Source organism: Agromyces mariniharenae (assembly GCF_008122505.1).
Lineage (GTDB): Bacteria > Actinomycetota > Actinomycetes > Actinomycetales > Microbacteriaceae > Agromyces > Agromyces mariniharenae.
Genome location: NZ_VSSB01000002.1, coordinates 1,026,622 through 1,084,292, shown reverse-complemented (window position 1 = coordinate 1,084,292; position 57,671 = coordinate 1,026,622). Strand labels below are relative to the sequence as shown.

Sequence of the window (57,671 nt, the reverse complement as noted above, 5' to 3'; positions counted from 1 at the left end):
CGCACCCGCCATCCGGCAGGAGGGCGCGGCCCTCGTCGATGCCACGCTCGGCATGGGCGGCCACAGCCGCGCGTTCCTCGAGCGCTTCCCGGAGCTCACGGTCATCGGCCTCGACCGCGACACCGACGCCCTCGGCATCGCACGCGAGCGGCTCGCCGCGTTCGGCGACCGCGCCCGGTTCGTGCACACGGTCTACGACGGCATCGCGGAGGCGATCCGGTCGGAGGGCTTCGACGAGGTGCAGGGCGTGCTCTTCGACCTCGGCGTCTCGTCGCTGCAGCTCGATCGCGCCGAGCGCGGGTTCGCCTACGCGAAGGACGCCCCGCTCGACATGCGGATGGACTCCACGCGCGGCCGCACGGCCGCCGACGTGATCGCCGAGTCGAGTGAGCAGGAGCTGCGGCGGATCTTCCAGGAGTACGGGGAGGAGAAGCTCGCGCAGCGCTACGCCCGCGCGATCGTCCGGGCGCGCGCCGAGGAGCCGATCACCCGCTCGGGGCAGCTCGTCGCGATCCTGACGGATGCCACGCCCGTCGCCGTGCAGCGGCAGGGTCACCCGGCCAAGCGCGTCTTCCAGGCGCTGCGCATCGAGGTGAACGAGGAGCTGTCGGTGCTCCAGCGTGCGATGCCGGCCGCGCTCGACTCGATCGCCCTCGGCGGCCGAATCGTCGTGCTGGCGTACCAGTCGCTCGAGGACCGCATCGTGAAGCGGGTCCTCCAGGCGGCGTCGACCTCCTCGGCTCCTCCCGGGCTGCCCATGGAGCTGCCCGAGCACAAGCCGCAGTTCCGCCTCCTCGTCCGGGGCGCGGAGCTGGCGAGCGAATCCGAGCAGGCGGAGAACCCGCGTGCGAAGCCGGTGCGCATGCGCGCCGCGGAACGAGTGAGGAGGCCGTCGTGACCGCACTGCCGGCCCAGTCCGCCCCCGCACCCCGGAGGAACCCGACCCCGAAGCCCGAGCGACGCCTGCGCCCGGCGCCCGAACCGGGGCGCCGCGCGAAGCCCCGGCTCGCCTACGCCGTGATCGCGCTCGGCGGGGTCGCGGTCATCGTCGTCGCCCAGCTCCTGCTCTCGATCGCCGTCGCGCAGGGCGCCTACGAGATCGACGCCTACCAGGTGCAGCAGGCGGAGCTCGCGCGCGAGCAGCAGAAACTCTCGGAGGACCTCGACCGCGTGGAGTCGCCGCAGTACCTCGCGAGCAACGCCGAGGCGCTCGGCATGGTGCCCAACGCCGACCCCGTGTACCTGCGGCTGTCCGACGGTGCGGTGCTCGGCCAGCCGACGCCCGCGACCGGCGGCGCCGCGGCATCCGCCCCGCTCGTGCCCAATGCGCTCATCGACGGCGTGCCGCTCGTGACCGAGCAGCAGCAGGGGCAGACTCCGAACGGGGGAGCCTCGGGGGAGGCGCCGGCGACCGCCGCCGACGTGCCGCCCGTCGCCCCGCCGCCGCCCGCCGAAGGCCTCCCGACGCCCGCCACGCACTGATCGCCCGAGGAAAGGCTCGAATGAACGGCACCAGCCGCCACCCGATGCGCCGAATCCTCCTCGCCGCGGTCGTGCTGGTCGCGCTCGTCGGCGTGTTCGTGGTGCGGCTCGTCGACCTCCAGGTCGTGCGCGCTGCCGAGCTCAGCGAGGAGGCCGAGGGCCGGCGCTCGACGTCGGTCACCGTCTACGGCTCGCGCGGCGACATCGTCGACCGGAACGGCATCGTGCTCGCCGACACCGTGATGCGCTACGACATCGCGGTGTCGCCCAAGAACGCGAACGCCGGCCCCATCACGCGCGAGGAGCCCGATCCGCAGGATCCGTCGAAGACCGTGCCGGTCGACGTGCCGCTCGAGCAGTCCGCCGCCGAGCTCGGGGCGGTCATCGGCCTCACCGGCGAGCAGGTGCAGCAGGTCATCGCCGACTCGCTCGCCGAGAACGCCCAGTCGGACTTCGCGTACGTGGCCAAGCTCGTCGACACCGAGACGTACGAGCGCGTGAAGGAGCTCGACATCCCGTGGGTCGTGCCGTGGGAGCACCCCAGTCGCTACTACCCGAACGGCGCGGTGGCGGGCAACCTGCTCGGCTTCGTGGGCTCCGACGGCGACGCCCTCGCGGGCGTCGAGCTCTCGGAGGACGAATGCCTCGCGGGGCAGGACGGGGAGTACAGCTACCTGCACAGCCTCGAGGACTGGGTGCAGATCCCGGGCACGGAGGTCGTGCACGAGCAGGCGCACGACGGCGGCACGCTGAGGCTCACCATCGACTCCGACCTGCAGTGGATGGTGCAGCGGATCGCGGAGGCGCAGGTGCAGGCCGTCGGCGCCGACTGGGCCACCGTGACCGTCATGGAGGCGAAGACCGGCCGTCTGCTCGCCGTCGCCGACGTCCCGACGGTCGACCCGAACGCGCCCTCGGCGACGGACTCCGGGAACCGCGGCTCGCGGGCGTTCACCGCGCCGTTCGAGCCCGGCTCGACGTTCAAGGCGCTCACCGCGGCATCCGTCATCGACGCCGGCAAGGCCGATCCGGTCAGCCAGATCATCGCTCCGTACCGCTACCTGCCGCCGAACGGCGCGAACGTCAACGACAGCTCGTTCCACGGCGACGAGCCGCTGACGCTCACGGGCGTGCTCATCGAGTCGTCGAACACCGGCATGTCGCAGTTCGGCGAGCGGCTGAGCGACCAGGAGCGCTACGACGACATGCTCGCGTTCGGCCTGGGGGAGCGCACCGAGGTCGGGTTCCCCGGCGAGGAGCCCGGCGACCTGCACGGCGGGCCCGAGGGCTGGGACAACCAGACCAAGTACGCGACCATGTTCGGGCAGGGGCTCACGACGACGGCCGTGCAGATCGCGAGCGTCTACCAGACCATCGCCAACGGCGGCGTGCGGATGCCGGTGCGACTCGTCGACGGATGCGGCGACGAGACCCCGGCGCAGTCGTCGGGCACGCCCGTGATCTCGGCGTCGGCGGCGCAGCAGACGAGCGCGATGCTGGAGCGCGTGTACCTCGAGGGCTGGCTCGCCGACAAGTGGGAGATCCCGGGCTACCGGGTCGCCGCGAAGACGGGCACGGCGCAGGTCCCCGACGGGAACGGCGGCTACCTGAGCGGCTACCTCGTGTCGGTCTCGGGGTTCGCGCCGGCCGACGATCCGCAGTTCGTCGTTTCGGTGAGCATCATGAATCCCGTTAAGATGAACTCGTCCGCCGCATCCGCTCCCGTCTTCCAACAGGTGATGAGCCAGGTGCTGAAGAAGTATCGGACCGTTCCATCCGGCGCCGCGGCGCCCGAGCTGCCAGCCACCTGGTGAGAAAGTTGGGTTCGTGACCGGATCGCCTCCAACGGCCCTCCGGCCGCAGCATCCGAGCCCTCGATCGCTGCACGGCCTCGCCGAGACGTTCGACCTCGACGTGCGCGGCGACATCGACGACCTCGAGGTCACCGGCGTCGTGCTCAACTCCGCGGCCGTCCGCCCCGGCGACCTGTACGTCGGGGTGCCCGGCCGCAACGCCCACGGCGCCTCGTTCGCCGGGGCCGCCCGCGACGGCGGCGCCGTCGCCGTGCTCACGGACCAGGCGGGCGCCGAGCTCGCGGTCGAGTCGGGCCTGCCGATCCTCGTCACCCCCGACGCCCGCGCCGCGCTCGGCGAGGTGGCCGCATGGATCCACCGCACCGCCGACAACCCGGCCACGCTCTTCGCCGTGACCGGCACGAACGGCAAGACGAGCGTCGTGTACCTGCTCTACGGCATCCTGCGCCAGCTCGGCGTGGTGGCCGGCCTCACGTCCACGGCCGAGCGCCGCATCGGCGACGAGGCGGTCACGAGCTCGCTGACGACCCCCGAGGCGAGCGAGCTGCACGCCCTGCTCGCGCGCATGCAGGAGGTCGACGTGCGCGCGGTCGGCATCGAGGTCTCCGCGCAGGCGCTCTCGCGCCACCGCGTCGACGGGCTCGTGTTCGACGTCGTCGGCTTCACGAACCTCAGCCACGACCACCTCGACGACTACGCGTCGATGGACCTGTACTTCGAGGCGAAGCGCGAGCTGTTCCAGCCCGAGCGCTCCCGCCGAGGCGTCGTGACGATCGACTCCGACTGGGGTCGCCGCCTCGTCGCCGAGTCGCGCATCCCGGTCACGACGCTCTCGACGAACCCCGAGGTCGACGCCGACTGGCGCCTCACGGTGCTCGAGGAGACCGCGACGCACACGTCGTTCGTGCTCGAGGGCCAGGGCGGCCGGCGACTCGAGACCCGCGTGCCGCTGCTCGGCTGGTACATGGCCGCGAACGCCGCCCTCGCGGTCGTGATGCTCGTCGAGGCCGGCTGGGACCTCGAGCAGATCACGCACGTGCTCGACCGCGACGGCGGCGTCGACGCGTACATCCCCGGCCGCGCCGAGCGCATCTCACGGGAGCGCGGACCCCTGGTCTACATCGACTACGGGCACAGCCCCGACGCGTTCCTGCAGACGCTCGGCGCCATCCGCCGGTTCACGACCGGCCGCCTCATCATGGTGTTCGGCGCCGACGGCGACCGCGACACCACGAAGCGCGCCGAGATGGGCGCCATCGCCGCGCGCGGCGCCGACGTCGTCGTCATCACCGACTTCCATCCGCGGTGGGAGGATCCCGCCGCCATCCGCGCCGCGCTCATCGCCGGCGCACGCGAGGCCGTGCCCGACCGCGAGATCCACGAGATCGCCGATCCGCGGGCGGCGTTCCGCGCCGCGGTCGCACTGGCCGGCGAGGGCGACGCGATCCTCTACGCCGGACCGGGCCACGAGGACTACCACGAGGTGAAGGGCGTGAAGATCCCGTACTCAGCCAGAGACGACGCGAAGCAGGCATTGCGCGAGGCGGGCTGGGACGCATGATCGCCCTGACCCTGGCCGAGATCGCCTCGGCGGTCGACGGCACGCTGCACCTCGAGGGCACGGATGCCACGACCGACACGGTCGTCGACGGCGCCGTGACCACGGACTCCCGCGAGGTCGGCGCCGGCGACGTGTTCTTCGCCAAGCGCGGCGAGTTCGACGACGGGCACCGGTTCGCGCCCGCCGCCGTCGAGCAGGGCGCGGCGCTGCTCGTCGTCGAGCACGCCCTCGAGCTTCCGGTGCCGCAGGTCATCGTGGCCGACTCGGTCGACGCGCTCGGCGCGCTCGCGACCGAGGTCGTGCGACGGGTGCGGGCGCGCGGACGACTGCGGATCGTCGGCGTCACCGGCTCGAACGGCAAGACCACGACGAAGAACCTGCTCCGCGAGATCCTCACGGCGCAGGGCGACACCGTCGCCTCGCGCAAGTCGTTCAACAACGAGGTGGGCGGCCCGATCACCGCGCTCGAGCTCACCGACGACACCGAGTTCCTCGTCGCCGAGATGGGCGCGTCGGCCGTCGGCGAGATCGCGCGGCTCGTCCGCATGGCGCACCCCGACATCGGCATCGTGCTGAAGGTCGGCCTCGCGCACGCCGGCGAGTTCGGCGGCATCGAGCAGACCGTGCGGGCGAAGTCCGAGATGGTGACCGAGCTCACGGCCGACGAGGTCGCGGTGCTCAATGCCGACGACCCTCGGGTCGCCTCGATGTCCGGCGTCACCGCGGCGCGCGTCGTGTGGTTCGGGCTCGGCGAACGCGCCGACGTGCGGGCGACCGAGCTCGTCGTGCACGCGCGCGGCACCGAGTTCACGATCACGGCGCCCGGCGGGGCATCCGCTCGCGTGCGCTTCGGGGTGCTCGGCGAGCACCACGTGATGAACGCGCTCGCGGCCACCGCCGCCGCGCTCGAGCTCGGCGTGCCGCTCCCGGCGATCGTCGAGGCGCTCGAGTCGGTCAGGCTGGCCGAGCGCTGGCGCATGGAGGTCATGGGCGGCCGCGACGATGTCACGGTCATCAACGACGCCTACAATGCGAGCCCCGACTCGATGGCGGCCGCGCTCAAGACGTTGGCGCAGGTGCAGGAGCCGGGCACGCGCACCATCGCGGTGCTCGGCGAGATGAGCGAGCTCGGCGAGTTCTCGGGCGAGGAGCACGACCGCATCGGCCTGCTCGCCGTGCGGCTCGGCATCTCGCAGCTCGTCGTGGTCGGAGCGGGCGCCCGGCGGCTGCACATCACGGCCGTCAACGAGGGATCGTGGGACGGCGAGTCCGCCTACGTCGAGGGCGCCGACGAGGCGTTCGACCTCGTGACCTCGATCGCCCGGCCGGGCGACACCGTGCTCGTGAAATCGTCGAACGCGGCGGGTCTCCGCCTCCTCGGCGACCGACTGGGAGAATGGTTCGCATGAGCGGCGGGGCAGCACTGACGATCCGCCTGCTCGGCGGCCGACCTGGAGATTCGTTCGCATGAGAGCACTGCTGACCGCCGGGGCGTTGTCGCTCGCCTTCACGCTGTTCCTCACGCCGCTGTTCATCCGGCTATTCACGCGCATCGGGTGGGGCCAGTTCATCCGCGACGACGGGCCGAAGAGCCACCACGTCAAGCGCGGCACGCCCACGATGGGCGGCATCATCTTCATCCTGGGCAGCCTGTTCGGGTACTTCGGCGCGACGTTCCTCGTGAGCGGCGAGCCGCCGACCGCGTCGGCGATGCTCATCCTGCTGATGATGGTCGGACTCGGCATCGTCGGGTTCATCGACGACTTCCTGAAGACGCGGAAGAAGCAGAGCCTCGGCCTGGGCGGCTGGGCGAAGATCCTCGGCCAGGTCGTGGTGGCCACGGCGTTCGCGCTGCTCGCGCTGCAGTTCCCGAACGAGCACGCGGTCACGCCGGCGAACACGAGCATCTCGTTCATCCGCGACCTGCCGCTCGACTTCATGGTGTTCGGCACGATCGTCGGCGTGATCCTCTACGTGATCTGGATCTGCCTCCTCACGGTCGCCGCGTCGAACGGCGTGAACGTCACCGACGGCCTCGACGGCCTGGCGGGCGGCGCGTCGATCCTCGCCATCGGCTCGTTCGTCATCATCGGCTTCTGGCAGTTCAACCAGTCGTGCTTCAGCGAGAACCTCAACCCGAGCGACGCGTACCGCTGCTACGAGGTACGCGATCCGCTCGACATCGCGATCGTGGCCACCGCGATCGTCGGCGGCCTCATCGGCTTCCTCTGGTGGAACACCAACCCGGCGCACATCTACATGGGCGACACCGGCTCGCTCGCGCTCGGCGGCGCCCTGGCGGCGCTCGCGATCGTGAGCCACACCGAGCTGCTCCTGCTCCTCATCGGCGGCCTGTTCGTCATCGAGACCGGTTCGGTCATCGTGCAGCGCGCGTACTTCAAGCTCTCGGGTGGCAAGCGCGTGTTCCTCATGAGTCCCATCCACCATCACTTCGAGCTCAAGGGCTGGGCCGAGGTCACGATCGTCGTGCGGTTCTGGATCATCGCCGGCCTGTTCGTGGCGGCCGGCGTCGGCAGCTTCTACTTCGAATGGCTGCAGAGTTGACCGACTCGGATACCGCGGGCGTCGCCGCCCGGCTCGAGACCCTCACGAGTTGGAACGCCGACTGGCGGGGCCTGCGCGTCGCCGTGCTCGGGCTCGGCGTCACCGGGTTCGCGGTAGCGGACACGCTGACCGAGCTCGGCGCAGAGGTGCTGGTGCTCGCGCCCGCCGTCGACGACGACCGCGCCCGGATCCTCGAGGTCATCGGGGCGCGGCTCGTGCGGCATCCCCTCGACGCGGTGCCCGACGAGCTGGTCGCGTTCGCGCCCGAGCTCGTCGTCGCATCGCCCGGCTTCCACCCCGACCACCCCGTGCTCGACTGGGCGTCGGCGAACGCCGTCGCGGTGTGGGGCGACATCGAGCTCGCCTGGCGCGTGCGCGACAAGGTGAACGCCGCCGAGTGGATCCTCGTGACCGGCACGAACGGCAAGACCACGACCGTGCAGCTCACCGCGACCTTCCTCGCGGCCAACGGCCTCCGCGCGGCGCCGTGCGGCAACATCGGCGTGCCCGTGCTCGACGCCGTGCGCGACCCGGGCGGGTTCGACGTGCTCGTCGTCGAGCTGTCGAGCTACCAGCTCCACCACCTCCCGAAGACCGGGCCAGGGGCGCTGCATCCGTGGGCGAGCGTGTGCCTCAACATCGCCGACGACCACCTCGACTGGCACGGGTCGGCCGAGGCGTACCGGGCGGCGAAGGCCACGGTCTACGAGAACACGAAGGTCGCGTGCGTCTACAACCGCGCCGACGAGGCGACCATGCACATGGTCGAGGAGGCCGACGTCGAGGAGGGCGCCCGCGCCATCGGGTTCGGCCTCGACGTGCCGGGGCCCAGCGACTTCGGCGTCGTCGAGGGCATCCTCTGCGACCGCGCGTTCCTCGAGGAGCGGCGCACCGCCGCGCTCGAGATCGTCACCGTCGGCGAGCTCGAGCCGCGCGGGCTCTCGGCGCCGCACGTCGTGCAGAACATCCTCGCCGCGTCCGCGCTCGCGCGCTCCTACGGCGTGCCCGTGGGCGTCATCCACGACGCGCTCGGCGAGTTCCGGCTCGACGCGCACCGCATCGAGACGGTCGCGGTGGCCGGCGGCATCCGCTGGATCGACGACTCGAAGGCCACCAACCCGCACGCGGCCGAGGCGTCGCTGCGCGCGTTCGGCCGCGTCGTCTGGATCGTGGGCGGCCTGCTGAAGGGCGTCGACGCGGACGCGCTCGTCGCCGCGCACGCGAGCCGCCTTCGCGCCGCGATCGTGATCGGCGTCGACCGGGCCGCGCTCGTCGCGGCGTTCCGGCGACACGCGCCCGAGCTGCCCCTCTTCGAGGTGGCCACCGACGACACTGAGACGGTGATGCCCGAGGCGGTCGCGCTGGCCGCCGCCGTGGCGGAAGACGGGGACACCGTGCTCCTCGCCCCCGCCGCGGCGTCCATGGATCAGTTCGCCGACTACGCCGACCGAGGCCGGCGATTCCACGAGGCGGTCAGGGCGAGGCTGGGAGGTGAGGCGGATGGCGACTCCGCCCCGCACGACCCGACCTCCGAAGGCTGAGGCCGCGGGCGTCTCCGCCGCCCGCATCCGGCTCGGACGCGTCTTCCGCGTCGAGTCGAAGGACTACTTCCTGCTGCTCGGGACCACGCTCTTCCTCGTGGTCTTCGGCCTCGTGATGGTGCTGTCGTCGTCCTCGGTCGAGTCGAACCTCGAGGACGGCGGGTTCTTCGTGCAGGCCCAGCGGCAGGGCCTGTATGCGCTGTTCGGCGTTCCGATCATGCTCATCGCGGGCCGGATGCCAGAACGCGCGTGGATGGTGGCCGCCTGGCCGCTGCTGCTCGTGTCGTGCGCGCTGCAGCTGCTCGTCGTCGCGACACCGCTCGGCATCACGGTCGGCGGCAACACGAACTGGCTCGCCATCGGCGGGGTGCAGTTCCAGCCGTCGGAGCTCATCAAGGTCGCGCTCGTGATCTGGCTGGGCCTCATCGTCACGAAGAAGCAGGGGCTGCTCGACGACTTCGGCCGGGGCATCCTGCCGATCCTCCTCGTCGGCGGCACCGCGATCGGGCTCGTGCTCATCGGCGGCGACCTCGGCACGGTCATGATCATGGGCGCGATGCTCATCGGGGCGCTGTTCCTCATCGGGGTGCGCCTGCGGCTCCTGCTGCCCGTCGTGCTCCTCGGCGCCACGGTGTTCGTGATCGTCGCGGTGTCGAGCGACAGCCGGATGCGTCGGATCACCGCGTTCCTGCAGGAGAACTGCACGCAGTTCGACAACGACGACTGCTGGCAGATCCAGCACGGCCGGTTCGCGCTCGCGAACGGCGGCGTGTTCGGCGTCGGGCTCGGCAACTCGACGGCGAAGTGGTCGTGGCTGCCCGCGGCCGACAACGACTTCATCTTCGCGATCATCGGCGAGGAGCTCGGGCTCATCGGCGCGGTCGTCGTGATCGGCCTGTTCGTGCTGCTCGCGATCGCGTTCGCACGCGTGCTGCGTGCGGCCCGCACGCCGTTCGCCAAGGCGGTCACCGCGGCCGTCCTCGTGTGGGTGGTCGGCCAGGCCTGTGTCAATATCGGTGTCGTGCTCGGAGTCTTCCCCGTCCTCGGCGTCCCCCTTCCACTCGTCTCGGCAGGCGGCACCGCCCTGCTCACGACGCTCTTCGCGATCGGCGTGGTGCTCTCGGTCGCGCGCGACCCCGAGGCATCCGTGCGTGCCGCCGCTCGCGCGCAGGCCCGCGCCGCGGCCCGATCGGCCGGACGGCCGGCGCGATGACCACGTACCTGCTGGCCGGCGGAGGGACTGCCGGCCACGTGAACCCGCTGCTCGCCGTCGCCGACCGGCTCCGCAAGCGGAACCCCGACGACGAGGTGCTCGTGCTCGGCACCGCCGAGGGCCTCGAGTCCCGGCTCGTGCCCCAGCGCGGCTACGAGCTGCTCACGATCGCGAAGGTCCCGTTCCCGCGTCGCCCGAACCGCGCGGCCGTCGCGTTCCCGTCGCGGTTCCGCCGGTCGATCGACGACGTGCGGTCGATCATCGAGGAGCGCGGCGTCGACGTCGTCGTCGGCTTCGGCGGCTACGTCTCGACGCCCGCCTACCTCGCCGCGCGCCGGGCGGGCGTGCCCGTCGCGATCCACGAGGCGAATGCGAGGCCCGGGCTCGCGAACCGGCTCGGCTCGCGGTGGGCGGCGGGCGTCGGCGTCGCGTTCGGCGGCACGCCGCTGAAGGGCGCGGAGGTCGTCGGCATGCCGCTCCGCAACGAGATCGAGGCGCTCGACCGAACGGGGCTCCGCGACGAGGCCGCGCGGCTCCACCGGCTCGACCCGGCGCGCCCGGTCCTGCTCGCCACCGGCGGATCGCTCGGCGCGCGGCGCATCAACCGCACCATGGCGGCGAGCGCCGCGGCGCTCGTCGCCACCGGATGGCAGGTGCTGCACATCACGGGCGCCTCGTCCGACGTCGAGGACCCCGGCCTGCCGGGCTACCGCATGGTCGAGTACGCCGACCGCATGGACCTCGCGCTCGCCCTGGCCGGCTTCGCCGTCTCGCGCGCGGGCGCCGCGACCGTGAGCGAGCTCGCCGCGCTCGGCATCCCCGCGGTGTACGTGCCGTATCCGGTCGGCAACGGCGAGCAGCGGTTCAACGCCGCCGACGTCGTCGGGGCGGGCGGTGGCATCCTCGTCGACGACGCCGACTTCACGCCCGAATGGGTCGCCGCCGAGCTCGTGCCCCTGCTCGGCGACCGCACCCGCGTCGACGCCATGGCCGCCGCCGCGGCATCCGTCGGCCACCGCGACGGCACCGACCGCATGGTGGCGCTCGTCGACGCGGCGCTCGGCGGGGGTGCCGGCGACTCGGCCGGCAGCGCGTAACGTGGTGTGAGCGGATGCCGCGGCATCCGCGAGCCGCCGCCCGGCACGCATCGAACGCACCGCACGCATCGCTTCGCATCCATCGCCCCGAGGAAGAACCGCCGCACGTGACCATCAAGCCCGACCTCACCGCCCAGATCCCCGCCGACCTCGGCGCCGTGCACTTCGTCGGCATCGGCGGCTCGGGCATGAGCGGGATCGCCCGACTCGTGCTCGGCGAGGGGCACCGGGTCACCGGATCCGACGTGCGCGACTCCGCCAACATCGCCGCGCTGCGCGAGCTCGGCGCCGTGGTCGCGATCGGGCACGACGCCGCGAACCTCCCCGACGACGTCGACACCGTCGTCGTGACCGGCGCCCTCTGGCAGGACAACCCCGAGTACCAGCTCGCGCTGCAGCGCGGGCTGCCCGTCCTGCACCGGTCGCAGGCGCTCGCGGCGCTCATCGGCGGCCGGCGGCTCGTGTCGGTCGCGGGCGCGCACGGCAAGACCACCTCGACGGGCATGATCGTCACGGGCCTGCTCGAGCTCGGCGAGGACCCGAGCTTCGTGAACGGCGGCGTCATCGCCGACCTCGGCGTGAGCTCGGCGGCGGGCGATGCCGAGCTGTTCGTCGTCGAGGCCGACGAGTCCGACGGCTCGTTCCTGCTCTACGACACCTCGATCGCGCTCATCACGAACGTCGACCCCGACCACCTCGACCACTACGGCTCGCGCGACGCCTTCGAGCAGGCGTTCGTCGACTTCGGCGACCGCGCTCGAGAGCTCGTCGTCATCTCCTCCGACGACCCCGGTGCGACGCGCGTCCGAGAGCGGCTCTCCCACGGCAACGTCGTCACGTTCGGCGAGGCGGCGGATGCCACGGTGCGCGTGCACTCCGTCGAGACCGACGGCCCCGTGGCCTTCGCGATCGACTACGCGGGGGCGTCCTACACGGCACGCCTGCGCGTCCCCGGACGCCACAACGCGATCAACGCGGCGGGCGCGTTCGCCGTGCTCGTCGGCCTCGGCCACGACCCGGCCGCAGCGCTCGCGGGCATCGCGACGTTCGGCGGCACGGGCCGGCGCTTCGAGCTGCACGGCACGGTCGGCGGCGTGAGCGTCTACGACGACTACGCACACCACCCGACCGAGGTCGCCGCCGCCCTCGCCGCGGCCCGCACGGTCGTCGGCGACGGCCGCATCATCGCCGTGCACCAGCCGCACACCTACAGCCGCACGCAGGCCTTCGCGAAGGAGTTCGCCGAGGTGCTCGAGCAGTACGCCGACGAGACCGTCGTGCTCGACGTCTACGGCGCACGCGAGGACCCGGTGCCCGGCGTGACCGGCGCGCTCGTGAGCGAGCGCTTCGCCGACCCGTCGAAGGTCGCGTTCATCGTCGACTGGCAGGAGGCCGCCGACCACACCGCGAAGATCGCGCACGACGGCGACTTCGTGATCACGCTGGGCTGCGGCGACGTCTACCGCATCGTGCCGCAGCTGCTCGGCTCGCTCGAGCGGGAGCGCGAGTGAGGATGCGCCGCGCGTGAAGCGCCCCCAGGGCTTCGACCGGCCTCCCGCGCCGCGGGCGGCCGACCACGGAGTGATGCGGGGCCAGGGCGCGTCGGCACCTGATGCCCCGACGTCCCCGGTCGCGTCACGGGCCGGCCGCGCGCCAGTCGCACCCGATGCCGACCGGACGTCGACCGAGCCGATCCCGGTGGTCGTCGGGGCGCCGACGACGACCGCGAGCCCGGGCACGGAGGGTGCGACGGGTGCCGGGCGTGCCGTGCCACGGACCTCGTCGGCGACGAACGCGACCGAGGTGCTGCCCGACCTGCGGGACCCCGCCGGCCTCCCGGATGCCGCCGCCCCGCGCAACCCCGCCGATGCGCGCGACCCCGCGGTCGACGGTCCCGCCGCGTTCGCCGATCGCGCCGAGGGAGTCGCCGACGCGCCGCGCAGCCCCCGCGCCGCGAAGCGCGCCCTCGCCGCCGCGGCACGGGAGCGCCGGCGCTACGAGCGCCAGGAGGTGCGCCGCTTCACCAAGCGCTCGCGGCGCCGCCGGATCACCTGGGCGGTCGCCGTCGGCGCGGTGCTCGCCGTCGTGGCCGTCGTCGGCATCGGCGCGTACTCGCCGCTCATGGCGCTCCGCGAGGTGCGCGTCGAAGGCGCGCAGCGCATCGCCGCCGACGAGGTGCAGGGCGCGTTCGCGACGCTGCTCGGCACCCCGCTCCCGCTCATCGAAGGCGACCAGGTGCACGCCGCGCTCGCGCGCTTCCCGCTGATCGAGACGTACGCGACCGAGACCATCCCGCCCGGCACGCTCGTGGTCCGCATCGTCGAGCGCACGCCCGTCGGCGTGATCGACACCGGCTCGGGCCTCGAGCTCGTCGACGGCGCGGGCGTCGTGATCGAGCGCCTCGATGAGCGGCCGCCCGGTCAGCCGCTCATCGAGGTCGAGGGTGGAGTGGCCGACGAGGGATTCCGCGCCGTGGCCGGCGTGGTGCGCAGCCTCCCGGCCGACGTCCGGTCCCAGCTCGTCCGCGCGACGGCGGACACCGCCGACGACGTTCGGCTCGAGCTCGAGGGCGGCGCGAGCGTGGTGTGGGGGAGCGCCGAGGACTCCTCGTTCAAGGCCGACGTGCTCGCGACGCTCATGCGGGCGGCGCCGCCCGACACCGTCTCGCAGTACGACGTCTCGGCGCCGACGAGCCCCGTGACCTCCTGATCGGGTCGGATCGAGGTGGCGCAGGCGACGATCGAGGCGTCCTGCGCCTGCGGTTCGCGACACGCGGGGCGTCATTGCCGAGCGGCGTGCGAGCGGCACCTACCTTCGAATCAGGAATTGCATACTCAGCAAAACTTTAACCTTCGACTAGAGGTTCAAGGTTCAGAGTTCGCACGGAGGGCCGGACATGTCGTCTAACCAGAACTACCTCGCCGTCATCAAGGTCGTCGGCATCGGCGGCGGCGGTGTCAACGCCGTCAACCGCATGATCGAGCTCGGCCTGCGCGGGGTCGAGTTCATCGCGATCAACACCGACGCGCAGGCCCTGCTCATGTCGGACGCGGACGTCAAGCTCGACGTCGGCCGGGACCTCACCCGGGGCCTCGGCGCCGGCGCCGACCCCGAGGTCGGACGACGCGCCGCCGAGGACCACGCGGAGGAGATCGAGGAGGCGCTCGCGGGCGCCGACATGGTCTTCGTCACCGCGGGCGAGGGCGGCGGCACCGGCACGGGCGGCGCTCCCGTGGTCGCGCGCATCGCGAAGTCGATCGGAGCCCTCACCATCGGCGTCGTGACGAAGCCGTTCGGCTTCGAGGGCAAGCGCCGCCAGACGCAGGCCGAGCAGGGCGTCGCGCGGCTGAAGGAAGAGGTCGACACCCTCATCGTCGTGCCGAACGACCGCCTGCTCGAGATCAGCGACCGCGGGATCTCGATGCTCGAGGCGTTCGCCACGGCCGACCAGGTGCTGCTCGCCGGTGTCCAGGGCATCACCGACCTCATCACCACGCCCGGCCTCATCAACCTCGACTTCGCCGACGTGAAGTCCGTCATGCAGGGCGCCGGTTCCGCCCTCATGGGCATCGGATCGTCGCGCGGTGCCGACCGGGCGATCAAGGCCGCGGAGCTCGCCGTCGCGAGTCCACTCCTCGAGGCGTCGATCGACGGCGCCCACGGCGTGCTCCTCTCGATCCAGGGCGGGTCGAACCTCGGCATCTTCGAGATCAACGACGCGGCGCGACTCGTCCAGGAGGCCGTGCACCCCGAGGCGAACATCATCTTCGGCGCCGTCATCGACGACACGCTCGGCGACGAGGTGCGCGTGACGGTCATCGCCGCCGGCTTCGACGGCGGCGAGCCGAACGCGAAGCAGCCGGTCGAGGCCAGGCGCACGAGCTTCGTGCCCGCCACGGTGGGCGCGGCGGTCGGGGGAGCCGCGCTCGGCGGTTCGTCGCTCGGAGGGTCGTCGCTCGGTGGCGAGGCCGCCGACGTGATCGGCGAGATCGACATCGACGAGCTCGTCGAGACCGCCAACTGGGGCGAGGCGCCGACCGCGGCGGCCGACCAGATCGTCTCGGACCCCGTGTTCGAGGACGACGGCGACGACGAGCTCGACATCCCCGACTTCCTCAAGTGATGCCCGAGGGACCGGTCGTGCGGAGACGTCGATGAGCGACCTCGCCGACCGGCTCGCCTCGGTGCAGGGCAGCATCGCGGATGCCGCGAGGGACGCCGGCCGGAACCCGCACGAGGTGACGACCGTCGTCGTGACGAAGTTCCAGCCGGTGTCGCTGATCCGCGAACTCGTGCGCCTCGGCGTGCACGACATCGGGGAGAACCGGCACCAGGAGGCGCAGCAGAAGGCGGCGCAGCTCGCCGATCTCGACCTGCGCTGGCACTTCGTCGGGCAGCTCCAGGGCAAGAAGGCGCGACAGGTCCGCGCCTACGCGACGGCGATCCACTCGATCGACCGGGCGTCGCTCGTGGACGCGCTGCGCTCGGACGAGGCGTCCGTCGACTGCTTCGTGCAGGTCAACCTGACCGACGACCCGAAGCGGGGCGGAGTGCAGCCCGACGACCTCGACCCGCTCGTCGAGCACGTCCTCGCGACGCCGGGGCTCCGGCTGCGCGGGCTCATGGCGGTCGCGCCCCTCGGCGAGCCGCCGCGCCCGGCGTTCGCCCGCGTGCGCCTCCTGTCGGAGCGCGTGCAGCGGATCGCACCCGACGCGGGCGACCTGTCCATGGGGATGTCCCACGATTTCCGCGACGCCGTCCTGGAGGGTGCGACACACCTGAGGATCGGCACCGCAATCACCGGCAATCGGCCGGAAGCCGGTTAGCCTCGGAAGAGACGGATCGAAGACGGAGGCAGCGATGTCGAACCCGCTCAAGAAGACCATGGTCTACCTCGGACTCGCCGATGAGGAGCTCGAGCACGAGGCACCCCAGGCCGCGCCGGCGCCCGCTGCACCGATCGTGCACGCGGCGGCACCAGCCCCCGCCCCCAAGACCGGAGCGGCCGTCACGCCGCTTCGCAAGCACCAGGCACCCCAGAGCACACCGCAGGCGGAGATGAACGAGATCCTCACCGTGCACCCGCGTCAGTACCGTGACGCGCAGGTCATCGCCGAGTCCTTCCGAGAGGGAGTACCGGTCATCATCAACCTCTCGCAGATGTCCGACGGCGACGCACGTCGCCTCATCGACTTCGCGAGTGGACTTTCGCAGGGCCTCTACGGCAAGATCGAGCGCGTGACGAGCAAGGTGTTCCTGCTGTCGCCCGCCCACGTCGTGGTGTCGGGCGAGGCGGGCGAGGCCGACGGCGACGTCGACGCGTCCTTCTTCACCCACGCGTAGGCGCCCGTGGGCGTACTGGCAGTCGTCTGGAACATCCTCTACACGCTGCTCCTCATCTACTTCTTCGTGATGTGGGCGCGGTTCGTCCTCGATCTCGTGCGCACGTTCAACCGCACCTGGCGTCCGCGCGGGTTCTGGCTCGTCGTCGTCGAGGCGATCTACAGCGTCACGGATCCGCCCGTGCGCTTCTTCCGGCGGCTCGTGCCGCCGATACGCATCGGCCAGGTCGCACTCGACCTCGGGTGGAGCCTGGCCATGCTGCTCGTCATCGTCGCCATGACCGTGGTGTCGTGGCTGGCGGCCGGGGCCGCGGCATCCGGCTGACGATCTCCTGCGAGGGTGGCACGCCGTGACGTTCGGCACTGCGGCCCTCCTGAGACCTTTGCTACCGTTAGCAGAACGTGATCGAAACGGTCCGACAGATTCGAGGGATGGGAAGCCATGGCGCTAACTCCGGAAGATGTGGTCAACAAGCGCTTCCAGGCGACGAAGTTCCGGGAGGGCTACGACCAGGACGAAGTCGATGACTTCCTCGACGAGGTGGTCGTCGAGCTCCGACGGCTGAACGGCGAGAACGAGGAGCTGCGCCAGCGCCTGGCCGCGGCCGAGGCCCGTGCCGCGGACGCGTCGAAGGGCGCCGCCGCCGCTGCGCCGGCCCCCGCCGCGGTCTACACCGAGCCGGCCGCCCCGCCGCCCACCGTCGCCGTGCCGACGCAGGCGCCCGCCGCGCCGCAGTCCGAGCTCGACGAGCAGACCTCGACGACGAACCTCCTGCAGCTCGCCCGCCGCCTCCACGAGGAGCACGTGCGCGAGGGCATCGAGAAGCGCGACGCGCTGATCGCCGAGGGCCACGCCACCGCCGCGCGCGTCGTCGCCGAGGCCGAGGCCAAGCAGCGCCAGCAGATGGGCATCCTCGACCAGGAGCGCATGGCGCTCGAGAAGCGGGTCGACGAGCTTCGCGTGTTCGAGCGCGACTACCGCGCCAAGCTGAAGAGCTACATCGAGGGCCAGCTGCGCGAGCTCGACACCGCCGCGCCGGTGCAGGTCTCGGGCAACCAGGGCTTCTCCTCGGGCATCTCCGCCGAGCAGACCCCCGCTCCGACCTTCCAGGGCTTTGGCGGCTGAGCGGGCCGCGAAGGTCGGCACCACCGCAGCACTCCTCATCCTGGTCGGGGCCGCCCTCGCGGTGTACGGCCTCGACCAGCTGAGCAAGTACCTCGTCGTCACGAACCTCACCGAGGGCGAGGTCGTCCAGGTCCTGGGTCCGGTGCTGCAGTGGCAGTTCGTGCGCAACCCCGGTGCTGCCTTCTCGCTCGCCAGCGGCATGACGTGGATCTTCACGATCCTCGCGGCCGGCGTCATCACGTTCATCGTGTGGTTCGCACGCCGCATCCACTCCATCGCGTGGGCGCTCGTCTTCGGGCTCCTGCTCGGCGGCGTGCTGGGCAACCTCACCGACCGGCTCCTGCGTGAACCGAGCTTCGGCCTCGGCCACGTGATCGACTTCATCTCGACCCCGTGGATGCTGCCGGCGATCTACAACGTCGCCGACATCGCCATCGTGTCGAGCATGGTGCTCTTCATGATCCTCACGATCCGCGGCGTCGGCCTCGACGGCACCCGCGAGTCGAAGCGATCGGATGCCGCGCGCGACGCGGAGGCCGCGGGCGACGCCGAGGCGACCGGTGGTCCCGCCGCGCCCGCGCCCGGAGCGGCGACGGCGGACGGCGCCGACGGCGCAGCCGCGGGCGAGGGGAAGACCCCGCTCGCCGGCACCCAGCTGGCCGCCGAGTCCTGAGTATGGAGCATCGCTCGTTCCCCGTGCCCGACGGGCTCGACGGCGTGCGCGTCGACCAGGGGCTCGCGAAGCTCCTCGGCTTCTCGCGCACGCAGGCGGCCGACATCGCGGCAGCCGGGGGAGCCGCGCTCGACGGTGCGGCGGTCGACAAGTCCGACCGGCTGCGCGCCGGCGCCTGGCTCGAGGTGAGCTGGGAGCCGCCGCGCACGCTCGAGGTCGTGCCGGTGGCGGTTCCCGACCTCGGCATCGTGCACGACGACGACGACCTCGTCGTGGTCGACAAGCCCGCGGGGGTCGCGGCGCATCCGTCGCTCGGCTGGGACGGGCCGACCGTGGTCGGCGCCCTCGCGGCGGCCGGCTTCCGCATCTCCACGTCGGGCGCGCCCGAACGCCAGGGGGTGGTGCACCGGCTCGACGCCGGCACGAGCGGGCTCATGGTCGTCGCGAAGTCCGAGCGCGCGTACACCGAGCTGAAGCGCCAGTTCCACGACCGCGAGGTCGAGAAGATCTACCACACGGTCGTGCAGGGGCATCCCGACCCGCTCGCGGGCACGATCGACGCGCCGGTCGGGCGGCATCCGAGGTCGGAGTGGAAGTTCGCCGTCACGTCCGACGGCAAGCACGCGGTGACGCACTACGAGACGATCGAGGCGTTCCCGTTCGCGTCGCTGCTCGAGGTGCACCTCGAGACGGGGCGCACGCACCAGATCCGCGTGCACATGGCGGCCCAGCGGCATCCGTGCGCCGGCGACGCCATGTACGGCGCCGACCCGACGCTCTCGGCCCGGCTGGGCCTGACCCGGCAGTGGCTGCACGCGAAGGAGCTGTCGCTCACGCATCCGGGCACCGGGCGCTGGGCGACGTTCGAGTCGGAGTACCCGGCCGACCTCGCGCACGCGCTCGACGTGCTGCGGGGCGACTGAGTCGATCCGTCCGGGCCGATCCGCCGTCGTCAGCGCGACTCGCGCCCGGCGCCGGCCGCGACGTGGGCGGGTCGCCGTAGACTCGGAGCACCCCCGAGATCCACCAGCAGTACTTCGATGAGGAGCCCCGTGGCCGCCGATTCCTTCGTCCACCTGCACGTCCACTCCGAGTACTCGATGCTCGACGGCGCCGCTCGGGTCGGGGAGCTCATCAAGGCGACGCAGGAGCAGGAGATGCCCGCCGTCGCGGTCACCGACCACGGCAACGTGTTCGGCGCCTACGACTTCTGGCGGCAGGCGACCGACGCCGGCATCAAGCCCATCATCGGCACCGAGGCGTACATCACGCCAGGCACGGCGCGCGGCGACCGCACCCGCGTGCGATGGGGCAACGGCGGCGAAGACGACGTGTCGGGCTCCGGTGCGTACACGCACATGACCCTCCTGTCCGAGACGACCGAGGGCATGCACAACCTGTTCCGGCTCTCGAGCCTCGCGTCGATCGAGGGCTACTACTTCAAGCCCCGCATGGACCGCGAACTGCTCCAGCAGTACTCGTCGGGACTCATCGCCACGACCGGCTGCGCCAGCGGCGAGGTGCAGACGCGCCTGCGACTCGGCCAGTACGACGAGGCCGTGAGGGCGGCATCCGAGTACCGCGACATCTTCGGACCCGAGAACTACTACGCCGAGATCATGGACCACGGGCTCGGCATCGAGCGGCGCGTCATGGACGACCTGCTGCGCCTCGCGAAGCAGCTCGACCTGCCGCTCGTCGCCACCAACGACCTGCACTACACGCACGCGCACGACGCGAAGAGCCACGCTGCCCTGCTCTGCGTGCAGTCGGGTTCGACGCTCGACGACCCGAACCGCTTCAAGTTCGACGCCGACGAGTTCTACCTCAAGACCGCGGCCGAGATGCGGCACCTGTTCCGCGACCACCCCGAGGCCTGCGACAACACCCTCCTCATCGCCGAGCGCGCGAACGTGCAGTTCAACACGAGCGCGAACTACATGCCGCGGTTCCCCGTGCCCGAGGGCGAGAGCGAGGAGAGCTGGTTCGTCAAGGAGGTCGAGCGCGGTCTCCACGTGCGGTACCCCAACGGCATCCCCGACGAGGTGCGCAAGCAGGCCGACTACGAGGTGGGCGTCATCTCGCAGATGGGCTTCCCGGGCTACTTCCTCGTCGTCGCAGACTTCATCAACTGGTCGAAGAACAACGGCATCCGAGTGGGCCCCGGCCGCGGCTCGGGTGCCGGCTCCATGGCCGCCTACGCGATGCGGATCACCGACCTCGACCCGCTGCGGCACGGTCTCATCTTCGAGCGGTTCCTCAACCCCGACCGCGTGTCCATGCCCGACTTCGACGTGGACTTCGACGAGCGCCGGCGCGGCGAGGTCATCCGGTACGTCACCGAGAAGTACGGCGACGAGCGCGTCGCGCAGATCGTGACCTACGGCACCATCAAGGCGAAGCAGGCCCTCAAGGACTCGAGCCGGGTGCTCGGGTTCCCGTTCGGCATGGGGGAGAAGCTCACCAAGGCGATGCCGCCCGCCATCATGGGCAAGGACATCCCGCTCTCGGGCATCGTCGACTCCGCGCACCCCCGCTACAAGGAGGCGGGCGACATCCGCGCGCTCATCGAGACGGACGCCGAGGCGAAGACGGTCTTCGACACGGCGCTCGGCCTCGAGAACCTCAAGCGCCAGTGGGGCGTGCACGCCGCGGGCGTCATCATGTCGAGCGACCCGCTCATCGACATCATCCCGATCATGAAGCGGGAGCAGGACGGCCAGATCGTCACGCAGTTCGACTACCCGGCGTGCGAGTCCCTCGGGCTCATCAAGATGGACTTCCTGGGGCTGCGCAACCTCACGATCATCGACGACGCCCTCGACAACATCGAGGCGAACCGCGGCTTCCGCCCGGTGCTCGAAGACCTCGCGCTCGACGATCCCGAGGCGTACGCGCTCCTCTCGCGGGGCGACACCCTCGGCGTGTTCCAGCTCGACGGCGGTCCCATGCGCTCGCTCCTGCGGCAGATGAAGCCCGACAACTTCGAGGACATCTCCGCCGTCATCGCGCTCTACCGTCCTGGCCCGATGGGTGCGAACTCGCACATCAACTACGCGCTCCGCAAGAACGGCCTGCAGCCGATCACGCCCATCCACGCGCAGCTCGAGGAGCCGCTGAAGGACATCCTCGACACGAGCTACGGCCTCATCATCTACCAGGAGCAGGTCATGGCGATCGCCCAGCGCGTCGCCGGGTTCTCGCTCGGCCAGGCCGACATCCTGCGCCGCGCGATGGGCAAGAAGAAGAAGTCCGAGCTCGACAAGCAGTACGAGGGCTTCTCGAAGGGCATGCACGACAACGGCTACTCGGATGCCGCGGTGAAGACCCTGTGGGACATCCTGCTGCCGTTCTCCGACTACGCGTTCAACAAGGCGCATTCGGCCGCCTACGGCGTGCTCAGCTACTGGACCGCGTACCTCAAGGCCCACTACCCGGCGGAGTACATGGCGGCCCTGCTCACGAGCGTCGGCGACGCGCGCGACAAGCTCGCGCTCTACCTCAACGAGTGCCGACGCATGGGCATCAAGGTGCTGCCGCCCGACGTGAACGAGTCGATCGGGTTCTTCGCGGCCGTCGGCGACGACATCCGGTTCGGGCTCGGGGCGGTGCGCAACGTCGGCTTCAACGTGGTCGACGCGATCCGCGCCGCGCGGGAGGAGAAGGGCCGTTTCGAGGCCTTCCACGACTTCCTGAAGAAGGTGCCGATCCAGGTCGCGAACAAGCGCACGGTCGAGTCGCTCGTGAAGGCGGGCGCGTTCGACTCGCTCGGGCACACGCGCCGCGCGCTCGTCGAGATCCACGAGGGCGCCGTCGAGTCGGCCGTGAAGGAGAAGCGCGCCGAGGAGGTCGGCGACGTCGGGTTCGACTTCGACAGCCTGTTCGAGGAGCACGAGCGGGAGGCCGCGCCCTCGCTCGTGCCCGACCGGCCCGAGTGGGCCAAGCGCGACAAGCTCGCGTTCGAGCGCGAGATGCTCGGGCTCTACGTCTCCGACCACCCGCTCGCGGGGCTCGAGGCGCCGCTCGCGAAGCACGCGTCGACCACCATCACCGAGCTGGTGTCGTCGGATGCCACGCAGGACGGCGACACCGTCACGATCGCCGGCCTCGTCACGAGCGTGCAGCACCGGGTCGCCCGCCAGAGCGGCAACCAGTACGGCATGATCCAGGTCGAGGACTTCTCGGGCGAGATCACCGTGATGTTCATGGGCAAGGCGTACCAGGAGTTCGCGCCCGGGCTGCGCGGCGACTCGATCGTGGTCGTCCGAGGTCGCGTCAGCCTGCGCGACGACGGCATGAACCTGCACGCCTACAGCGTGTTCTCGCCCGAGCTCGGCCAGGGCGACGAGTCCGGCCCGGTGGTGATCTCACTGCCCGACGTGCGCGCCACCACCGACACGATCACGGCGCTCGGCGACGTGCTCATCCGGCACGCGGGCGACACCGAGGTGCGGCTGAAGCTCGTGAAGGGCCGCACCGCCCGGGTCTTCGAGCTGCCGTACCCCGTGAAGGTCACGGCCGACTTCTACGGGGAGCTCAAGAGCCTGCTCGGCCCGAACTGCCTGGTGTGACGTCGGCTGCGGGCCGACATCGCACACGTCGGTACGCTGGATGATCATGCTGCGCACGATCGACCTCCGCGGAACCCGCCCGTCCGTCTCCGAGCTCCTCGCGCTCGTGCCCCGCGCCGCGATGGACGTCTCGGCCGCGTACGACATCGCCCGGGGACTCATCGACGACGTGCGTCGCGACGGGTCCGCCGCGCTCCTCGACCAGGCCGACCGGTTCGACGGCGGGCGCCCGCCGTCGGTGCGCGTCCCGGCCGACGAGCTCGCGGCCGCGCGCGAAGCGCTCAGCCCCGAGGTGCGGCGTGCGGTCGAGTCGACGATCGAGCGCGTCCGCGCCGCGAGCGCCGCACAGGTGCCCGTGCCCGTCGTGACCCGGCTCGGCGACGGCGCCGTGGTCGAGCAGCGCTGGCAGCCCGTCGAGCGCGTCGGGCTCTACGTTCCGGGCGGCAAGCTCGTCTACCCGTCGAGCGTCATCATGAACGTCGTGCCCGCCCAGATCGCCGGCGTGCGCTCGATCGCGCTCGCGTCGCCGCCGCAGGCCGCGTTCGGCGGTCGCATCCACCCGACGATCGCGGGCGTGGCCGCCCTGCTCGGCATCGACGAGGTGTACGCCATGGGCGGCGCCGGCGCGATCGGCGCCTTCGCCTACGGCGTGCCCGACCTCGGGCTCGAGCCCGTGCAGCGCGTGACCGGCCCGGGCAACGTGTTCGTCGCCGCAGCCAAGCGCGCCGTCGCGGGCGTCACCGGCATCGACGCCGAGGCGGGGCCCACCGACATCCTCGTCATCGCCGACGACTCGGCGGATGCCGACTTCGTGGCATCCGACCTCGTGAGCCAGGCCGAGCACGACGAGCTCGCCGCGGCCGTGCTCGTGACCGACGACGCCGCGTTCGCCGACCGGGTGCAGGAGCGCGTCGCGGCGCGGGCCGACGCGACCCGGCACGCCGAGCGCGTGCGCACCGCGCTCACGGGCCGGCAGTCGGCCGTCGTCCTCGTCGACGACCTCGAGCAGGCCGCGGCGTTCGCGAACGCGTTCGGCGCCGAGCACCTCGAGATCCAGGTCCGCGACGCCGACGCCACGCTCGCGCGCATCGAGAACGCCGGCGCGATCTTCGTCGGGCCGTACTCGCCAGTGAGCCTCGGCGATTACGCGGCCGGCTCGAACCACGTGCTGCCCACGGGCGGCATGGCACGCTACGCGTCGGGACTGTCGGCCGCCACCTTCCTGCGCCCGCAGCAGGTCGTGCGGTACGACGAGGCCGCCCTGCGCGAGGTGGCCCCGGTGATCGCCACCCTGTCCGACGAGGAGGGCCTCCCGGCGCACGGCGAGGCCGTGACCGCCCGGTTCGGCGAACGCCCATGACGGCGCCGCTAGGCTGGGAGCACCATGTACTGTCCGTTCTGCCGTCACCCGGATTCCCGCGTCATCGACTCGCGCACGAGCGACGACGGACTCTCCATCCGGCGCCGTCGGCAGTGCCCCGAGTGCGGCCGCCGCTTCTCCACCACCGAGACCGCGAGCCTCTCCGTGATCAAGCGCAGCGGCGTCATCGAGCCGTTCAGCCGCGAGAAGGTCGTGCTCGGCGTGAAGAAGGCCTGCCAGGGGCGTCCCGTCACCGACTCCGACCTCGCGGTGCTCGCGCAGAAGGTCGAGGAGACCATCCGGTCGACGGGCGCGTCGCAGATCGAGGCGAACGACATCGGCCTCGCGATCCTGCCGCCGCTGCGCGAGCTCGACGAGGTCGCCTACCTGCGCTTCGCGAGCGTGTACCAGGCGTTCGAGTCGCTCGACGACTTCGAGGCGGCCATCGGCCTGCTGCGCGAGGAGCACGGCCGCCTGCCCGCCCGTCCCGTCGAGTGACGGACGTCGGCCGCGTCGGCTCTCCGATAGCCTGAGTCCCGGCATGTACCGACTCCTCTTCTCCCTCGTCTTCTCCCGCATGGACCCCGAGGACGCCCACCACCTCGCGTTCCGCGTCATCCGGGCACTGCCCACCCTCGGCTTCGGCCGGCTCGTCGAGCAGTTCACGCGGCCCGACCGCTCGCTCGAGGTGCAGGCGCTGGGGCGCACGTTCCCGTCGCCGTTCGGCGTCGCGGCGGGCTTCGACAAGGACGGGCTCGCCGTGCGCGGCCTCGGCCAGCTCGGCTTCGGCCACGTCGAGATCGGCACGATCACCGCGGTCGCGCAGCCCGGCAACGACCGCCCGCGACTGTTCCGGCTCATCGAGGACCGCGCGCTCGTGAACCGCATGGGCTTCAACAACGGTGGGGCGGATGCCGCGGTGGGCCGTGTCTCACGGCTCGCACGCCGTACGCACCGACCGGTGCTCGGCGTCAACATCGGCAAGAGCCGGGTGACGCCCGTCGAGGACGCGGTCGGAGACTACGAGCGCAGCGCGCGCGTGCTCGCCCCATACGCCGACTACCTCGTCGTGAACGTGAGCTCGCCGAACACGCCGGGTCTGCGCGGGTTGCAGGAGCTCGACGCGCTCGCGCCGCTGCTCGAGGCCGTGCGGGCAACGGCGGGCGACACCCCGCTGCTCGTCAAGATCGCGCCCGACCTCGATGACGCCGAGGTGGTGCGCATCTGCGAGCTCGTGACCCGGCTCGGCCTCGACGGGATCATCGCCACGAACACCACGATCTCGCGCGAGGGACTGCGCGCCGCGGCATCCGTCGTCGAGGCCATCGGCGCCGGTGGCCTGTCGGGGGCGCCGCTCGCCGCCCGGTCGCTCGAGGTGCTGCGGCTCGTGCGCGCGAACGTGCCCGCCGGGCTCTGCGTCGTGTCGGTCGGCGGCGTCGAGACGGCCGCTGACGTGCAGGACCGGCTGGACGCCGGCGCGACGCTCGTGCAGGGCTACTCGGCGTTCATCTACCGCGGGCCGCTGTGGGCGCGGCAGGTCAATCGCGGGCTCGCCCGGATCCGCCGTTCGCGGGCCGAGGGTGCCGCCACCGTCGCTGCGCCGGCGTGAGCTGACGACGAGGCGGGCGGCGCCGGACGGTCAGAGCAGGCCGATGTCGGCCAGCTGGTCGGCCAACGTCGCGCCGTCGCTCGCCGACACCCACGGCACGTCGGCGCCGTGCTGCTCGGCCTTCGTGCGGCCACCGGCGAGCACGGCCTCACCCGTCGAGAGGCGACGGATCGCGACCGCGGCGACGCGCTCGGGGTGCTCGGCAGCGAAGCGCGCGTAGAGCTCCTCGTCGTGCTGCCCGTCGTCGCCGATGAGCAGCCACCTGACGTGCGGGAACTCCTCGGCGAGCCGCCGTAGGTTCTCCTCCTTGTGGGCGCGCCCGCTGCGGAACAGCCGGTCGTGCGTGGGACCCCAGTCGGTGAGGAGGAGCGGCCCGGCGGGGTAGAGGTTGCGCGAGAGGAAGCGGGTGAGCGTGGGCGCGACGTTCCACGCCCCGGTCGAGAGGTAGATGACGGGCGAGCCGGGGTGCGCGCGCACGAGGCGCTCGTACAGCACGGCCATGCCCGGCGTCGGGATGCGGGCGTGCTCGTCGAGGACGAACGTGTTCCACGCCGCGACGAGCGGGCGGGGGAGCGCCGTGACCATGACCGTGTCGTCGACGTCGGAGATGAGGCCGAAGTCCACGTCGGTGCCGACGATCCAGATCGGCGCCTCGACCGCCTCCGCGCCCTCGGTGCGGAGCGTCGCCTGGTGCCACCCGGGTGAGAGCGCGACGGGCACGCGAGTGTCGACGACGCCGCCGCGGTCGGCGAGCACCTCGATCCGTTCGCCGCCGATCTCGATGACCACGGGCACGTCGCCCACGGGCACGCTCGTGAAGCTGCGCCAGCCGCGGATGCCCTGCTCGCGCCGCCGGCGGCGGCGCTTCGAGGGCTCATCGGCCGCGATGGGCTTCGAGAGCAGCACGCGGCAGAACACGCGGACCCACTCGGTGGACCCGTAGCCCGTGTAGGGGACCACCGTCGGCACATGGCCGCGACGGCGCGCCCACCGCTCGCGAACGTCGTGGATCCAGTCCTCGACGCGCGCGGCGCGATGCCGGACCTGGCGCTCCTTGGATCCGGCCGGGGTCGGGGGGCTCGCCGGCATCCATTCAGTCTGTCATGCGCCCCCGGCGGGTCGGAAAACGGGCGCCCGCCCGTCGTGTCGGGGATCGGGCGGTGCGACAGGTAGAGTGGAGCCGCACAAGAGGGAGGATCCGTGCCGAACATCGACCTGCTCCTCGGGGCCGATCCGAGCCGGAAGCGCGTGGTTCGCACCGAGCCGACGCAGCGACGCAGCACGCAGCGGCTGGATGCGCTGCTCGACGCCGCGGCCGAGATCGTCGACGAGATCGGCTTCGAGCGACTCACGACGCAGATGGTCGCCGAGCGCGCCGGCGCGTCGATCGGGACGGTCTACCGCTACTTCCCCGACCGCGTCGCCGTGCTGCACGCGCTCCGCGAGCGCTCGGTGCGACGGTTCCGCGAGCGGGTGGCCGTGGACATGGCGAACACCGAGCTGCGCACCTGGTGGAACGTCGTCGACGTCGCCCTCGACGCCTCGATCGCCCTCTACGGCGACGAGCCGGGTTTCAGCGTGGTGCACGCCGCACAGCGGGAGCTCGCCGACGACGGCACCGAGCCCGAGTTCGCGCACCGCATGGCGAAGCTCATCGAGGCGGAGTTCGACCACCAGTCGTCCGATCCCGAGCTCCGGTTCCGCCTCGGCGTCGCCCTCGAGCTCGGCGACGCGCTCATCAACCGGGCCTACGAGCGCGAGCCCGGTGGCGATCGGCGCTACCTCGCCGAGGCGAAGCGCGTCGTGCACGACTACCTCGCCGAGCACCTCGGCGCGGTACGCATGGCCGGCTCGGCCGCCTGACGCCGCATCGCACGTCCCGCTCGGACGGGCGTGATCCGTCGCGCCGTCGGAGGGTCGGTTCGTCGTGCCGTCCGACATGCGAGGTCTCGGAACGACGCCGATCTCAGCGGGAAGATCCGCCGTGTCACCCGCGTTGCCTAGAGTCATGAATGATGTTTGGCTTGAACCCCGGCTCGGGGGCGTCCGCCCCGCGCGGGAGTGAGGCAGCCATGATCGAGTTCCGCCGTGTCACGAAGCAGTACCCCGATGGCACCCTCGCGGTGGAGGACGTCGACATCGTCGTCCCGCCGCACAAGACGACGGTGCTCGTCGGCTCATCGGGGTCGGGCAAGACGACCCTGCTGCGCATGATCAACCGCATGGTCGACCCAACCTCGGGCCAGGTGCTCATCGACGGCCGGGACGTCGCGACGGTCGACCCGGTGCAGCTGCGGCGCGGCATCGGCTACGTCATGCAGAACTCGGGCCTCCTGCCGCACCGGAAGGTGATCGACAACGTCGCCACCGTTCCGCTGCTGCGGGGGACCCGCAAGAAGGAGGCGTACGAGCGGGCCCTCGAGCTGCTCGACACGGTCGGGCTCGACCGTTCGCTCGCCGACCGCTACCCGAGTCAGCTCTCGGGCGGCCAGCAGCAGCGCGTCGGCGTGGCCCGCGGGCTGGCGGTCGATCCCAACATCCTCCTCATGGACGAGCCGTTCGGTGCCGTCGACCCCATCGTGCGCGCCGAGCTCCAGCAGGAGCTCCTGCGGCTGCAGGGCGAGCTCGGCAAGACCGTCGTGTTCGTGACCCACGACATCGACGAGGCGTTCCTCCTCGGCGACCAGGTAATCATCATGCAGCAGGGCGGTCGGATCTCGCAGGCCGCCTCGCCCGCCGAGATCCTCGCGCACCCCGCCGACGCGTTCGTCGCGGACTTCGTGGGCGCGGACCGCGGCAAGCGGGCGCTGCACGTGACGGACGTGGATGGCCGCAGCGTGGTCGTGGACGCCGACGGCCGGCCGGCCGGGGTCCTGACCCCGTGAACTGGCTCTGGTCGAACCTCGACCTCGTCGGCGAGCTCACGCTCGTCCACCTGGCATTGTCGGTGCCCGCGATCATACTGAGCTTCGTGATCTCCGTCCCGATCGGGTGGCTCGCGCACCGCTACCAGTGGTCGCGGGGCGTGCTGCTCTCACTCTGCGGCCTGCTCTACGCCATCCCGTCGCTCGCGCTGTTCGTCGCGCTGCCGCCGATCACTGGCCTCAGCCTTCGGTCGCCGCTGAACCTCGTGATCGCCCTCACGCTCTACGGCATCGCCGTGATCGTGCGCACCGCCGCCGACGCGTTCGACGCGGTCGCGCCCGACGTGCGCCAGTCGGCCACCGCCGTCGGCTACTCCGAACGCGGCCGGTTCTGGGGCGTCGAGCTGCCGCTGGCCGGCCCCGTGCTCCTGTCGGGCCTGCGCGTCGTGATCGTGAGCACGGTGAGCCTCGTCACCGTCGGCGCGGTCATCGGCGTGCCGAGCCTCGGCAGCCTCTTCACCGACGGCTTCCAGCGCGGCATCGAGGTCGAGATCGCCACCGGCATCGTGATGACCATCGTGCTCGCGCTCGCGCTCGACGGCGCCGCCGTGCTCCTCGGCCGAATGCTCATGCCGTGGACCAGGGCGGGCGAGGCGGTGCGTCGCTCATCGGCGTCGGTGTCCGTGGCGAGACGGGTCGACGCATGAACCTGTTCCTCGAGGGCATCGCCTGGATCCTCGATCCCGCGAACTGGACGGGGCCGGGCAGCATCCCCATCCGCATCGCCCAGCACCTCGCGATCTCCGCGGTCGTGCTCGTCATCGCCGCCGTGATCGCGCTCCCGCTCGGCGGGGTGATCGGCCACACCGGCCGGGGCAAGAACCTGGCCGTGGGCGTCTCGGGCGGCCTGCGGGCGCTGCCCACGCTCGGCGCGCTGACACTGTTCGGGCTCTGGCTGGGCATCGGCCTCGCCGCGCCGATCATCGCGCTCGTCATCCTCGCGATCCCGCCGCTCCTCGCGGGCGCCTACGCCGGGTTCGAGTCCGTCGACCGGCGCACGATCGACGCGGCGCGCGCGATGGGCATGCGCGAGGACCAGATCGTGGGCAAGGTCGAGCTGCCCCTCGGCATGCCGATCGTCGTCGGCGGCATCCGCTCGGCCACGCTGCAGATCATCGCGACGGCGACCCTGGCGGCCTACATCGCCGACGAGGGCCTCGGCCGCTTCATCTTCGAGGGGCTGAAGACCCGCGACTACGCCGAGATGCTCGGCGGCTCCATCCTGGTGATCATCCTCGCGCTCGTCGTCGACGGCTGCTTCGCGATCACCCAGCGACTCGTGGTGCCCGCCGGGGTGCGGGCCGCGAGGTCCACCGAGCTCCGTTCGCGACCGGCCCGGTCCCGAGCGGCACTGGGGCAACCCATCAATGAAGGGAATCGAACATGATCACCGCAGGAAAAGGCCGGCTCGTTGCGCTCGCAGCGGTCGCGGTCGGGGCGACAGTGGCCCTGGCAGGGTGTGCGTCGGGCGATCCGCTCGACGGCGGATCCACGGGCGAGGCGTCGTCCGAGACGCTCGTCGTCGGCTCGCAGGACTACTACTCCAACGAGATCATCGCCGAGATCTACGCGCAGGCGCTCGAGGAGAACGGCTACACGGTCGACCGGCAGTTCCGCATCGGCCAGCGCGAGGTGTACATCCCCGAGATCGAGGGCGGCGCGATCGACGTCTTCCCCGAGTACACGGGCAACCTGCTGCAGTACTACGTGCCCGACACCGAGGCGACCACGAGCGACGACGTCTACGCCGAGCTCGAGACGTCGCTGCCCGAGGGGCTGCGCGTGCTCGACCAGTCGCCGGCGACCGACCAGGACTCGTACAACGTGACGAAGACGTTCTCGGAGGAGAACGACGTCACGAGCCTCGCCGACCTGAAGAACGTCACCACGCCGATCACCCTCGGCGGCAACTCCGAGCTGGCGACGCGTCCCTACGGACCCGACGGGCTGAAGTCGGTCTACGGCGTCGAGGTCGGCTTCACGCCGATCGAGGACAGCGGCGGCCCGCTCACGCTGAAGGCACTCGTCGACGATCAGGTGCAGATGGTGAACATCTACAGCGCCGACCCGAACATCGCGGCGAACGACCTCGTGACGCTCGAGGACCCCGAGGGGCTCTTCCTCGCGTCGCACGTCGTGCCCGTCGTGAGCGAGAAGGTCACCGACGAGATCGCCGACGTCATCAACACGGTGAGCGCGGCGCTGACCGCCGAGGACCTCGTGCAGCTCAATGCGTTGAGCGTCAACGAGCAGGAGTCGGCCGAACAGATCGCGAGCGACTGGCTCTCGGAGCAGTCGCTGTTCTAGGGCAGTCGTCCGAGCGGTGCTATCCGCGAGGCGAGGGGTCGGATGCTTCGGCGTCCGGCCCTTCGTCGTCGCGGTCGGCACCGACGGGCACCGACCCTTCGGTGGCGCCCTCGGCCGCGGGCGCCTCCATGTGCCGTGACTCCACGCGCATGATGAGCTTCTTCGCCGCCCAGACCGCGAGGAGGAACACCGCGATGACCGCGACGAAGATGTAGCCCGCCCAGTGCAGTTCCCGGCTCAGCTCGCGGTAGCTGCCCGCGGCGAGCCACCCGACCGTGACGTACGCGAACGCCCAGATGACGCACGCGGGCACCGTCCACGCCATGAACCGGCGGTAGCTCATGGTGCTCATGCCGACCGTGAGCGGCACGAGCGAGTGCAGCACGGGAAGGAAGCGGGAGAGGAAGACCGCCGGGCCGCCGCGGCGGTCGAGGTAGCGCTGCGCGCGCGCCCAGTTCTCGTCGCCGATCCGTCGTCCGAGCCGGGAGCGGTGGATGTGCGGCCCGAACCAGCGGCCGAGGGCGAACCCGATGCTCTCGCCGACGAGCGCGCCCACGATGACGGCGAACGCGAGGGCGAGGTACTCGCCGACGCCGTCTACCGCCGTCGACGCGACGAGCACGATGGTGTCGCCCGGCACCACGAGGCCGATGAGCACCGACGTCTCGAGCATGATGCCGAGCCCCGCGAGCAGCGTGCGCACGACCGGGTCCACGGCCTGCACCGTGTCGAGGATCCAGTCGAGGAGCTCGTTCACCGTTCGAGCGTATCCACGGCGGCCCTCCGACGCGTCACCCTACGGGACGATTCCGAGGATCGCGGCATACCCCAGCAGGGGGACGGCGACGAGCAGGACGGATGCCGCGAGGGCGGCGACGCGCGCTCCGCGCGCGTCGCGGGACCCGCCGGGCGCCGAGCTGAGCCGACCGAGGCGGGCGGCGAGCATCGCCGCGTCGGGATCGGCTCCCGTCGCGGCATCCGGGAACGACGCGGACTCGCCCGCGTTGCCGACGCGCTCGAGGGCGCGTCGCAGCGCTTCGTCGCCCTTGACGCGACGCGCGCCGTCGTCGGCGAGCATCTCGGTGAGCGTCACGACCGAGCGCTCGGCGCGGTTCGCGATGGGGAACCACGGGATGGCGCTGTGCCAGGCGCGGAACGCGAGGCGCACGAGGTGGTGCAGCTGCTCGAGATGGGTGCGCTCGTGCACGATCACGGCGCCGAGCTCGTCGGGGGAGAGCGCGTCGATGAGCCCGTCGGTGAGCACGGTCGCGGTGCGGATGCCCGGCACGCAGTAGGCGAGCGGCACCGGCGTCGCGAGGACGCGCGTGCGGGGCTCGCCGGGCAGCGGGTCGCTGAGCAGGTCGATGAGCTGGTGCTGCCTCCGGCGCTCGCGCTCGGCGCGCACGGCGACGAGCCCGAGGTTGAGCAGGAGCAGCAGCGTGACGGCACCCGCGAGGGTGAGCGCCGCGAGCTCGGCGACGCCGAACCCTGCCGGGAGCGGGCCGTCGAGGAGGTGGGGCGCGAGCGCGACCACGGTGGCGGGCAGCGAGCCCGCGGGCGCCGAGCCGTACGCGAGGAGGCATCCGATCATCGAGAGGCCGCCGGCGAGTGCGATGGCCTGCCAGAGGGCGAGGGCCGCGGCGGGCGTTCGGGAGGGCCAGTCGGCGCGCGAGAGCGCCACGGGCACGGGCCACGCGAGTGCGAGGGCGAGGATCCCGAGCACCGCCGAGACGGCGAGCATGGTCAGCGGCGGGCGAGCTCGTCGAGCAGGCGGCGCAGCGTGTCGGCCTCGCCCACGGTGGCGGTGCTCACGAACCGGGCGAGGGCCGCGTCGCGGTCGGAGGCCTTGTCGAGCACCTCGTGCATGAGCTCGGCGGTGTGCTCCTCACGGCTGAGCAGCGCGTGGTAGCGGTGCGGTCGCACGTCGCGCGTGCGGGCGACGAACCCCTTGCGCTCGAGGCGCGAGAGCACCGTGAGCACGGTCGTGGTGGCCACCGTGCGACCCGGCTCGTCGCGCACGGCGAGCGCGTCGCGCAGCTCGTTCGCGGTGAGCGCGCCGTCGGTCGTCCAGAGCACCTCCATCACGGAGCGCTCCAACTCGCCAAGACTCGCCATGCCACCAGACTACCGCCGACGGCCCAAATGTTCTACGCTTCGTAGAAGAAATATCTACGACGTGTAGAAAATCTCCTCCTGGGACTCGGCGCTTCCGAAAGGGGCATCCGTGAACGAACTGCTCGACCCGTTGCTGCTCGCCAGGTGGCAGTTCGGCCTCACCACCGTCTACCACTTCCTCTTCGTCCCGATCACGATCGGACTCGCGACCACCACCGCGGTGTTCCAGACCGCGTGGTACCGCACCGGCAAGGCCGAGTACCTGCGCATCACGCGCTTCTTCGGCACGATCTTCCTCATCAACTTCGCCATGGGCGTGGTCACGGGCATCGTGCAGGAGTTCCAGTTCGGCATGAACTGGTCGGAGTACTCCCGCTTCGTGGGCGACGTGTTCGGCGCCCCGCTCGCGCTCGAGGGCCTGCTCGCCTTCTTCTTCGAGGCGACGTTCATCGGCCTCTGGATCTTCGGCTGGGACAAGCTGCCGCGGGGGCTCCACCTCGCCACCATCTGGGCGACCGCGATCGGCAGCATCCTCTCGGCGTACTTCATCATCGCGGCGAACGCGTTCATGCAGAACCCGGTCGGCTACGAGATGAACGCCGAGAAGGGGCGCGCCGAGCTCGTCGACATCGGTGCGCTGCTGACCAACCCGGTCGCACTCGCCGCGTTCCCGCACACCATCGCGGCGTCGTTCATGGTGTCGTCGGGCCTCGTGATCAGCGCCGCGGCCTGGCACCTCGCCCGCAACCAGCACCTCGACACCATGCGGCCCGCGCTGAAGTTCGGCCTCTGGACGATGGTGGGCGCCGGCATCCTCACGACGTTCTTCGGCGACCAGTTGAGCCTCGCGATGGTGGCGACGCAGCCGATGAAGATGGCCGCGGCCGAGGCCACCTACGACACGGTCTGCGGTGCGGATGCCTCGTTCTCGCTGTTCACCCTCGGCACGCCCGACGGCACGTCGGAGCTGTTCTCGATCCGGGTGCCGTACCTGCTCTCCCTGCTGTCGACGCACAGCTTCGACGGCTGCGTCGAGGGCATCAACGACCTGCAGTCCCAGTACACGGCGCTCTACGGTCCCGGCGACTACGCCCCGATCATCTGGGTCACCTACTGGTCGTTCCGCTGGATGATCGGCCTCGGGATGCTGCACGTGCTCATCGCGCTCGTCGGACTGTGGGTCACCCGCAAGGGGCGCATGCCGAAGCAGGCGTGGGTCTGGAAGGTCGCGATCTGGAGCTTCCCGCTGTCGCTCGCCGCGATGATCGTCGGCTGGATCTTCACGGAGATGGGCCGGCAGCCGTGGATCGTGTTCAGCCTGCTCTGGACGGAATCGGCGGTATCGCCCAACGTCACCGGGCTCGACGTGCTCATCTCGCTCGTCGCGTTCACGCTGATCTACGGCGCACTGGCGGTGGTCGAGGTGCGCCTCGTGATCCGCGCCATCAAGAAGGGACCGCCCGAGGTGGGCGAGCCCCACCCCGAGACCGGCCGGGTCGAGCCCGCGACCACGGTGTACTAGGAGAGGGCCGACATGGATCTCGCACAACTCTGGTTCTGGATCGTCGCGTTCCTCTTCGTGGGCTACTTCGTGCTCGACGGGTTCGACTTCGGCGTCGGGATGTCGCTGCCGTTCCTCGGCAGGGACGACACCGATCGCCGCGTGCTCATCAACACGATCGGCCCCGTGTGGGACCTCAACGAGACCTGGGTCATCGTGGCGGGCGCGTCGCTGTTCGCGGCGTTCCCCGAGTGGTACGCGACCCTCTTCTCGGGGTTCTACCTCGCGCTGCTGCTCATCCTGCTCGCGCTCATCGCCCGCGGCGTGTCGTTCGAGTACCGGCACCAGCGGCCCGAGTCGAGGTGGAAGCGCTGGTTCGACGGCATGATCGTCGTCGGCTCCGCCGTGCCCGCGCTGCTCTGGGGCGTCGCGTTCGCGAACATCGTGCAGGGGGTGCCGCTCGACGCCGACCACAACTACACGGGCACGCTGTTCGACCTGCTCAACCCGTACGCGCTGCTCGGCGGGCTCACGACGCTCCTGCTGTTCTTCACCCACGGGGTCGTGTTCGTCTCACTGAAGACGGAGGGCGAGATCCGCGAGCGGGCGCGCCGGCTCGCGACGCGCGCGGGCGTCCTCACGATCGTCGTCGCTGCGCTGTTCCTGCTCTGGACGGGCCTCGCGTTCGGGACCCTCTGGTTCTGGATCCTCGCGGGTGTCGCTGCGGTCGCCCTCATCGGCGGCTGGCTCGCGAACCTGCGCGGAGCCGAGGGCATCGCGTTCACGTTGCTCGCGATCACGGTCGCGACGGCCGTGCTCGCACTCTTCGCCGCGCTGTTCCCCGACGTGATGCCCGCCTCGAACGACCCGGCGAACAGCCTCACGATCGAGAACGCCTCGAGCTCGGCGTACACGCTCACGGTCATGAGCTGGGTGGCCGTGGTGTTCCTGCCGCTCGTGCTCGCCTACCAGGGCTGGACGTACTGGGTGTTCCGCAAGCGCGTGACGCGCGCCTCCATCGAGGCCGCAGCGCACTGATCCCGTGAAGCCGCTCGATCCCCGACTCGTCCGCCGCTCGCACGCGGCGCGATGGTTCCTCGTCGCCGGCGCGGCCCTCGCGGTCGTGCAGGCGGCGGCGGTCATCGCGTTCGCGTGGTCGCTCGCGTCGCTCGTCGCGGGACTCATCGACGGCATGCGGATGCCGCAGGCGTGGCCGCTCGTCGCCCTGCTGCTCGTCGCGGCATCCGCTCGTGCCGGTGCCGCGTGGCTCTGGGACGTGGTGGGCTCGGCCGGCGCCACGCGCGTGAAGGCGGAGCTGCGCGCCGACCTGCTGCGCGCGATCGAGGACCGCCCGGGCGGCGTGCCGGGCTTCCCGACGGCGCGCATCGCGACGCTGCTCGGCCCGGGGCTCGACGCGCTCGACGAGTACTTCGGGCGATACCTGCCGCAGCTGGTGCTCACCGTGATCGCGACGCCCGCGTTCATCGTGGCGGCATGGCTCGCCGACCCGCTCTCGGGGCTCATCCTCGTGATCGTGCTGCCGCTCATCCCGATCTTCATGGCGCTCATCGGCATGGCGACGGCAGCGGTGCAGCGGCGGCAGTGGGACAGCCTCGCGGCCCTCTCCCGCGGATTCCTCGAGGTCGTCGGCGGGCTCTCGACGCTCGTCGTGTTCGGCCGCACCGAGCGGCAGACCACCCGCATTCGCCGCATCACCGACGAGTACCGCCGGGGCACCATGAGGGTGCTGCGGATCACGTTCCTCTCGGGGTTCACGCTCGAGCTCGCGGCGAGCCTCTCGGTCGCGCTCGTCGCCGTCTCGATCGGCCTGCGGCTCGTCGGGGGCGACATGACGCTGCTGCCCGGGCTCTTCGTGCTCGTGCTCGCGCCCGAGGTGTTCCTGCCGCTGCGGAACGTCGGCGCGGCGTTCCACTCGTCGTCGGCGGGCGTGACGGCGTCGGCCGACGCGTTCGACGTGCTCGCGGCGGCGGAGGGGGCGCAGGCGGCGCGTGGTGCACACGCAGGTGCGGGCGACCGAGCGGTGTCGGCGGCTGAGGCCGCCGACGGCACTGACACGGATGCCGCGGGCCTCGTCATCCGCGACCTGCGCGTGCGGCGGGGCGACCGTGTCGTGCTCGACGGGTTCGACCTCCAGGCGCGGCCGGGCGACGTCATCGCGATCACGGGGGAGAGCGGCTCGGGCAAGTCGAGCATCTTCGCCGCGCTGCTCGGGTTCGCCGGTGCGGACGGCGCGGTGCGGCTCGACGGGCGGACGCTCGCGTCCGGCGACCGGTCATCGATCGCGTGGGCGGGCCAGACCCCGGCGCTCGTGGCGGGCACGGTGGCCGACAACGTGCGGCTGGGCGACGAGCACGCCGATCCGGCGCTGCTCGCCCGCGCCCTCGACCTCGCCGGCGTCGACCTCCCGCCGGAGCAGCGCCTCGGCCCGAGCGGCGGCGGCCTGTCGGGCGGGCAGGCGCAGCGCGTCGCCACCGCGCGCGCCATCCACCGATTGCTCGCGCGGGACGCGCGACTCCTGCTCCTCGACGAGCCGGGCTCGGCGCAGGACCCCGAGCGCGAGGCCCGCCTCGCCGGGCGTCTGCGCGAGCTGGCGGCCGACGGACGCGTCGTGCTCGTCACCACCCACCGGTCAACCCTCGCCGAGGCCGCGGACCGCACGATCGACCTGGCGGTGGTGCATGCCTGATCCCACCCGCGCCGTGCTCCGCAGCGCCGTGCCGCCCCCGCGACGACTCGCCCTCGCCGTGCTCCTCGGCCTCGCCTCGGCCGCGTCGAGCGTCGCACTCCTCGCGTGCTCGGCGTGGCTCATCGCCCGCGCCGCCGAGCAGCCGCCCGTGCTCTACCTCTCGCTCGCCGTGGTGGGCGTGCGCGCGTTCGCCCTCGGCCGCGCCGTGTTCCGGTACCTCGAGCGGCTCGTCGGGCACGATGCATCCTTCCGACAGCTCGCCGCGATCCGCGCGGGCGTCTACGAGCGGATGCTGCCGCTCGCTCCCGACGGACTGGCGTCGAGCCGGCGCGGGGACCTCCTCGCCCGGTTCGTCGACGACGTCGACGAGTTGCAGAACGTCGCGCTCCGAGCGGTGCAGCCGCTCGTCAGCGCCGTGCTCGTGCTGGCACTCGCGATCGCGGGCGTCGCGCTGCTCGCCCCCGAGTCCGCCGTCGCCGTGCTCGCGTGCCTCGTGGTCGGCATCGGCCTGACGCTGCTCGTGCAGCGCCGCGCCGCCGTGCGCGCCGAGCGCACACTCGCGCCGCTCCGCGGCGAGCTCCAGGCGGCGATCGTCGAGCACGTGCAGGCGCTCGACGTGCTCGTCGCCTTCGACGCCGCCGAGGCCGGACGGCGCCGGATCGACGCGATCGGGGCCCGCCTCGCCCGGGCGACGAGGTCCCGCGCCGCCGCGACGGGTGCGGCATCCGCCCTCACGTCGGCGATCGGCGGGTTCGCCGTGGCCGCGAGCCTGGCCGCGGCGGCGCCGCTGCTCGAGGGCGGCCGCATCGACGGACCCACGTTCGCCGTCCTCTGCCTGGTGCCGCTCGCGATCGCCGAGGTCGCCGGGGCGATCCCGCTGGCCACGAGCGCCCTCCGGCTCGCACGCACGAGCGCCGCACGCGTCGCGCACGCGGTGCCGGCCACGGTTCCCGCGGAGATCCCGGTGCCGCCGGCGGTGCCCGCCCCGCCACCCGCGGTCGAGCCGGCGCCCGCGGTCGAGCTCCGTGGCATCCGAGCGCGGTGGCCGGAGGTGTCCGACGAGGACGCGGCATCCGTCGAACGCCCGGCGGCGCTGGACGGCCTCGACCTCGCGATCGCGCCCGGTGAACGCGTCCTCGTGCGCGGCGAGTCGGGGGCGGGCAAGACGACGCTCGCGCACGTGCTCGTGCGGTTCCTCGGCTACGAGGGCTCGTACCGGCTCGGCGGCGTCGAGGCATCCGAGCTCGAGTCGGCCGCGGTGCGACGGATCGTCGGCCTCGTCGAGCAGCGGCCGTGGCTGTTCGACGAGGACGTGCGGCAGAACCTGCTGTTCGCCCGCGACACCGCGACCGACGCCGACCTCCTCGACGTGCTCGACCGCGTCGGCCTGCGCGAGTGGGTCGAGCAGCGCGGCGGGCTCGACGCTCGGGTGGGGGAGCGCGGGACGCTCGTCTCGGGCGGCCAGGCCCAGCGCATCGCGCTCGCGCGGGCGATGCTCGCCGACTTCCCGGTGCTCGTGCTCGACGAGCCCACCGCGAGCGTCGACCCGGCGCGCGCCGACGCCCTGCTTCGTGATCTCGCGGATGCCGCAGGCCGCACGGGTCGCACCGTCGTGCTCATCTCCCACACGGGTGCGCCCGAGGGGCTCGTCGACCGCACGATCACGCTCGAGGCGGGGGCGGCGATCGGCGGCGTGCGAAGCGGAACCTGAGCTCCGGATCGCTCCGTACGCGCGGAATCGCGCGTCACGCGCACGCGTCGTGCGCGGTGGGCGGGAAAGCCTTCCCGCGCGCTCGGGTGGTGCGCTACGGTCGCCGTCAACGGCACGCGCCGTTCGACGCGTGCCGAGCACCTCCCTCAACCCGAAGGAGCACCTGTGGATCACCGAACCCGAAACTCCCTGCGTGTCGGCGCCATCGCGGCGTCGGCAGCCGTCTGTGCGACGCTCGCCGTCGCCGGCCCCGCCCAGGCCGCTGTCGTCACCGACACGTCGGCGTTGCGCACCGCGGTCACGCTCGATGGCGTGAAGTCGCACCTCGCGGCGTTCCAGGCGATCGCTGATGCGAACGGCGGCAACCGTGCGGCCGGCACGCCCGGCCACGCGGCCTCACTCGCCTACGTCAAGCAGCAGCTCGAAGGCGCGGGCTATGCGACGAAGGTCCAGTCGTTCAGCTACGAGCGCACGGACTTCACCGGGACCTCCATGTCGCAGGTGTCGCCGAACCCCGACACCTACACGCTCGGCGTCGACTACTTCCCGATGGACTTCACCGGCGGCGGCAACCTGGTTGACGTGCACGTGACCGCCGTGGACGTCAACCTCGGCGGCGACCGGGCCTCCACCAGCGGCTGCGAGGCGACCGATTTCGGCACCTTCCCCGCGGGCGACATCGCGCTCATCCAGCGCGGGTCGTGCGACTTCGCCGTGAAGGCGCAGAATGCCCTCGACGCGGGAGCCGTCGGCGTGATCGTGTTCAACCAGGGCAACGACGTCCCGGGTGACGACCGGTTCGGCCTGTTCGGCGGCACGCTCGGCTCGATCGTCGACGAGAACCTCCCGGTCGTCAGCGCGCCGTTCGAACTCGGCGCGGAGTGGGTGAACACCCCCGACCTGCACCTGAGCCTCAGCGTGCAGATCACCGTGGTGCCGGTCACGACGCAGAACATCTGGGCCGACACCGCTGGCCGCACCGACCGTACGGTCGTCGTCGGCGGCCACCTGGATTCCGTCGGCGAGGGACCCGGCATCAACGACAACGGTTCCGGGACCGCGGCCATCCTCGAGACGGCGATCCAGATGTCCGAACTCGGCATCGATCCCGAGAACCGCGTGCGGTTCGCGTTCTGGAGCGGCGAGGAGGACGGCCTCATCGGGTCGAGCCACTACGTCTCGCAGCTGTCGGCGAAGGAGATCAAGGGCACGGCCCTCAACCTCAACTTCGACATGATCGGCTCGCCGAACCCCGTCAACTTCGTGTACGACGGCGACGGGAACGCGCTCGGCGTCTCGGGCCCGAACGGCTCGGGAACGATCGAGGGGGTCTTCAACGACTTCTTCGCCTCGCAGGGCGAGCCGACGGAGCCGACCGACTTCGACGGCCGCAGCGACTACTTCGGCTTCATCGAGGCGGGCATCCCGGCGGGCGGCCTGTTCACGGGCGCCGAGGGCATCAAGTCGGCCCAGCAGGCGGCGACCTTCGGCGGGACGGCAGGCGTCGCCTACGACCCGTGCTACCACGCCGCGTGCGACGACATCGACAACCTCGATGACGACACGCTCGCCCTGATGTCCGACGCCGTCGCCCACTCGACCCTCGTCTTCGCCGAGACGACCTCCGCGGTCAACGGCACCGGCAAGGGCAAGGCCGTGGGGCAGTTCGACCCGTCGTTCAAGGGACACCAGGCACTCCGCTAGGACCGATCGATCCGTCGACCGGCGGGGCGGTGCGGGCGACCGCACCGCCCCTTCCTCGTGCGGTTGCGCGAGCCATGACGCGTGCCGGCGCGCCGTAGGCTGGGAGGATGCCGCGTCGCATCCGCATCCGCCCGGTCGAGGCGTGGCGCGACCCCGAGCTCGTCTTCCGGGCCCGGTTCGCGGAGGGGACGCACGTCGTCTGGCTCGATGGGGGAACGGATGCCGCGACGGGCGTGAGCATCCTCGCCGCCGCACATCCGGGCAGCAGGTTCGTCACGGCCGACATCGTGTCGGGCACCGTCACGACGAGCACGCCTCAGGGCCCTGACGACGCTCAGGAGACGCTCGCGGCATCCGTGTTCGAGGTGCTCGCGGAGCGGTTGGCCGACCGCGTCGACGCACCCGGCGACGTCGACCCGCTCGGCTGGTTCGGGTGGTTCGGCTACGAGCTCGGCGCGAGCCTCAACGACGTGCCGATCGCCCCGACCGAGACGCCGGATGCCGCGTTCCTGTTCGTCGATCGCGCGCTGGTGTTCGACCACGCCGCCCGGGAGGTGCGGCTCGTGTGGCTCGAGGACGACGCGGACGGCCTCCGCACCGACGGCGAGGCCTGGGCGGAGGAGTTCGCCGCCGCGCTGGCGGAGCTGGAGGAGGAGCCCGTCGCGTCGACGAAGCTGCCGCTGGACCGGCCGCCGGCCGTCCGCTGGCGCCACGACCCCGAGCACTACGCGCACCTCATCGCCGAGTGCCAGGCCGCGATCGTGCGCGGCGACGTCTACCAGCTCTGCCTCACGAACCGCGTCGACGTCGACGTGCGGCCCGATCCGGCGGCCGCGTACCTTGCGCTGCGCGCCTCGAGCCCGACCCATCACGGCGGGTACGTGCGGTTCGGCGACGTCGCGCTGCTGAGCGCGTCGCCCGAGCAGTTCCTGCACGTCGACCGCGACGGCGTCGTGTCCACCAAGCCCATGAAGGGCACCCGCCCCCGCGGAACCGACCCCGACCTCGACGAGCGGCTGCGCCGGGAGCTCCTCGAGAGCGACAAGGAGCGCGCCGAGAACCTCATGATCGTGGATCTCATGCGCAACGACCTCGGGCGCATCGCGGAGCTCGGGACCGTCACCGTGCCGAGCCTGCTCGAGGTCGAGGAGTACGCCCACGTGCACCAACTCGTGTCGACCGTGCGCGCTCGCATCCGGCATCCGCTCACCGTGCTCGACGTGGTGCAGTCGGCGTTCCCGGCCGGGTCGATGACCGGTGCGCCGAAGCGGAGCGCCATGACGATCCTGCACGAGCTCGAGGAGGGGCCCCGAGGCGTGTACTCGGGTGCGTTCGGCTACCTCGGCGTCGACGGCAGCGCCGACCTCGCGATGGTCATCCGCTCGATCGTGCTCACGCCGGCGGGCGCGAGCATCGGCACGGGCGGCGGCATCACCGCCCTGTCGGTGGCCGAGGAGGAGATCGAGGAGACGCGCGTCAAGGCGCGCGCCCTCCTCGCGGTGCTCGGCGCGGCATCCGTCACGGACTGAGCGGCTCGACCGCCGGTCGGCCCGTGGCGAACGCGGGCGACGGCGCCCTCCGAGTGAGTAGGCTGGATTCCCGAGTGCGTGCCGGGTTCCGGCGCGCCCGGAGATGTGCGGATCCCCCCACCGCAGCGACACACGATTGAGAGTCACGTGGCACACGATCAGGACCAGGCCAACGCCGACGCCGGCGCGTACGACTTCGCAGCCCTGCAGGCGAAGTGGCTTCCCGTGTGGGACGAGCTCGCACCGTTCGTCGCCGGCCGTCCGGGTGAGACGAAGCCGCGCAAGTACATCCTCGACATGTTCCCGTACCCGTCGGGCGACCTGCACATGGGCCATGCCGAGGCGTTCGGCTACGGCGACACCGTGGCCCGCTACTGGCGCCACCAGGGCTTCGACGTGCTGCACCCGGTCGGCTGGGACTCCTTCGGCCTGCCCGCCGAGAACGCCGCCATCAAGCGCGGCATCGACCCGCGCGGCTGGACGTACGACAACATCGAGCAGCAGAAGCGCTCGTTCCGCCTCTACGCGCCGTCGTTCGACTGGACCCGCGAGCTGCACACGAGCGACCCCGAGTACTACCGCTGGAACCAGTGGCTGTTCCTGAAGCTCTACGAGAAGGGCATCGCCTATCGCAAGGCGGGCCTCGTGAACTGGTGCCCGGTCGACCAGACCGTGCTCGCGAACGAGCAGGTCGTCGACGGCCACTGCGAGCGCTGCGGCGCCGTGGTCACGAAGAAGTCCCTGACCCAGTGGTACTTCCGCGTCACCGACTACGCCGACCGCCTGCTCGACGACCTGAACCAGCTCGAGGGCTCATGGCCGTCGAAGGTCGTCACGATGCAGCGCAACTGGATCGGCCGCTCCGCGGGCGCCGACGTCGAGTTCCGCATCGAAGGCCGCGACGAGCCCGTCACGGTGTTCACCACGCGCCCCGACACGCTCTACGGCGCGACCTTCATGGTCGTGGCGCCCGACTCCGAGATCGCGGCCGAGCTCGCGGCCGGGGCATCCGCGGAGGTGCAGGCCCGGTTCCAGGACTACCTCGCCTCGGTGCGCGCCGAGAGCGACATCGACCGCCTCTCGACCGAGCGACCGAAGACCGGCGTGTTCCTCGAGCGCTACGCCGAGAACCCCGTGAACGGCGAGCGGCTGCCGATCTGGGCCGCCGACTACGTGCTGGCCGACTACGGCCACGGCGCGATCATGGCCGTGCCCGCCCACGACCAGCGCGACCTCGACTTCGCGCGCGCGTTCGACCTGCCCGTGCGCGTGGTCGTCGACACGAATGCGCCCGTCACGGGCGTGATCCCGGTGATCCAGCTCGACGACGAGGGCGAGCCGATCCTGCCCGAGGACCTCCCCGAGCTCGACCCCGCCGCAACGGGCGTCGCTCTCCCGGGCGAGGGCCGCCTCATCAACTCGGGCCCCCTCGACGGACTCTCGAAGTCGAACGCGATCCGCCGCATCATCGAGGTGCTCGAGCAGCGCGGCACCGGGCGCGCCGCGAAGAACTTCCGCCTGCGCGACTGGCTCATCTCGCGGCAGCGCTACTGGGGCACGCCGATCCCGATCATCCACTGCGAGGAGTGCGGCGAGGTGCCCGTGCCCGAGCAGGACCTGCCGGTGCGGCTGCCCGATGCCGCGGGGCTCGACCTGAAGCCGAAGGGCGCGAGCCCGCTCGGCGCGGCCGACGACTGGGCGAACGTCGCATGCCCGAACTGCGGCGGCGCGGCGCGGCGCGACTCCGACACCATGGACACGTTCGTCGACAGCTCCTGGTACTACCTGCGGTACCTCAGCCCGAACGACGACACGCAGGCGTTCGATGTCGCCCAGGCCGAGAAGTGGCTGCCCGTCGACCAGTACGTCGGCGGCGTCGAGCACGCCATCCTGCACCTGCTGTACTCGCGATTCATCACGAAGGTGCTCTTCGACCTCGGCTACCTGAGCTTCACCGAGCCGTTCACCTCCCTGCTCAACCAGGGCATGGTGATCATGGACGGCGCGAAGATGTCGAAGTCGAAGGGCAACCTGGTCGAGTTCGCGAGCGAGCTGGGCCGGCACGGCGCCGACGCGCTGCGCGTGACGCTCGCGTTCGCGGGGCCCCCCGAAGACGACATCGACTGGGCGGACGTCTCGCCCGTCGGCGCGGCGAAGTTCCTCGCGCGCGCCTGGCGCATCTCGGGCGAGGTCACCTCCAGCCCCGACGTCGAGTGGAAGACGGGCGACGTCACGCTGCGCCGCATGACGCACCGGCTGCTGGCGGATGCCCCGGCCCTCGTCGAGGCGTTCAAGTTCAACGTCGTCGTGGCGCGCCTCATGGAGCTCGTCAACGCGACGCGCAAGGCGATCGACTCGGGTCCGGGTGCCGCGGATGCCGCGGTGCGCGAGGCCGCGGAGGTCACGGCGATGATCCTCGACCTCTTCGCCCCGTACACGGCGGAGGACATGTGGGAGCGGCTCGGCTACCAGCCGAGCGTCGCGCTCGTGCCCTGGCGCAGGGCCGACCCCGCGCTGCTCGTCGAGGAGTCGGTGACCGCGATCGTGCAGGTCGACGGCAAGGTCCGCGACCGCCTCGAGGTCTCGCCGAAGATCTCGGGCGAGGAGCTCGAGGCGCTCGCCCGCGGATCCGTCGGCGTGGCGCGCGCGATCGGCGAGAAGGAGATCGCGAACGTCATCGTGCGCGCGCCGCGACTCGTCAACATCGCCACGCGTCGCTGAGGACCCGACGCGTCGGTGACCCGTCGCTGACCCGTCCTCGACAGGCCGCGTGGGCGGCTGGGCGGTCGGCGTCGCTCCCTTCATCGCCTGGTCGGTGCGTCGTCGCGGCCTAGCCTGCGGGTATGCCCCCGACCCCTGGCGACGATCCGCTCGGCGCGCTCGACCCGCGAGCGCGACGGGCGGCGCCGCGCGTGCGCATCGCGGTGGGCGCGGCCGTGGTGCTGTTCGTGGCCGCCGTGGCGATCGCCGCGTTGCTGTCGGTCGCGTCCAGCGGCGGCGGCGCACAGGGCTCGATCCTCCCGGCGTCGGAGGAGCGTGGTGCTTCAGCCGGCGGCGCCGAGGTCGCGACCGGCGCCGACGTCGCGCCGCTGCTCGTGCACGTGCTGGGGGCCGTCGCCGCGCCCGGCCTCGTCGAGTTGGCGCCCGGCGCGCGCGTCGTCGACGCCGTGGCTGCGGCCGGCGGGTTCACGGCCGACGCCGATCCGGCGGGCGTGAACCTCGCGCGCCCGGTGGTCGACGGCGAGCAGCTCGTCGTGCTCGCCATGGGGCAGGCGCCGCCTCCGGGGTCGGGCGCCGCCGGCGTCGGCGTCACCGGCGTTTCCGTGCAGGGTGCCGGCGACGGCAAGGTGCACCTCAACACGGCCGACCTGGCCGCGCTCGACACGCTGCCGCGCATCGGTCCGGCGCTCGCGCAGCGCATCATCGACTGGCGCGAGGCGAACGGGCCGTTCACGAGCGTCGACCAGCTGCTCGAGGTGGCCGGCATCGGCGACGCGGTCTTCTCGGGACTCGCCGACCGGGTCGCACCCTGAGTGGGCGACCTCCGCCTGCTGCTGCCCGCGGTTGCGACGTGGGTCACCGCCTGGTGCGCCGTCGCGGCATCCGATGCCGGTCTCGATCCAGCGATCGTCGCGGGATCGATCTGGGCCGCCGCCGCCGCGCTGCTCGCCACGGTCGTCGTCGGGCGCCGGTGCCGGCGGGTCATCATGGTCGCGGCGATCGGGTTGGTCGTGCTCGCCGCAGCGGGGCTCGCCGCCTCATCGGCAGCCGTCCAGCTCGATCGGCGGGCGGACTCGCCGCTCACGGCGATCGCCGCGGCGCACACGAGCGCGAACGTGGTGATCGAGGTGGTCGCGGCGCCTCGGCCGATGCGCGCCATGTGGGCGCAGGCCGGCGAGCCACCGTCGCTGCGGGTCGACGCGCAGGTGGTGGCGGTCGACGGACGGACGGTGACGCCGGTCCCCGTCACGACCACGCTCGACCCGCCGGCGCGTGAGCTCTCCCTGGGCGTCCGCATCGCCATGACCGCTCGCGTCGCTGCGCTCCCGGGCGCCGAGCAGAGCGCCTTCCGCCTCCGGCCCGAGGGCGAGGCCGTGATCCAGGGCCCGCCGCCGGCCTGGCTCGCGTGGGCAGTGGTCCCACGCGCCGATCTCGCGGATGCCGCGACCGGCCTCGACGGCGACGGCGCCGCTCTCGTGCCCGGCCTCTCCATCGGCGACACGACCGCCGTCGGCGCCGAGCTCGACGAGGCGATGCGCGCGAGCTCGTTGAGCCACCTGACGGCCGTGTCGGGCGCGAACTGCGCGATCGTCACCGCGGCCGCGTTCGGGCTCGCGGCGCTGTGCGGCGCCCGCCGGTCGGTGCGTGTGGCTGCGGCGCTGATCGCCCTGGCGGGGTTCATCGTGCTCGTCACACCGCAGCCGAGCGTCGTTCGCGCCGGCGCGATGGCCGTGGCGGTCCTCGTCGCCATCGCGTCCGGGCGTCCGGGCGGGGGAGTCGCCGCCCTCGCGGTCGCCGTCATCGGCCTTCTCGCCTTCGATCCATGGCTCGCCCGCGACTACGGGTTCGCCCTCTCGGCGGCGGCCACCGCGGGGTTGATCCTGCTGGCCGGCCCGCTCGCCGGACGCCTCGCGCGGGTGATGCCCGTGCCGCTCGCCGTCGGGCTGGCGGTGCCGCTCGCAGCACAGCTCGCCTGCCAGCCGATCCTCGTGCTGCTCGACCCGGCCATCGCGCTCTACGGGGTGCCTGCGAACCTGCTGGCGGCTCCTGCCGCCCCGGTCGGTACCGTCGTGGGGCTCGTCGCCTGCCTCGTGCTCCCCGTACTGCCCGCCGTGGGCGCCGCCCTCGTGCAGGTGGCCTGGCTGCCGGCCACGTGGATCGCGCTCGTCGCCCACGGCGCGTCCTCGCTCCCGGGCGGGCGGCTGGTGTGGCTGCCGGATGCCCCGGGGGCGCTCCTGCTCGCGGCGTGCACTGCCCTCGTCTTGGTGCTCGTCTTCGCCACCAGATCCCGCACGAGGGCCTGGGCCGGCGTGGTGCTCGCGGTCGTCCTGGCGGTGCCCGTCGGGATCTCCGCCGGCGGACCGCTCGTGGTCGGCGCGACGCGGCCCGGCGACTGGGACCTCGCGGCCTGCGAGGTGGGGCAGGGCGACGCGATGCTCGTGCGTGTCGACGAGGCGACCGCCCTCATCGACACGGGGCCCGATCCCGCCGCCCTCGACCGCTGCCTCGGACTGCTGGGCATCTCCCGGATCGACCTGCTCGTCATCACCCACTGGGACGCCGACCATGCCGGCGGTGCCGAGGCAGTGATCGGCCGCGTCGACACCGTGCTGCACGGTCCGCTCGACGGGGACCGCTCCGACCGCGTCCTCGGGCCGCTCGGCGACGCCGGCGCCGAATCCGTTGAGGTCGTCGCCGGCGATCGCGGCACGCTCGGCGACGCGTCGTGGCGGATCGCGTGGCCGAGACCCGATGCTGCGCCGGGCAACGATGCCAGCGTCGTGCTCGACCTCGAGGCATCCGGCTACCGCGCCGTCTTCCTCGGCGACCTCGGCGAGGAAGCGCAGGCGGGACTGCTGCGGTCGACCGAGTTGGGCCGCGCCGACGTCGTGAAGGTCGCGCATCACGGCTCCGCAGACCAGAGCGAGCGCATCTACCAGGAGCTCGCCGCCACGGTCGGGCTCATCGGCGTCGGTGCCGACAACGGGTACGGGCATCCGACGGCGCAGCTGCTCGAGCTGCTCGCGGCGTCGCGGACGACGGTCGTGCGCACCGATCGCTCGGGAACCTGCACGCTCACCGCCGACGGCGACGGCGAGTTCGGCCTCTGGTGCGAGCGCAGCGGCGTCGGTGCCCGCTCGTAGACTTGAGCGGAACGGGAGGTGCGGTGGCGGCACGATCAGGTACGGCGAGGTCGGGCGCGGCGCGATCCGGCGCGGCGGCGCGCACCAGGGTCGCCATTCCGCAGCTCGCATGGAACGAGGTGCGGCCCGCTCCGGTGGTGCTCATCTCCGGTCCCGAGGGGGTGCTCGCCGAGCGCGCCGGCGGCATGCTCCGCGACTTCCTGCGCTCCGAGGATCCGTCGCTCGAGGTGAGCGACCTCGAGGCCGACGGCTACCGCCGCGGAGAACTCCTCACGCTCGCGAGCCCGTCGCTCTTCGGCGAGCCGCGCCTCATCCGCGTCGGCGCCGTCGAACGCGCGAGCGACGATTTCCTCCTCGACGCGCTCGACTACCTCGAGCAGACCGCGGAGTCCACGACCCTCGTGCTCCGCCACGCCGGCGGGCAGCGCGGCAAGAAGCTCCTCGACGCCATCCGGGCCGGCACCGGCGGCGGCATCGAGATCGTGTGCGCCGAGCTGAGGCGCGAGACCGAGAAGCAGGACTTCGTCGTGGCCGAGTTCCGCGCGGCCGGGCGCAGCATCAACGCGCGGGCCCTCCGGTCGCTCGTCGCCGCGTTCAGCGACGACCTCGGCGAGCTGTCGGCCGCGTGCCGGCAGCTGATCGCGGATGCCCCGGGCGAGATCACCGAGCAGGTCGTGGCGCGCTACTACGGCGGCCGCGTCGAGACGAACGCGTTCGCGGTCGCCGACGCCGCCATCGCCGGCCGTCACGGCGAGGCGCTGATCGCCCTCCGACACGCGCTCGACAGCGGCGCCGACCCCGTGCCGATCGTGGCCGCGTTCGCGATGAAGGTGCGCACGATGGCGCGCGTCTCGGGCGTGCGCGGCGGCGGACCCCAGGTCGCGTCCTCGCTCGGCCTGGCGCCGTGGCAGGTCGACCGGGCCCGTCGCGACCTCGCCGGCTGGACCGACGAGGGCCTCCAGCGCGCCATCAGCTCATTGGCGGCAGCGGATGCCGCGGTGAAGGGCGCCGAGCGCGATCCCGTGTTCGCGCTCGAACGCCTCATCGGCGTCATCTCCGCGCGCGGTCGCGATCTCGCCTGAGCCGCACAGGCCCCTCCGACAAGCCGGCCTCCTGCCGGCATCGCCCCGGCAACGACGAAGGCCCCGCACGACGTGCGGGGCCTTCGTCAAGAGCCTGGTGCGTCAGAGCGCGGCGGCCTGCTTCGCGATCGCCGACTTGCGGTTCGCGGCCTGGTTCTGGTGGATCACGCCCTTGGAGACGGCCTTGTCGAGCTTGCGCGACGCGACGCGCACAGCGGCGGTGGCCTTCTCCTTGTCGCCGGCGGCGATCGCCTCGCGGGCGGCGCGGACGACGGTCTTCAGCTCGCTCTTGACGGCCTTGTTGCGCTCCTCGGCCTTGCGGTTGGTGCGGATGCGCTTGATCTGCGACTTGATGTTTGCCACGTGGGTGTTCTTTCGTTCGAGTGCGGGTACCGGATGTGCCGCGCGCGGTAGAGGGGCCGACGCGGCGTCTCGTGCGGGGTGGGACCCACACGCAAGCCAACAGACAACGATACCAGTTCGCCCACGACGGCACCAAAGCGAGCGGCGCCGGATGCCTCGGGGCCCTCAGCGATCGGGCGGGACGAACTGGCTGGCGGTGAACAGGCCGCCCTGCGGGTCGCGGATGACGGCGTCGTGCGTCCACTCGGTGTCGATCGACGACACCACCTGTCCGCTCAGGCGCTCGGCGATGGCGGCGGTGTCGTCGCGGTCCGCCACCGTGAAGCTCATGTGCCATCGAGACGGCGCGTCGACGGGCAGCGGGTCGAGCCAGGCGATCGCGTCCTCGAACCCCTGCGGCGTGGCGACGCTCGCCTGTCGTTCGCGGATGCCGGGATCGACCGTCGCGGCCAGGTGGTCGCCGTATCCCGGCATCCGGATGAGCGTCGCGAAGCCCTGGGCGGCGAACTCCCAGCCGAACACGCGCGTGTAGAACGCCGGCTCCGCGGCATCCGTCGTCTGCAGGTAGGCGAAGTTCCACGCCCCGGGCTCGTTCACGGCCTGCACGCCGGCCCGCGTGCCGGCCTGCCAGAGCCGGAACGCGGCGCCGGCGGAATCGGTCGCCAGGGCTGCTCGGCCGGCCTTCCCCGCCTCGACCGGCCCCGTCGTGATCGCGCCGCCGGCCTCGACGATCCGCCGAGCTGCGGCCTCGACGTTGGCCACGGCGACGTACATGTTCCAGGCAGGCGGGGCATCGGGCGACACGACGTGCGCCGCCAGCCCGGCGGCCTCCCGGCCGTCGTGCCGGGCCACGACGTAGGCCGTGTCGCCGTGGGGTCCCTCGGCGGACTCGAAGCTCCAGCCGAACAGCCCGCCGTAGAACGCCATGGCCGCCGGGAGGTCGGGCTGCTCGATATCGATCCAGGAGGGCACGCCCTCGGGATACGTCCTCGTCTCGTGCATGGGATCACCTCGTCGTGCACGACCCTCGTCCAACCGCCCGCTCGCCGCAAGGGGTGGTGGCGTCCGCGCGTCATCCGGCCGTCGCCGCGGGACGCTCCCCGGCCGCCGCCGTCCGCCGGCGCGACACCGACGCGCGCCGTTCGAGCTCGGCGACCGCGCCGAGCACCGCCGCGGTGAACTCCTCGGGACGGGCGAGGCTCACGAGGTGGGTCGCGCCGGGCACGACGACGAGGCGTCCGTCGCGGGTGGCCCGCAGCATCCGCCGCTCCTCGATGCGGAAGTGATCGAAGCGGCCGTTGACGAGCCAGACCGGCACGTCGATGCGGGCCAGCGCGTCCTCGGGGTCGAGCGCGGCGACGGCGGTGAGCACCGGTTCCATGACGTCGAGCGCCACGCCGCCCGCGAGCACGTCGGCGACGCTCTCGCGCGGGAGGAAGACGCGCACCATGAGGTCGTTGAGCGCCCGTCCGCGGTCGGGCAGCCGGCCGATGGCGTCCGCGAGCCGCCGGTAGCCCGCGAGCCCGGCGCCGCGGGGTCGAGTGCCGCACGACGCGGCGACGAGGCCGTCGATCCGGCCCGGATGCGTCGCCGCGTACTCGATTCCGAGGTAGCCGCCGAGGCTGAGCCCCACGAGCAGCCGCGGCGTGCGGCCCGACCCGGGCGCGACGGCGTCGGAGCCCGAGTCGAACCCGGAGCCTGAGTCGGATTCGGAATCCGCCGGGAACGCCTCGTCGATCACCCGCATCGCCGCCTCGACCGAGAACGGCTCGCCCATGCGCGTGCCGTGGCCGGGCAGGTCCACCGCGACCGCGTCGATGCCGTGATGCGCGAAGGCCGCCACCTGACGCCGCCACATCGTCGCCGAGGTGCGGAGTCCGTGCACGAGCACGACGTGGGCGCGCGGCATCCGTCAGCCCGCCCTGATCGCCCCGAGCTCGCGGGCCCGCGCGACCGCGGCCGTGCGCGAGCCGACGCCGAGCTTCGTGAAGATGTGGACAAGGTGCGACTTCACGGTCGCCTCGCTGAGGAAGAGCGTGCGCCCGATGTCGCGGTTGGAGCGGCCCTCCGCGACCAGTGTGAGCACCTCCGCCTCGCGAGCGGTGAGGCTGTCGGCCGCCTCCCGCGAGGCGCGCAGGCGCGACGAGACGGCGGGTGCGAGCGCGGACTCGCCCGTCGCCGCGGCGCGGACGGCGGCGACGAGCTCGCCGGGCGGGGCGTCCTTGAGCAGGTAGCCGCTCGCGCCCGCCTCGATGGCGCCGAGGATGTCGGCGTCGGTGTCGTAGTTCGTGAGCACGAGCACGCGCGGCGCGCCCTCGTGCGAGCGGATGCGCCGGGTCGCCTCGGCGCCCTGCATCGCGCCGGGGAACTGCAGGTCCATGAGCACGAGGTCGACGTCGGATGCCGCGGCGAGCCGCACCGCGTCCTCGGCCGTCGCCGCCTCGCCGACCACCTCGAGGTCGGCCTCCGACTCGAGCATCGCTCGGATGCCCGCCCGGACCACCGGATGGTCGTCGCCGAGCAGCAGCCGGATCATGCCGCCCCCACCGGGATGCGCACCGATACCGCGGTGCCCTCGCCGGGCGCCGACTCGAGCTCGATCGACCCGCCCTGGCGTTCGGCCCGCTGGCGCATCGCCCGGAGACCGAACGCGACGCCGTCGACCTCCTCCCGTTGCGCGGCCGCCGGGTCGAAGCCCACGCCGTCGTCGACGACGTCGAGCGCGACCTCGTCGCCCAGGTAGCTCAGCGTGAGCTCGGCGCGGCCGGCGTCGGCGTGGCGGAGCACGTTGGCGAGCGCCCCCTGCGCGATTCGCAGGAGCGTCGCGTCCACCGCCATCGGAAGCAGCGTGGGCTCGCCGCTCGTCCGGAAGCTCACGCGCGTCGCCGACCCCGACTGCTCGGCCTGCTCGTTCACCGCGTCGGTGAGGCGCCGCAGCGCGGCGGGCAGGGTCTGCTCGTCGAGCGAGCGCGGGGTGAGCTCGCGGATGAACCGGCGAGTCTCGCCCAGGTTCTCGGCCGCGGTCTCGCGGGCGAGGCGGAGCTTCTCGCGCGTCGGCTCGTCGACGACGTCGCGCTCGGCGGCGTGCAGCAGCATCTGGATGCTGGAGAGGCCCTGCGCGACGGTGTCGTGGATCTCGCGGGCGATGCGCTCGCGCTCGGCGAGGGTGCCGGCCTCGCGGCTCGCGGCGGCGAGCTCCTCGCGGGTGGCGAGCAGGTCCAGGATGAGCGCCTGCCGGTCGCGGGTCTCCTGGGACATGGCTCGGTAGCCGAGCCCGATCACGATCGCGACGCCCGCGCTGATGAGCGGGCCGAGGATCGTGCCGACCGCGAGCCCCAGGTGGGTCGCCGCGCCCCAGACGGAGATCCCGAACGTGACGACCACGAGCGGCACCGCGACGGCCGCCGGCAGCACGTGCAGCTCGATGAAGAAGAGGGGGAACGCGAGGAACGCGGCATCCGGCGTCAGGGCCGACATCGCGACCCACAGCGCGAGCAGGGCCACGAGCCAGGCGACCCGCGCCCACGTCGGGAAGTGCCGGTGCGCGGCGGCGACGCCCGCGGCGTACCACGCGAGGAAGGCGATCGCGAGGACGGTGACGGGGACCTCGGCGGGCGCGTCGTCGAGCAGCGCCCGGACGACCACGAACAGCGTGAGGCCCGCGACGAGCAGGTGCAGTCCGAGCCGGAGCGTCAGGAACACCGGGCGCAGGGCGGATGGCGCCACGCGCGCGTCGGGCACGTCGATCACGGTCATGGTGCTTCGAGCGTAATCCCGGCGCCTGCGGGCGGCATCCGTCGAAAGTGGGACCACTCGGGCGGTGACGCAGCACTGTTCGCTCGACCTCGGGGAGCGCGAGCCGTCGAGCGCGGGAGATCGGCGCTCCGAGTCATGGGAGAATCGTCGGGATGTCTCCGAGAGCCTCCGACCCGCCGGTGCCCGCCGCCACCGATCCCGCGCTGATCCGCAACTTCTGCATCATCGCGCACATCGACCACGGCAAGTCGACGCTCGCCGACCGCATGCTGCAGATCACGGGCATCGTGTCCGACCGCGACATGCGCGCGCAGTACCTCGACCGCATGGACATCGAGCGCGAGCGCGGCATCACCATCAAGAGCCAGGCCGTGCGCATGCCGTGGCAGCTCGGCGACACGTCGTACGCGCTGAACATGATCGACACCCCCGGTCACGTCGACTTCAGCTACGAGGTCTCGCGCTCGCTGGCGGCGTGCGAGGGCGCGATCCTGCTCGTCGATGCCGCGCAGGGCATCGAGGCGCAGACGCTCGCGAACCTCTACCTCGCGCTCGAGAACGACCTCGAGATCATCCCCGTGCTCAACAAGATCGACCTGCCGGCCGCCGAGCCCGAGAAGTACGCGAAGGAGCTCGCCGACCTCATCGGCGGGTCGCCCGACGACGTGCTCCGCGTCTCGGGCAAGACCGGCATGGGCGTCGAGGACCTGCTCGACCGCGTCGTCGAGCGCATCCCGGCGCCGGTCGGCGATGCGGATGCCCCGGCCCGCGCGATGATCTTCGACTCCGTCTACGACAGCTACCGCGGCGTCGTCACCTACGTGCGCATGGTCGACGGCAAGCTCAACCCGCGTGAGCGCATCCAGATGATGTCGACGAAGGCGACCCACGAGATCCTCGAGATCGGCGTGAGCGCGCCCGAGCCGACCCCCACGAAGGGCCTCGGCGTCGGCGAGGTCGGCTACCTCATCACCGGCGTGAAGGACGTGCGCCAGTCGAAGGTGGGCGACACGGTGACGACGGCGGTCAAGTCCGCGACCGAGCCGCTGTCGGGCTACACCGAGCCGCTGCCGATGGTGTTCTCGGGGCTCTACCCGATCGACGGCAGCGACTACCCCGAGCTCCGCGAGGCGCTCGACAAGCTCAAGCTGTCGGATGCCGCGCTCGTCTACGAGCCCGAGACGTCGGTGGCCCTCGGCTTCGGCTTCCGCGCCGGGTTCCTCGGCCTCCTGCACCTCGAGATCGTCACCGAGCGCCTGCGTCGCGAGTTCGGGCTCGACATCATCAACACGGCGCCGTCGGTGGTCTACGAGGTGACCACCGAAGACAAGAAGACCGTCACGGTCACGAACCCCAGCGAGTTCCCGACCGGCGGCAAGATCGCCGAGGTCCGCGAGCCCATGGTGAAGGCGGCCATCCTCGCGCCGAAGGACTACGTCGGCACGATCATGGAGCTCTGCCAGTCGCGTCGCGGCAGCCTCCTCGGCATGGAGTACCTCGGCGAGGACCGAGTCGAGATCCGCTACGACATCCCGCTCGGCGAGATCGTGTTCGACTTCTTCGACCAGCTGAAGTCCAAGACGGCCGGCTACGCGAGCCTCGACTACGAGCCCTCGGGCGAGCAGGCCGCCGACCTCGTGAAGGTCGACATCCTGCTCCAGGGCGAGCAGGTCGACGCGTTCAGCGCCATCGTGCACCGCGACAAGGCCTACGCCTACGGCGTGCTGATGACCGGTCGCCTGCGCGAGCTCATCCCGCGGCAGCAGTTCGAGGTGCCGATCCAGGCGGCGATCGGCGCGCGCATCATCGCCCGCGAGTCGATCCGCGCGATGCGCAAGGACGTGCTGGCGAAGTGCTACGGCGGCGACATCACCCGCAAGCGCAAGCTCCTCGAGAAGCAGAAGGAGGGCAAGAAGCGCATGAAGATGGTCGGCCGCGTGGAGGTGCCCCAGGAGGCGTTCATCGCCGCGCTCTCGGGCGAGACCGAGAAGCGCGATACCAACAAGAAGTAGTCCGTGGACGGATGTGACGGCAAGTCGGCGCGCGGCGTTGCTTGAAATAGCAGGCCTTCGGGCCTCTAGGCGCTCAGCCGCTTGAGGAGCCGCTCCGCCTCTGCCTCACTGAGCTTCAGCGTGGTTCGGTCGACCCAGAGGACGGTGGCGACTCCGCAGACACGCGATCCTTCGTACATCCGCAGCACATCGTCCGGCGCGACGTCCCACCACTGCGGGACGTTGTCGGCGAACAGCGGAATGATGATGGCGTCGGTTGTGTCGCCCGGGCGGATATTGGACGTGCTGAATCCGAGAACCGGAGCGCCGGTCTGGTCGCCATCCGGCCAGCCCGGAAGTCCCCAGTTCGGACGGTACTGCATCCGCACATCGGTCGAATTTCCGCCGAGCAACGGGGTGCGCCGTCCTCCTGCCTCGGTGGTCGTGAAGGCGAGTCGAATGCCGATGGCTGGGCAGGCGTCGGTCATGGCCTCAATCATCGTGGAGAAGTGCGCTGACACGGCCGTTCGCCGCAATCTCTGCCGAGACCGAGAAGCGCGATACCCGCAAGAATAGCTAGTCGACAGGGGAAACGGGCGCAGCCTCGCGAGCGTCGTCGCGTAGCCGGGTCTCGCGTACATATCGCACGACCGACCAGACGTATGCGACGACGACGGCGGCGCTGAAGAGGGTCAGTGCCCAGTCCATTCCGAAGATGACCCACATCGGGACGGCCGGACTCCGCCCGCCGCCGCCGACGAAATGCATCCAGTCGCCGCCAGCCTCGTCGAAGACTGACCACGCTACGAATTGAGCCCACATGGCGACGCCGACGAAGAGCAGTGCGATGAATGCGTCGCGGATGGACGGTGCCGGTTGCGCGTCTCTTGCCACTCGGCAACCGTACCCGACACGTCCTTAGCTAGCCGTCGCCGCGGTCGGTAGCCGACTCGCGGGCGTGCGCCTCCCATGCGAGCGCCCGCCAGACGCCGACGAGGAGCGTTTCGCGCGTCCCCGCGTCGACGAGATCGAGCTCGCCGCGAGCGACGTGAATCGGCGAGCTCGGGCGGGCGTCGAAGTCGAGCACGAGCTCGCGGCCGTCGGCGGTCGTGAACCGGATCGCGACGGAGGCGAGCGGCGGGCGGGTGTTGCTCACGGGGCGAGCATCGCACCGGCCGCCGACGTCGGCGGGACGGCACCGCACGCGACGAGACCACTGAGAAGACCCATCTAGGGGCTACTAGGGGGATTCGGGGCGTTTCGTCACTGGTACGCCGCCACGGGTCCACGAGGCCCGGAACGACGCGGATGTTGGGCGGTGACGGTTCCGTCACCGATCGCCACCCTTCGTCACTCAGGGGGAGGCCAGGGCGTTTACACGCTCCAGCTTCTGCCGCGAAGCGCTCAGCGCCCCGTAGAAGGCGAAAGACCCCGGACCGCCTCATGGGAGGACCCAGAGGCCGAAAGGCAACCAACAATCCGCACAGAATTGATGAGGCGGCGATCTGTTCGGGTGAGAGATCAGCACGGCGTTCGCCGCTAGCATCTCGACAGGGAGGCGAGATGTATCTCTACGAAGTGCTGACAGTCGTTCTGCGGCCTGCTGATGGGGAACGGGGATCGAGCGAAATCGACCCCCTCGCCGTGGCCGCCTTCGTAGTGGCCGTGTTCGCCGCGGTCATTTCAGGCATCGCCATGTGGCGGACTCATTTCTCCCGCGGAAAGTTGATCTGGGCACCGGGAATCGCGAGCCTCTCCGTTTCCCGCTTTCGAAATGACGGCGGACCATCCGGTTCAGGCTGGATCGTCCCGGATCTCGCTATCCCGGTAACCATCGCGAACACCGGTGCGCGGGCGGTCGTGATTCGGGGGCTTCGGGTAAGAGTTGATTATCCGGGCCTTCCGATTCCGGACGCGCACGAGATCTGGGAGCTGAACTGGGAGCTCGATACGGAGACTGAGCTCGGATCGGGGCCGCGCCGTCCGTCTCTTGAGGCGCGTCGCGGGCCGGGAACGCCGTTCATCGTGCTTCCGAAGTCCAGTATCGACAAGCGGTTTCTGTTTTGGAGTCGTTGGGAAAAGCCCGTCGTTCAGCGGCTCACCTTCACTCTCGAAGTGTGGACCTCGCGGAAGCCGAAGTGGCGAAAAGTTGAAGTCTGGGAG

Annotated in this window: 51 protein-coding genes (2 of these 51 only partly in view); 39 read left to right on the top strand and 12 right to left on the bottom strand. The window is 71.7% G+C overall.

Translation table 11 applies throughout. The features are described from left to right. The 22 genes from rsmH to FYC51_RS18240 form a co-directional block, all read left to right on the top strand. On the top strand, nucleotides 1-898 hold the 3' portion of the coding sequence (gene rsmH / locus FYC51_RS18345) for a 16S rRNA (cytosine(1402)-N(4))-methyltransferase RsmH (protein WP_148735184.1). The gene continues 56 nt to the left of window position 1, outside the view; only the last 898 of its 954 coding nucleotides appear in the window; the start codon falls outside the window, past its left edge; the stop codon is at nucleotides 896-898. Beyond that, nucleotides 895-1,482: a cell division protein FtsL gene (gene ftsL, locus FYC51_RS18340; RefSeq protein ID WP_148735183.1), complete on the top strand. Its 588-nt coding sequence runs from the start codon at nucleotides 895-897 to the stop codon at nucleotides 1,480-1,482. Before rsmH ends, ftsL begins: the two co-directional genes overlap by 4 nt. 20 nt (nucleotides 1,483-1,502) lie before the next feature. After that, nucleotides 1,503-3,296, top strand: coding sequence for a peptidoglycan D,D-transpeptidase FtsI family protein (locus tag FYC51_RS18335; protein ID WP_238476450.1), 1,794 nt, complete (start codon nucleotides 1,503-1,505; stop codon nucleotides 3,294-3,296). 13 nt (nucleotides 3,297-3,309) lie between these two features. Next, a complete protein-coding gene (locus FYC51_RS18330; RefSeq protein WP_148735182.1) occupies nucleotides 3,310-4,857 on the top strand; it encodes a Mur ligase family protein in 1,548 nt (515 codons plus the stop codon). Next, on the top strand, nucleotides 4,854-6,266 hold the full coding sequence (locus FYC51_RS18325; RefSeq protein ID WP_148735181.1) for a UDP-N-acetylmuramoyl-tripeptide--D-alanyl-D-alanine ligase: 1,413 nt from the start codon (nucleotides 4,854-4,856) through the stop codon (nucleotides 6,264-6,266). Before FYC51_RS18330 ends, FYC51_RS18325 begins: the two co-directional genes overlap by 4 nt. Nucleotides 6,267-6,324: 58 nt before the next feature. Next, the gene (gene mraY / locus FYC51_RS18320; protein ID WP_148735180.1) at nucleotides 6,325-7,422 is read left to right on the top strand and encodes a phospho-N-acetylmuramoyl-pentapeptide-transferase; all 1,098 of its coding nucleotides are present in this window, start codon (nucleotides 6,325-6,327) and stop codon (nucleotides 7,420-7,422) included. Continuing rightward, the gene (gene murD / locus FYC51_RS18315) at nucleotides 7,419-8,963 is read left to right on the top strand and encodes a UDP-N-acetylmuramoyl-L-alanine--D-glutamate ligase (RefSeq protein ID WP_238476449.1); all 1,545 of its coding nucleotides are present in this window, start codon (nucleotides 7,419-7,421) and stop codon (nucleotides 8,961-8,963) included. The genes mraY and murD overlap by 4 nt, the downstream gene beginning before the upstream one ends. Beyond that, the gene (gene ftsW, locus FYC51_RS18310) at nucleotides 8,923-10,176 is read left to right on the top strand and encodes a putative lipid II flippase FtsW (RefSeq protein ID WP_148735178.1); all 1,254 of its coding nucleotides are present in this window, start codon (nucleotides 8,923-8,925) and stop codon (nucleotides 10,174-10,176) included. The genes murD and ftsW overlap by 41 nt, the downstream gene beginning before the upstream one ends. Then, entirely contained in the window at nucleotides 10,173-11,273 is a 1,101-nt protein-coding gene (locus tag FYC51_RS18305; protein WP_148735177.1) for a UDP-N-acetylglucosamine--N-acetylmuramyl-(pentapeptide) pyrophosphoryl-undecaprenol N-acetylglucosamine transferase, read from the top strand. Before ftsW ends, FYC51_RS18305 begins: the two co-directional genes overlap by 4 nt. A 107-nt stretch (nucleotides 11,274-11,380) precedes the next feature. Beyond that, entirely contained in the window at nucleotides 11,381-12,784 is a 1,404-nt protein-coding gene (gene murC, locus FYC51_RS18300) for a UDP-N-acetylmuramate--L-alanine ligase (RefSeq protein ID WP_238476448.1), read from the top strand. Nucleotides 12,785-13,040: 256 nt separating this feature from the next. Continuing rightward, complete coding sequence (locus FYC51_RS18295) at nucleotides 13,041-13,982, top strand: cell division protein FtsQ/DivIB (protein ID WP_238476447.1); 942 nt, start codon at nucleotides 13,041-13,043, stop codon at nucleotides 13,980-13,982. Nucleotides 13,983-14,169: 187 nt separating this feature from the next. Beyond that, complete coding sequence (ftsZ, locus tag FYC51_RS18290) at nucleotides 14,170-15,396, top strand: cell division protein FtsZ (RefSeq protein WP_148735175.1); 1,227 nt, start codon at nucleotides 14,170-14,172, stop codon at nucleotides 15,394-15,396. 31 nt (nucleotides 15,397-15,427) lie between these two features. Then, complete coding sequence (locus FYC51_RS18285; RefSeq protein WP_148735174.1) at nucleotides 15,428-16,099, top strand: YggS family pyridoxal phosphate-dependent enzyme; 672 nt, start codon at nucleotides 15,428-15,430, stop codon at nucleotides 16,097-16,099. Nucleotides 16,100-16,133: 34 nt separating this feature from the next. Continuing rightward, a complete protein-coding gene (locus tag FYC51_RS18280) occupies nucleotides 16,134-16,616 on the top strand; it encodes a cell division protein SepF (protein WP_148735173.1) in 483 nt (160 codons plus the stop codon). Between the two features lie 6 nt (nucleotides 16,617-16,622). Further along, nucleotides 16,623-16,940, top strand: a complete 318-nt coding sequence (locus FYC51_RS18275; RefSeq protein WP_148735172.1) for a YggT family protein — start codon at nucleotides 16,623-16,625, stop codon at nucleotides 16,938-16,940. 117 nt (nucleotides 16,941-17,057) lie between these two features. Further along, nucleotides 17,058-17,741 (top strand): DivIVA domain-containing protein, encoded by a 684-nt coding sequence (locus tag FYC51_RS18270; RefSeq protein WP_148735171.1) that lies wholly within the window; start codon nucleotides 17,058-17,060, stop codon nucleotides 17,739-17,741. After that, nucleotides 17,731-18,414 carry a signal peptidase II gene (lspA, locus tag FYC51_RS18265; RefSeq protein ID WP_338014712.1) on the top strand — a complete coding sequence of 228 codons (684 nt, stop codon included), beginning with the start codon at nucleotides 17,731-17,733 and terminating at the stop codon, nucleotides 18,412-18,414. Before FYC51_RS18270 ends, lspA begins: the two co-directional genes overlap by 11 nt. Nucleotides 18,415-18,416: 2 nt before the next feature. Beyond that, nucleotides 18,417-19,337 (top strand): RluA family pseudouridine synthase, encoded by a 921-nt coding sequence (locus tag FYC51_RS18260; RefSeq protein WP_148735170.1) that lies wholly within the window; start codon nucleotides 18,417-18,419, stop codon nucleotides 19,335-19,337. Nucleotides 19,338-19,514: 177 nt separating this feature from the next. Next, nucleotides 19,515-22,985, top strand: a complete 3,471-nt coding sequence (gene dnaE, locus FYC51_RS18255) for a DNA polymerase III subunit alpha (protein ID WP_238476487.1) — start codon at nucleotides 19,515-19,517, stop codon at nucleotides 22,983-22,985. Nucleotides 22,986-23,031: 46 nt separating this feature from the next. After that, nucleotides 23,032-24,345, top strand: a complete 1,314-nt coding sequence (hisD, locus tag FYC51_RS18250; protein ID WP_148735168.1) for a histidinol dehydrogenase — start codon at nucleotides 23,032-23,034, stop codon at nucleotides 24,343-24,345. Nucleotides 24,346-24,369: 24 nt separating this feature from the next. Continuing rightward, the gene (nrdR, locus tag FYC51_RS18245) at nucleotides 24,370-24,843 is read left to right on the top strand and encodes a transcriptional regulator NrdR (protein WP_148735167.1); all 474 of its coding nucleotides are present in this window, start codon (nucleotides 24,370-24,372) and stop codon (nucleotides 24,841-24,843) included. A gap of 43 nt (nucleotides 24,844-24,886) precedes the next feature. Next, nucleotides 24,887-25,954 carry a quinone-dependent dihydroorotate dehydrogenase gene (locus FYC51_RS18240; RefSeq protein ID WP_148735166.1) on the top strand — a complete coding sequence of 356 codons (1,068 nt, stop codon included), beginning with the start codon at nucleotides 24,887-24,889 and terminating at the stop codon, nucleotides 25,952-25,954. A 30-nt stretch (nucleotides 25,955-25,984) separates the two neighbouring features. On the opposite strand, the gene FYC51_RS18235 is transcribed toward FYC51_RS18240, so the two are convergent. Continuing rightward, a complete protein-coding gene (locus FYC51_RS18235; RefSeq protein WP_148735165.1) occupies nucleotides 25,985-27,043 on the bottom strand; it encodes an App1 family protein in 1,059 nt (352 codons plus the stop codon). Nucleotides 27,044-27,154: 111 nt separating this feature from the next. On the opposite strand from FYC51_RS18235, the gene FYC51_RS18230 reads away from it, so the two are divergent. The 5 genes from FYC51_RS18230 to FYC51_RS18210 all read left to right on the top strand — a co-directional run bounded on the left by FYC51_RS18230 (nucleotide 27,155) and on the right by FYC51_RS18210 (nucleotide 31,185). Further along, nucleotides 27,155-27,817: a TetR/AcrR family transcriptional regulator gene (locus tag FYC51_RS18230; protein ID WP_148735164.1), complete on the top strand. Its 663-nt coding sequence runs from the start codon at nucleotides 27,155-27,157 to the stop codon at nucleotides 27,815-27,817. A gap of 209 nt (nucleotides 27,818-28,026) precedes the next feature. Next, complete coding sequence (locus FYC51_RS18225; protein WP_148735163.1) at nucleotides 28,027-28,839, top strand: ABC transporter ATP-binding protein; 813 nt, start codon at nucleotides 28,027-28,029, stop codon at nucleotides 28,837-28,839. Beyond that, entirely contained in the window at nucleotides 28,836-29,525 is a 690-nt protein-coding gene (locus FYC51_RS18220) for an ABC transporter permease (protein WP_148735162.1), read from the top strand. The genes FYC51_RS18225 and FYC51_RS18220 overlap by 4 nt, the downstream gene beginning before the upstream one ends. Further along, on the top strand, nucleotides 29,522-30,265 hold the full coding sequence (locus FYC51_RS18215) for an ABC transporter permease (protein ID WP_148735161.1): 744 nt from the start codon (nucleotides 29,522-29,524) through the stop codon (nucleotides 30,263-30,265). Before FYC51_RS18220 ends, FYC51_RS18215 begins: the two co-directional genes overlap by 4 nt. Further along, the gene (locus FYC51_RS18210) at nucleotides 30,262-31,185 is read left to right on the top strand and encodes an ABC transporter substrate-binding protein (protein WP_148735160.1); all 924 of its coding nucleotides are present in this window, start codon (nucleotides 30,262-30,264) and stop codon (nucleotides 31,183-31,185) included. The genes FYC51_RS18215 and FYC51_RS18210 overlap by 4 nt, the downstream gene beginning before the upstream one ends. Nucleotides 31,186-31,204: 19 nt before the next feature. On the opposite strand, the gene FYC51_RS18205 is transcribed toward FYC51_RS18210, so the two are convergent. From FYC51_RS18205 to FYC51_RS18195, 3 genes are read right to left on the bottom strand one after another with little or no spacing between them, the layout of a single operon-like run. Next, complete coding sequence (locus FYC51_RS18205; RefSeq protein WP_148735159.1) at nucleotides 31,205-31,942, bottom strand: DedA family protein; 738 nt, start codon at nucleotides 31,940-31,942, stop codon at nucleotides 31,205-31,207. A 39-nt stretch (nucleotides 31,943-31,981) separates the two neighbouring features. Continuing rightward, nucleotides 31,982-32,926: a M56 family metallopeptidase gene (locus tag FYC51_RS18200; protein ID WP_148735158.1), complete on the bottom strand. Its 945-nt coding sequence runs from the start codon at nucleotides 32,924-32,926 to the stop codon at nucleotides 31,982-31,984. Nucleotides 32,927-32,928: 2 nt separating this feature from the next. Further along, the gene (locus tag FYC51_RS18195; RefSeq protein WP_148735157.1) at nucleotides 32,929-33,300 is read right to left on the bottom strand and encodes a BlaI/MecI/CopY family transcriptional regulator; all 372 of its coding nucleotides are present in this window, start codon (nucleotides 33,298-33,300) and stop codon (nucleotides 32,929-32,931) included. Between the two features lie 109 nt (nucleotides 33,301-33,409). Between FYC51_RS18195 and FYC51_RS18190 the strand changes: the two genes are divergently transcribed. The 10 genes from FYC51_RS18190 (at nucleotide 33,410) to holA (ending at nucleotide 49,398) form a co-directional block, all read left to right on the top strand. Next, nucleotides 33,410-34,822 (top strand): cytochrome ubiquinol oxidase subunit I, encoded by a 1,413-nt coding sequence (locus FYC51_RS18190; RefSeq protein ID WP_148735156.1) that lies wholly within the window; start codon nucleotides 33,410-33,412, stop codon nucleotides 34,820-34,822. Between the two features lie 12 nt (nucleotides 34,823-34,834). Continuing rightward, nucleotides 34,835-35,839, top strand: coding sequence for a cytochrome d ubiquinol oxidase subunit II (cydB, locus tag FYC51_RS18185; RefSeq protein ID WP_148735155.1), 1,005 nt, complete (start codon nucleotides 34,835-34,837; stop codon nucleotides 35,837-35,839). A gap of 4 nt (nucleotides 35,840-35,843) precedes the next feature. Continuing rightward, a complete protein-coding gene (cydD, locus tag FYC51_RS18180) occupies nucleotides 35,844-37,508 on the top strand; it encodes a thiol reductant ABC exporter subunit CydD (protein ID WP_148735154.1) in 1,665 nt (554 codons plus the stop codon). Beyond that, nucleotides 37,501-39,219 carry a thiol reductant ABC exporter subunit CydC gene (cydC, locus tag FYC51_RS18175; protein WP_148735153.1) on the top strand — a complete coding sequence of 573 codons (1,719 nt, stop codon included), beginning with the start codon at nucleotides 37,501-37,503 and terminating at the stop codon, nucleotides 39,217-39,219. The genes cydD and cydC overlap by 8 nt, the downstream gene beginning before the upstream one ends. Nucleotides 39,220-39,384: 165 nt before the next feature. Continuing rightward, a complete protein-coding gene (locus FYC51_RS18170; RefSeq protein ID WP_148735152.1) occupies nucleotides 39,385-40,923 on the top strand; it encodes a M20/M25/M40 family metallo-hydrolase in 1,539 nt (512 codons plus the stop codon). 107 nt (nucleotides 40,924-41,030) lie between these two features. Then, nucleotides 41,031-42,452 carry an aminodeoxychorismate synthase component I gene (gene pabB, locus FYC51_RS18165; protein WP_148735151.1) on the top strand — a complete coding sequence of 474 codons (1,422 nt, stop codon included), beginning with the start codon at nucleotides 41,031-41,033 and terminating at the stop codon, nucleotides 42,450-42,452. 147 nt (nucleotides 42,453-42,599) lie between these two features. Further along, entirely contained in the window at nucleotides 42,600-45,173 is a 2,574-nt protein-coding gene (gene leuS / locus FYC51_RS18160; RefSeq protein WP_148735150.1) for a leucine--tRNA ligase, read from the top strand. A gap of 122 nt (nucleotides 45,174-45,295) precedes the next feature. After that, on the top strand, nucleotides 45,296-45,985 hold the full coding sequence (locus tag FYC51_RS18155) for a ComEA family DNA-binding protein (protein ID WP_148735149.1): 690 nt from the start codon (nucleotides 45,296-45,298) through the stop codon (nucleotides 45,983-45,985). Beyond that, entirely contained in the window at nucleotides 45,986-48,316 is a 2,331-nt protein-coding gene (locus FYC51_RS18150; protein WP_148735148.1) for a ComEC/Rec2 family competence protein, read from the top strand. A 23-nt stretch (nucleotides 48,317-48,339) separates the two neighbouring features. Beyond that, nucleotides 48,340-49,398, top strand: coding sequence for a DNA polymerase III subunit delta (holA, locus tag FYC51_RS18145; RefSeq protein WP_148735147.1), 1,059 nt, complete (start codon nucleotides 48,340-48,342; stop codon nucleotides 49,396-49,398). Nucleotides 49,399-49,500: 102 nt separating this feature from the next. On the opposite strand, the gene rpsT is transcribed toward holA, so the two are convergent. From rpsT to FYC51_RS18120, 5 genes are all read right to left on the bottom strand, one after another. After that, nucleotides 49,501-49,761, bottom strand: a complete 261-nt coding sequence (gene rpsT / locus FYC51_RS18140) for a 30S ribosomal protein S20 (RefSeq protein WP_129191694.1) — start codon at nucleotides 49,759-49,761, stop codon at nucleotides 49,501-49,503. Between the two features lie 165 nt (nucleotides 49,762-49,926). Then, entirely contained in the window at nucleotides 49,927-50,763 is an 837-nt protein-coding gene (locus FYC51_RS18135) for a VOC family protein (RefSeq protein ID WP_148735146.1), read from the bottom strand. Nucleotides 50,764-50,833: 70 nt separating this feature from the next. After that, nucleotides 50,834-51,670, bottom strand: a complete 837-nt coding sequence (locus FYC51_RS18130; protein WP_148735145.1) for an alpha/beta fold hydrolase — start codon at nucleotides 51,668-51,670, stop codon at nucleotides 50,834-50,836. 3 nt (nucleotides 51,671-51,673) lie between these two features. Further along, nucleotides 51,674-52,297, bottom strand: a complete 624-nt coding sequence (locus FYC51_RS18125) for a response regulator (RefSeq protein WP_148735144.1) — start codon at nucleotides 52,295-52,297, stop codon at nucleotides 51,674-51,676. Next, complete coding sequence (locus FYC51_RS18120; protein ID WP_148735143.1) at nucleotides 52,294-53,517, bottom strand: sensor histidine kinase; 1,224 nt, start codon at nucleotides 53,515-53,517, stop codon at nucleotides 52,294-52,296. The genes FYC51_RS18125 and FYC51_RS18120 overlap by 4 nt, the downstream gene beginning before the upstream one ends. 152 nt (nucleotides 53,518-53,669) lie before the next feature. Between FYC51_RS18120 and lepA the strand changes: the two genes are divergently transcribed. After that, nucleotides 53,670-55,529, top strand: coding sequence for a translation elongation factor 4 (gene lepA, locus FYC51_RS18115; protein WP_148735142.1), 1,860 nt, complete (start codon nucleotides 53,670-53,672; stop codon nucleotides 55,527-55,529). Nucleotides 55,530-55,594: 65 nt separating this feature from the next. On the opposite strand, the gene FYC51_RS18110 is transcribed toward lepA, so the two are convergent. The 3 genes from FYC51_RS18110 to FYC51_RS18100 form a co-directional block, all read right to left on the bottom strand. After that, nucleotides 55,595-55,996, bottom strand: a complete 402-nt coding sequence (locus FYC51_RS18110) for a hypothetical protein (protein ID WP_187432719.1) — start codon at nucleotides 55,994-55,996, stop codon at nucleotides 55,595-55,597. A gap of 88 nt (nucleotides 55,997-56,084) precedes the next feature. Continuing rightward, nucleotides 56,085-56,402: a hypothetical protein gene (locus tag FYC51_RS18105; protein ID WP_148735140.1), complete on the bottom strand. Its 318-nt coding sequence runs from the start codon at nucleotides 56,400-56,402 to the stop codon at nucleotides 56,085-56,087. A gap of 28 nt (nucleotides 56,403-56,430) precedes the next feature. After that, nucleotides 56,431-56,664, bottom strand: coding sequence for a hypothetical protein (locus tag FYC51_RS18100; RefSeq protein WP_148735139.1), 234 nt, complete (start codon nucleotides 56,662-56,664; stop codon nucleotides 56,431-56,433). 407 nt (nucleotides 56,665-57,071) lie between these two features. On the opposite strand from FYC51_RS18100, the gene FYC51_RS18095 reads away from it, so the two are divergent. Next, a protein-coding gene (locus FYC51_RS18095) for a hypothetical protein (protein WP_148735138.1) crosses the window boundary here: on the top strand, nucleotides 57,072-57,671 show its 5' portion. 162 nt of this gene lie beyond the right edge of the window; only the first 600 of its 762 coding nucleotides appear in the window; it begins with the start codon at nucleotides 57,072-57,074; its stop codon lies beyond the right edge, outside the window.

What these genes read in the sequence shown, in the direction of transcription:
- FYC51_RS18335 (WP_238476450.1), top strand. Translation starts at nt 1,503, where the DNA reads ATGAACGGCACCAGCCGCCACCCGATGCGCCGAATCCTCCTCGCCGCG.
- FYC51_RS18325 (WP_148735181.1), top strand. Translation starts at nt 4,854, where the DNA reads ATGATCGCCCTGACCCTGGCCGAGATCGCCTCGGCGGTCGACGGCACG.
- mraY (WP_148735180.1), top strand. Translation starts at nt 6,325, where the DNA reads ATGAGAGCACTGCTGACCGCCGGGGCGTTGTCGCTCGCCTTCACGCTG.
- ftsW (WP_148735178.1), top strand. Translation starts at nt 8,923, where the DNA reads ATGGCGACTCCGCCCCGCACGACCCGACCTCCGAAGGCTGAGGCCGCG.
- FYC51_RS18305 (WP_148735177.1), top strand. Translation starts at nt 10,173, where the DNA reads ATGACCACGTACCTGCTGGCCGGCGGAGGGACTGCCGGCCACGTGAAC.
- ftsZ (WP_148735175.1), top strand. Translation starts at nt 14,170, where the DNA reads ATGTCGTCTAACCAGAACTACCTCGCCGTCATCAAGGTCGTCGGCATC.
- FYC51_RS18285 (WP_148735174.1), top strand. Translation starts at nt 15,428, where the DNA reads ATGAGCGACCTCGCCGACCGGCTCGCCTCGGTGCAGGGCAGCATCGCG.
- FYC51_RS18280 (WP_148735173.1), top strand. Translation starts at nt 16,134, where the DNA reads ATGTCGAACCCGCTCAAGAAGACCATGGTCTACCTCGGACTCGCCGAT.
- FYC51_RS18270 (WP_148735171.1), top strand. Translation starts at nt 17,058, where the DNA reads ATGGCGCTAACTCCGGAAGATGTGGTCAACAAGCGCTTCCAGGCGACG.
- FYC51_RS18260 (WP_148735170.1), top strand. Translation starts at nt 18,417, where the DNA reads ATGGAGCATCGCTCGTTCCCCGTGCCCGACGGGCTCGACGGCGTGCGC.
- dnaE (WP_238476487.1), top strand. Translation starts at nt 19,515, where the DNA reads ATGCTCGACGGCGCCGCTCGGGTCGGGGAGCTCATCAAGGCGACGCAG.
- hisD (WP_148735168.1), top strand. Translation starts at nt 23,032, where the DNA reads ATGCTGCGCACGATCGACCTCCGCGGAACCCGCCCGTCCGTCTCCGAG.
- nrdR (WP_148735167.1), top strand. Translation starts at nt 24,370, where the DNA reads ATGTACTGTCCGTTCTGCCGTCACCCGGATTCCCGCGTCATCGACTCG.
- FYC51_RS18240 (WP_148735166.1), top strand. Translation starts at nt 24,887, where the DNA reads ATGTACCGACTCCTCTTCTCCCTCGTCTTCTCCCGCATGGACCCCGAG.
- FYC51_RS18235 (WP_148735165.1), bottom strand. Translation starts at nt 27,043, where the DNA reads ATGCCGGCGAGCCCCCCGACCCCGGCCGGATCCAAGGAGCGCCAGGTC.
- FYC51_RS18225 (WP_148735163.1), top strand. Translation starts at nt 28,027, where the DNA reads ATGATCGAGTTCCGCCGTGTCACGAAGCAGTACCCCGATGGCACCCTC.
- FYC51_RS18215 (WP_148735161.1), top strand. Translation starts at nt 29,522, where the DNA reads ATGAACCTGTTCCTCGAGGGCATCGCCTGGATCCTCGATCCCGCGAAC.
- FYC51_RS18210 (WP_148735160.1), top strand. Translation starts at nt 30,262, where the DNA reads ATGATCACCGCAGGAAAAGGCCGGCTCGTTGCGCTCGCAGCGGTCGCG.
- FYC51_RS18200 (WP_148735158.1), bottom strand. Translation starts at nt 32,926, where the DNA reads ATGCTCGCCGTCTCGGCGGTGCTCGGGATCCTCGCCCTCGCACTCGCG.
- FYC51_RS18195 (WP_148735157.1), bottom strand. Translation starts at nt 33,300, where the DNA reads ATGGCGAGTCTTGGCGAGTTGGAGCGCTCCGTGATGGAGGTGCTCTGG.
- cydB (WP_148735155.1), top strand. Translation starts at nt 34,835, where the DNA reads ATGGATCTCGCACAACTCTGGTTCTGGATCGTCGCGTTCCTCTTCGTG.
- cydC (WP_148735153.1), top strand. Translation starts at nt 37,501, where the DNA reads ATGCCTGATCCCACCCGCGCCGTGCTCCGCAGCGCCGTGCCGCCCCCG.
- pabB (WP_148735151.1), top strand. Translation starts at nt 41,031, where the DNA reads ATGCCGCGTCGCATCCGCATCCGCCCGGTCGAGGCGTGGCGCGACCCC.
- FYC51_RS18155 (WP_148735149.1), top strand. Translation starts at nt 45,296, where the DNA reads ATGCCCCCGACCCCTGGCGACGATCCGCTCGGCGCGCTCGACCCGCGA.
- FYC51_RS18135 (WP_148735146.1), bottom strand. Translation starts at nt 50,763, where the DNA reads ATGCACGAGACGAGGACGTATCCCGAGGGCGTGCCCTCCTGGATCGAT.
- FYC51_RS18130 (WP_148735145.1), bottom strand. Translation starts at nt 51,670, where the DNA reads ATGCCGCGCGCCCACGTCGTGCTCGTGCACGGACTCCGCACCTCGGCG.
- FYC51_RS18125 (WP_148735144.1), bottom strand. Translation starts at nt 52,297, where the DNA reads ATGATCCGGCTGCTGCTCGGCGACGACCATCCGGTGGTCCGGGCGGGC.
- FYC51_RS18120 (WP_148735143.1), bottom strand. Translation starts at nt 53,517, where the DNA reads ATGACCGTGATCGACGTGCCCGACGCGCGCGTGGCGCCATCCGCCCTG.
- lepA (WP_148735142.1), top strand. Translation starts at nt 53,670, where the DNA reads ATGTCTCCGAGAGCCTCCGACCCGCCGGTGCCCGCCGCCACCGATCCC.
- FYC51_RS18110 (WP_187432719.1), bottom strand. Translation starts at nt 55,996, where the DNA reads ATGACCGACGCCTGCCCAGCCATCGGCATTCGACTCGCCTTCACGACC.